Genomic DNA, 57,671 nt, shown 5'->3' on the forward strand with positions numbered 1-57,671 from the left:
CAGGCAAGACCCCCTCTACAAGGCGAGAAGAACCCTGCTGACCGGGGCTGACCTGCTCACCGATAGACAGTATTCACGCATCCAGGACGTCTTCGAGACTGATGACCACGTTGAAGTCGAGGCCACCTGGGCGTTCTACCAGCACATGGTCGCCGCCTACCGCGAACCCGACCGGGCCAAGGCCAAAGCCATGATGGCGGCGGTGATCACCAAGCTGGGTCGTGCGGTGCCGAAGAAACTCACCGAACTGGCCGCGCTGGGCCGGACATTGAAGAAGCGGGCACCAGACATCCTGGCCTACTTCGACCGCACTGGCACCTCCAATGGTCCTACCGAGGCGATCAATGGCCGGTTGGAGCACCTCCGCGGATCGGCTTTGGGATTCCGGAACCTGACCAACTACATCGCCCGGTCACTGCTGGAATCCGGTGGAGTCAGACCCCGTCTACACCCTGGATTGTGAAGAGCCAGAAGTACGCGACATCGTCGGTCTCCGCCCGGTCCTCCGTGAGGCCCATGGCCTGAGATTGGGCCCGTGCCCGATCAAGGAACCCCTCACTGTCCACCAGGTCATCGACTCTGTCTTGAACATCGGAGTACATCTCCCGCACGAATGCGTCTTGTTCCGGGCTCATGGAGTAGTCATCGACGTTCTCCATCCCGGAAGGCCCCATCTTCTTCATACGAAGCTCGACTTCGCATTCGGCCCCGCTGGGCAGTTCGAAGCTGTAACTCGCGTGAGGCCCTACTCCGATATCTGACCAGTAGCTGCGAAGTTCCACGACGGCCACTGCGGCAGTAGCAGTGCCGAGCAGCGCAAGGGCTGCGAGCCCCATGGCGGCGCCGCGGGAGAGCCCAGATCGACCCCGACGACGGCGGCTGCTGGCGTCCTCGCGGCTCGCAGTGGAGAGGCGCTCGAGTTCCGCCTGCAGCTCGACGGTGACCGGCGCCACCGAGGGAGCTGATCTGTCCAGGCGCTCGTTGAGAGCTGCTTCAGGATTCTCTGGCGTGGGATCTTCTGGTGGATCGCTGTTTGGTGGTGGCCACGACATGTCGGCGGTCCTTACTCGCTCGGGAACGTGCGCTTACCCCCCCTACATGTCCGGCCAAGCCCGAAACGTCCATCACCATTTCACCAGTGCTCGACCTGGCTGACTCACGCGGTGAGAGGCTGTGGACTTTTCTCGTCTAAGTGGTCACGCATTGCTGTATGACCCAGTGCTGGCGTGGCGGCATGTTGCATCGAATGAAAACGATAACCCCCTCGGCTCTAATCGTTTTCATGCTCGCCGGTTGCTCGTCGTCTGATGGTGATGAACGGCTGGAGCTGGTTGGTGAGCGTCTCGAGCACTTCCAACAGGAGTTCGCCGACGACGGCGTGCTCGTGCCCCCGCTCCTGGTCCAGGGCTCGGCGGAGATCCCCGACTTCGACTTCGACCTCGACGAGGGCTACGTGCTGACCATGTACTGCATCGGCGAAGCCACTCTGGACGTGCGCATCGACGTTGAGCCAGCCGACGCGGGCGCTTTCGCGTGCGAGAACGGTCAGACGACCATGGCTCGAAATGCCCCGGATATCACGCCCGATGAGAGCAATATCGTCGTCGATGTCGACAGCGACGATTCGTACTGGCTGGCGGCGGTGACCCGGTCCACCGAGCAGCACCGGGCCGACTAGCGCGTCGTGAGCACGAGTTTTCCGGCCCATGTTCCAGAGCAGCAGGGAGAGGTCGCCGCGCAGCTCCTCAACGTGATCGACTCCAACGTCGAGTCTGCCGCTGCTCACCAAGTCCAGGATGAATCGAAGGTCACTGCCGTAGTCGCCGGATTCATCGGGCATGAAGAAAGTGTGAATGGTTCGTCCGGATCGGCCACCGGCGCCCTCCAGAGCCTGGGCGGGCAGGACGATATCGTCTCCGCTGGCGCGTCCGACCGAGATGAGATCTCCACCGGCGGCGGTCATGGCGAAGGCGTCGGGCAGCAGATCGCCGCCGACAGTATCGATCACAGTGTCGGCGAGTTCGCCACCTTCTCTCGGGTTCGTCACCACCCGGGTGGCACCAAGGGTCCGTAATCGATCCGAGTACTCCTGGGATCGAGCGACCGCCACGATGGCTGCCGCCCCACCGACCGAGGCGAGCTGCACAGCGCAGGCACCCACGGCACCTGTCGCACCTGTCACCAAGACGCGTCGCCCCAAGATCGCCCCACCGGCATGAAGAGCACGCAGAGCAGACACTCCCGCTATCGGAACGGTGGCGGCAGACTGCAGGTCGATCCCTTCTGGAACGACAGCGAGCTGCGCGGAGGGGACCGCCACCCGTTGCGCCCACGCACCGCCCATGACCATGCCGGCCACACGGGCCCCGGCAGGTGGTCCGGTGCCGTCGAGAGCCGGCTGGAGGACGATGCCGGAGAACTCGTAGCCGAGCACCGTCCGGTTCGGCGCTGCGTCCAGAAGGGCGAGATCGGTCGGGTTGACCGAGACCGCGCTGGTCTCGATCAGCGCCTCGTGCGCCGTGGGAGCAGGTGTGGGAATGTGGCTGTGGCGGAGTCGCTGAGGGGCAGCATCATCAACGATGAGCGCATCCATAAAGGGTTCCGTTCCTCGCACGGTGCGGGTCCGTCGACTCTAGAGGAGACGGAGACATCTTGGTATCCCCCTCGTCCACGCACTCTCGAACGCCGCTCAGGTCTCCACGACGCGGCCGACTCACCGCCCGTGGAAGACCGGCTTCCGCTTCTGCTGGAACGCGGCGAAGCCCTCGGTGTAGTCCGCCGAGTCGCACAACCGCCCCTGGGCATGGTTCTCCGCATCCAGCGATTCCCACAGGCCGATCCGCTGATCTCGCACCGCGGCCACCAGCGTTTTGGACTCCCGGAAGGCCAGGGTCGCTCCGGCCGCGGCCACGGCGACCTTCTCGCGGGTGAAGTCGAGCAGCTCCTCAGCCGGGACGGCGCGGGAGAAGAGTCCTGCGGCCACCGCTTCGGCGCCTGACATCAGGTCAGCGGTGTAGATCAGGTCCAGGGTCCGGTGCGCGCCGAGTCGCTCCACGAAGAGCGCGTGTCCGCCGGAGTCCAGGGTGGCACCGAGGGCGGCGAAGGGGGAGCCGATCTTGGCGTTCTCGGCCACATAGACCACGTCGGTGGCGATGGCCAGGCCCAGGCCCACTCCGAGGCAGGCACCCTGCACCGCGGCGAAGGTCGGGGCGGGAAACGCCGCCATCCGGCGCATCAGCGGGGTGACCTTCCCGCCCAGATAGCCGAGCGCGTCGTCGGTCGCGGGCACCACATTCGAGATGTCCCGGCCGGCGCAGAAGCCCTTGCCCTCGCCGCGCAGCAACAGCGCCCGCACACCGGCAGCCTCGGCCTCCTGGTAGGCGGCGTCGAGGTCATCGAGCGCCTGCTCATCCAGGGAGTTCAGCTTCTTGGGGGCGTCGAGGACGATCTCGGCGATGTTCTCGCTGATGCTCAGGCTGATCATGAAGTCTCCAGGGTTGGGACGCGCTCAGGCGTCGTAGTCGACGACGAGCTGCTTGGAGGTGGGCCGGGTCTGACAGGTCAGGATGTATCCGGCCTCGACCTCATCGGACTCCAGCGCGAAGTTCTCCTCCATCTCGAAGTCTCCGGAGACGACCTTTGCGCGGCAGGTGCCACACACCCCTCCGGCGCAGGCGAAGGGCACGTCGGGCCGGGCGCGCAGCGCGGCGTTGAGCACGGTCTCACCCGAGCCGCTCGGGGAGGCGATCTGCCCGGTGAGCCCGTCGAGGGTGAACTCGATCTGGACCGTCTCGCCTTCAGGGTCGGCCTCGACCTTGCGGCCCTGCTGACCCTCGGGGCGGTCCGGGCGCCCGGTGCTGAACAGCTCGAAGCGGATGTCGCCCTGGTCCACGCCGCGGGCGGCGAGGGAGTCCCGCGCCATCTGGACCAGCTCGAAGGGTCCGCAGAGGAACCATTCGTCGGTGTCCTGGACGCGCAGCACCTTGTCCAGCAGATCGCGGAGCTTCTCGTCGTCGATCCGTCCGGTGAGCAGCGGGTTGATCCGCTGCTCGCGGCTGAGCACATGGTGGACCGCCAGCCGGGCGGGGTAGCGGTCCTTGAGGTCACCGAGCTCCTCGGCGAACATCACATCGCCGGCAGAGCGGTTGGCGTAGATGAGATCGAAGGTGGAGTCCTTCGAGGCGGCCAGCACCGAGCGGGCGATCGCCATGATCGGGGTGATCCCGGAGCCGGCGGCGAAGGCGACCAGGTGCACGTCGGAGCGCAGTGCCACGGCCTCCTCGGCGAGCTTGGCCGGGTTGTTCATCGAGGTGATCGCGGTCTTGGAGACGAACGCCCCGGAGGGGTTCATCACCTCCATCTGATCTCCCGGCTTGAGCGATTCATTGGCCCAGTTCGAGAACACCCCGCCGATGTCGCGCTTGATCGCGACCCGGATCTCCCCGGGGGTGGGCTCGGTGCAGATCGAGTAGGAGCGGCGGACCTGCTGGCCGTCCAGCTCGGTGCGCAGCGCCACGTACTGTCCCGGGGCGTAGTCGAAGTCGTCCTGCAGCTCCGGCGGCACCGCGAAGGTGACCTCCACGGAGTCGGCGGTGAGCGGGCGCACCTCGGAGACGGTGAGCGTGGAGAATCTCGCGCGGCGGCGGGTGGTCGTCGACATCAGTGCACCTTGAAGTGGTCGAAGGGCTCCAGGCAGTCGCGGCACTGGTACAGCGCCTTGCATGCGGTGGAGCCGAAGCGGGTCATCTCTCGAGTATCGGTGGAGTCACACCGGGGGCACTTCACGCTCAGGCCCACGCGGACCGGCCCCAGGGCTGCCTTGCCGGTGGGCGGGGCGATGCCGTATTCACGCAGCTTCGCCTTGCCCTCCTCGGTCATCCAGTCGGTGGTCCACGCCGGGTGCAGCACGGTCTCGATCCGGACCTTCTCGTGTCCGGCGTGGTGCAGCGCGGCGGTGACATCGGCGTTGATCGTGTCCATGGCCGGGCAGCCGGAGTAGGTCGGGGTGATCACGACGACGGCGGTGCCGTCCTGATCCATCCGAGCCTCGCGCAGGATCCCCAGGTCGGCGATGCTGAGCACCGGGATCTCGGGATCGTTGACGCTCGCGGCGACCTCCCAGAGGGTGGCGCCGGGTGGCAGGGTCACGGAGTCGGGGCCCATCACTGCCATGAGTGCTCCTCTCACCAGGTGGCTCCGGGGTGCTGGCGGGCCAGCACCTGCATCTCGGCCAGGATCAGTCCGCGCTGCTCGGAGTGGCGTCCGGAGCGGTCGGCTCCGTGGGCGCCGGACATGTCGGGCACGGTCAGTCCTGCCTGATCGATGACCTGGTGGAGCCGGGTCAGCGTGGGCTCGCGCAGCGTGGAGGGCAGCACGGCGATGTCGCCGAGCTGGGTCATCGGCTCCACATCGGTGAAGAGCTCCTCGACGTAGGACCAGACCGAGTCCAGGCCGGCCTGGACGCGTCGAGCGGACTCCTCGGTGCCCAGGCCCAGGCGCAGGATCCACTGGGCGGCGTGGTCCTGGTGGTAGTCCACCTCTTTGAGCGCCTTCTCGGCGATGGCCGCGAGGGTGGCATCGGTGGAGTGCACCAGCCGGCTGTAGAGCTCATGCTGGTAGAAGCTGAAGATCAGCTGCCGGGCGATGGTCTTGCCGAAGTCGCCGTTCTCCTGCTCCACGAGGCGGCAGGAGCGGAACTCCTCCTCGCTGCGGAAGTACGCGAGATCGTCCTCGGACTTGTCCCAGGCGGTGCCGGCGTAGGTGAGCAGGAAGCGGGCGTGGCCGAGCAGGTCCAGTGCGATGTTCGCCAGGGCGACATCTTCCTCCAGCTCAGGTGCCCGGGAGACCCAGGCGCCCAGGCGCTGGGAGAGGATCAGCGCGTCGTCGCCCAGCAGCAGCGCGTACCGGGCGGTGGCGTCCTCGGCCTTGGCGCCGGAGGCGGCGATCTCCTCGGCGGTGAGCGCCTCGCCCTGGGACTGGCGGGTGGCGGAGTCATGCGATGCGAAGCTCACAGGTGCTTCACCCCTTCGGACTGGGTGTAATACGTGGCATGGCGGTAGCTCTTGCCCTGGGCAGACTCGAAGTAGGCGCCCTTGGAGTCGGGATCCGAGGCCATGATCGCCGCGGCCGGCACGACCCAGACCGAGGTGCCCTCGTTGCGCCGGGTGTAGAGGTCCCGGGCGTTGCGGATTGCCATGGTGGCATCCGGCGCGTGCAGCGACCCCGCGTGGACATGGGAGAGCCCGCGCGAGGACCGGATGAAGACCTCCCAGAGGGGCCAGGAGCTTGAATCTGCGCTGGAGGTCATGGCCTCGCCTTTCTAGCGGTGATGTCGGGGGAGTGCGGCGGTGCAGAGGAGGCTCAGGCGCCGATGAGGGCTGCCTGGTCGCGATCCTGCGCCTGGGCCTGGCGATCGGCGTAGGCGACGGCGGCTTCGCGGACCCAGGCGCCTTCGTCCCGGGCTTTGCGGTAGTGCTCCAGGCGCTGCCGGCTCAAGGGACCGTTGCCCTTGATCACGGCGAAGAACTCGTCCCAGTCCAGGTCACCGAAGTCGTAGTGCCCGCGCTCCTCGTTCCACTTCAGCTCGGGATCGGGGAGGGTCAGGCCCAGGGCCTCGACCTGCGGGACCAGCATGTCCACAAAGCGCTGGCGCAGCTCGTCATTGGTGAAGCGCTTGATCTTCCACGCCATGGACTGCTGGGAGTTCGGGGAATCGCCGTCCGGCGGGCCGAACATCTGCAGCGCCGGTCCGTAGAAGCGGTCCACGGCGTCCTGGGCCATCTGATGCTGCGCCTCGGTGCCGTGGGAGAGCGAGTAGAGGATCTCCCAGCCCTGGCGCTGATGGAAGGACTCCTCCTTGCAGATGCGCACCATGGCGCGGCCATAGGGACCATAGGATGCGCGGCAGAGCGGCACCTGGTTCACGATCGCCGCGCCGTCGACCAGCCAGCCGATCGCGCCGATGTCGGCCCAGGTCCGGGCGGGGTAGTTGAAGATCGAGGAGTACTTGGCCTTGCCGCTGTAGAGCTGGTCGTACATCTCTTCGCGGGGGCGGCCGAGGGTCTCGGCGGCGGAGTAGAGGTAGAGCCCGTGACCGGCCTCATCCTGGACCTTGGCCATCAGGATGGCCTTGCGCTTGAGGCTGGGGGCGCGGGAGATCCAGTTGCCCTCGGGCTGCATGCCGATGATCTCGGAGTGCGCGTGCTGAGAGACCTGCCGCACCAGCGACTTCCGGTAGGACTCGGGCATCCAGTCCCGGGGTTCGATCCGGGAGTCCTCGGCGATGATCTCGTCGAAGCGGTTCTGCCCGGCCTCTGCCTCGGCGAGCGCCGCTGCGGCGTCGCTCTCATCGGCGAGGTGCAGGGGAGCGTGCTGGTGGTTCTGGGGTGACATGGTCATCCTCTATTCCGTCGCATTATTTACCGACCGTTCGTTCAGTATAGCACTGGAGGTGTGACGGTCAACACGCGACTGGGCTCAGGCGTCGACGAGCTCCCGGGCGGGTTCGCCGAGCCGGCGGATCCGCGGACTGAGCAGCGATGCCAGGGCGACGATCACCCAGAGGGTGACGAAGACTGTGGTCGCCAGGTGCAGGCTGCCGCTCTCAATGAGGACAGCGCCGCCGCCGATGCCCAGCGCCGGCGTGAGCGTCAGGATGGCGTTCTGTGCGCCGAGGACCCGGCCGCGCTGGTTCTCGTCGACGTTCTCCACGAAGGTCAGTCCGACGACGGCGTTCATGGCGCCGCCCCCGATGCCCGCGACCACTGCCGCGGCGAAGATCGACCAGACCGGGCCCAGGACGGCGAGGCCGCCCAGGCCGACCGCCAGCGTGGCCATGCCGGAGATGAACCAGACCCGGCGCGGAATCCTGTTGGCGAGGCCCGCGAACAGGCCGCCGCCGACGAGCAGGCCCGCGGCGAGGGAGCTGAGCACGAATCCGACGAACTGCGGCTCATTCTGGAAGGCGAAGTGGACCGGGATCACCATGCCCTGCATGGCTGCCAGGACGACCCCGAGCGTGACCGCCAGCAGCAGCATCGTGCGCAGCAGGGGAGAACGGAGCAGCAGAGTCATACCGTGCAGGAGCGACCGGACGCCCTGGTGAGCGGTCTCCTCCTCGAGGTCGCGCTGATGCGCCGTCGCCCCGGACGGGATGCCGAGGGTGAGCAGCACCGCCAGGGCGGCAATGCCGGAGGTGATCCACAGGACGGTGATCGGTTCCAGCGCTGCGACCAACACGCCGGCCACGGCGGGACCGATCAGCACGGTCACCCCGGTGAGAGCTTCGCGCAGTCCGATGAGTCGGGACGGCTCCGATCCCACCGCCTTCGCGATGGCGGGGAGCATCGCTTCCCGGGCGGTCATCCCGGGGACGTCTCCGAAGGAGCCCAGGATCGCCACGGCGATGAACCATCCCACGTTCAACCCGACCGTCAGGTCCACGATGGGCAGGATGAGCAGCGCGACGGCGGAGATCACGTCCGAGAGGATCGAGGCGGTGCGTCGATTGATCCGGTCGATGAGCGAACCCATCAGGAGTCCGGCGATCGCGGCAGGCACCGCGGCGGCGATCGCGACAATGCCGGCGTCGAGCGGGCTGCCGGTGGTGAACAGCACGAGCAGCGGCAGAGCGATGGCCGTGACCGAGTTGCCCAGCAGAGAGGTGACGAATGAGGCGAAATAGAAGAATGAGGTTCTTTTCATGCCCACAGTGAAGGCTATGACGTCGCGTCAGGGTCAAGTGCCGGTTGCCGGACCCTGCCGCACCCGCGATTCACCCCTCTCCGGGCGCCTCGATCTGCTCTTGGATCTCGCGCAACACCCGGCGCTGGACGGGAAGGAGCCGGCGCTGGGTCAGCTCATCCATCAACGCCGCGACCTGATCATCCAGCGGGGGAAGATCGACCAGCTTTGCCTGCACAGGCCGCAGGGCGGAGACCATCTCGAGGATCAGAGCGTCGACCTCGGCGTCGGGCGTCTCGGCATCGAGCGCGGAGAAGCGTGCGGTCAGCGGCGCGATCATCCCGGCGTTCAGCGCGGCGAACCCCTCGGTGAACACCTCGTGACCGCGATCTCCCAGGAGGTGCCCCAGCAGGACCAGCTGTTCGTGTTCGAGCCGGGACATGTCCTCGGACAGCGACACGTCAGGACTCGAGCGCCAGGCCGCCAGCTCGGGCGCCAGATCCGGCGGGGAGCCGCTGCGCCGTAAGGCTGCAATGCGCGCCCGCCGAGCGTTGAGCCGGTCGATCTCGGCCGCGGCCTGCAGGTCGAGCTCCTCGAGCAGGCCCTCTGCGGCGGAGGGAACGTCGAGGACCGCCGAGAGTTCGGACAGCGGAACGCCGAGGGCAGTCAGCCGCTTGATCCGCAGGAGCTGGACCAGATGAGAGATGTCGTAGTGCCGGTAGCCGGTGCTGCTGCGCGGGGGCTCGGGGAGCAGCCCCACCTGGTGGTAATGGCGCACTGTGCGCACGGTGACTCCCGCGAGCGCGGCGATCTCACTGCTCAGCAATGGTCTGACTCCTCAGGTGCTGGATCAGCGGGGTCCTGGGTGGGACGGGCGGCGCCGGATCCGGATCGGGCCTCGCGCGGTGGCGAGGTCGACCACGACGCCGCGCTGGGTGATGTCTACGGAGCCCGCGGCGACGAGGCGCTGAGCGGCTGACCGCGCCGCATCCATCTGGTCCCGCCAGTCATCACCTGCCACCGCGCGAGCAGCCTCCGAGGGGCAGATCGTGGCGGTCTCGGCCCGTTGCGCGAGCAGGTCGAGGATCGCGCGTTCCATGTCGCGGTCCGAGACTGCCGGAAGGGGTTCGTCCATGGCATCAGTGTCTCGCATCTGCGGCGTCGTGTCTGTGGCCTTGTGGAGACCGGCGCATCGAAGCGACTTTCGCAGGCAGGGCAGCGAAAAGCCCCGTCGATGCTTCAAGGAGCATCAACGGGGCTCTGCGCTTCAGTTCTTGCTGGCTGCCGGCTGCTGGTTCTGCGCCGGTGCAGAGCCCGTGTGATGGGACTCGGAGATCGCCTCGCCGATCGCAGCGCCCTGGACCTTCGCCTGCAGGATCGATCCCAGGTCGATGCCGGTGGCGGCTTCGACCCGTTTGAACACCCCGGCCAGCGCCACGGAGGCCTCGCCGTCGAAGTGCTTGGAGGCACCGGATTCGCCGGAGCCGCCGATCAGCGTCATCGAACCGATGTTCGCGTAGCCGGCGGCGAAGGAGTCCATGAGCTGTGGCAGCACCGCGAGGGCCTCGCGAGCCAGCACGGCTTCCTGGTTCTCGCGCAGAGCTTCTGCCTCCGCGCGGATGGCGGCGGCCTTGGCCTCGCCCTCTTCTCGGATCGCGGTGGCCTCGGCCTCGGAGCGCTTCAGACGCGCTCGAGCCTCGGATTCGGCGACGAGCGCTCCTGCCTCAGCGGCCTTGGTGCGCTCGTAGGCCTCCGCGTCGGCGCGCTTCTGCTGCTTGTAGAGATCAGCATCGGCGACACGCTTGACCTCGGCGTCGAGCTCGGCCTGTCGATTCTCGGCTCGCTGACCGAGCACCTCCTGGCGCGCCTTCTCGCCCGCCAGGGCTTCGGCCTGCTCGGCCTGTGCGCGGGCCTGACCCACCCGAGAGGTGGCAGCAGCCTTGTTCGAGTCGTATTCGGTCTCCTCGATCAGGTTCTGCTCGTTGTTGAAGATGCGTTCCTTGGCGATCGCGCGCTCGGCGTTGGTCGCGGCGATCTCCGCGGCCTGGCGTTTAGCCTCGATCTCCGGTGCGCCCAGGGATGCGATGTATCCGGAGTCGTCGGTGATCTCGCGGATCTGGAACGAGTCCAGCAGCAGTCCCTGGGTCTGCAGCTCCGGAGAGATCGATTCGGAGATCTCATCGGAGAACTTCTGCCGATCCCGCATCAGCTGGATCACGGTCTGCTGCGCCATCAACCCGCGCAGCGCACCTTCGAGCTGGTCCTGGGTGTACTCGACCACTGCATTGTCCTGGGAGGCGAAACGCTCAGAGGCTGCCTTGACGTCCTCGTCCGCGCTGCCGATCTTGACCAGGGCGACGGCCTCGGCGTTGATGGTGACATTGTCGTGGCTCTGCGCCGTCACGGTCATCAGGACCTGACGGGAGCGCAGGGAGATGATCTCGTGGCGCTGCCGAATCGAGTTGACCAGTGCGCGGCCGTTGACGATGACCTGTTTGGGGCGTGAGCCGGGAAGGTCCGAGCGCGACGCCTTACCGGTGACCACCAGCGCTTCATCCGCCCGGGCGACCTTGGTCCAGGCCCGCATCATCAGCAGGGCGACGGTGCCGATCAGCACCGCGGCGATGAGCACCGCGATCACGATGGCCAGCGTGCCGCCCGTTGTCAGAATGTCCATCCGTCAGTACCTCTATCTACGTGGGCGGTCAGATCAGCCGCGAGTCGCGAGGTGACGTGACCGCTCTGCTTCGTGGGCTCATGCACCGCGCGCAATGAACGACAAAGCACCCCGGACATAAACTGACGCTGATCTGAACAAAACCTAGAGGTCAACAGATGTATGCACTGTGTCCTGGTGAGATTCGACGCCGTGTGGGGCTGTACAGGCCTGGATGACTGTCAGGCCGCCGATGCGACCAGTTGCCTGGCGCAAACAATATTTCGGGAGCCTGTGCGAATGAGGGTCGGAGATCGGCATGCCGATCACCAGGGCGGGGCCGAGGGGTCTGGTATCGACTCGGACCTTGAAGGTCAGCGACCCTCGGGTGCGCGGAGCCCGCCGAGGATGATCTGCTTCACGGTCTCCGCCAGAGCCGCGTCCGGGGCGCCGCCGACCGGGCGGTACCAGTCCACGATCGAGTTGATCGTGCCCATGGCCAGGCGGGAGGCGGTGCGGGCGTCGACGTCCTGACGCAGGTCACCGTCCTGCTGGGCCTGCCGGATGAGTTCGGCGATGCGCAGCGTGATTTCGCGGCGCCGCTGGAGCGCCTTGACCTCCATCTCGGAGTTCCCACGCAGCCGCAGCAGCAGCGTCACATAGGGCAATGAAGTGGTCAGCACCTTCACCGATTCGCTCAGGATCATCTCCAGCTCGGCCACCGCGGAGGCGTCCAGCGCCTCGGCCTCGGTGACCACGCGCTCCAACTCGGCCAGCGAGCGGTTCAGCGCGATGTCGAGGATCTCTTCCTTGGAGCTGACATGGTGGTAGATCGCCGACTTGGAGATGCCCAGCTCCCGGGAGAGTGCGCCCATGGAGGTCGCCTCGTAGCCATGGCGGTTGAACGTCTCGACGCAGACGGTGATGAGCCCCTCGCGGTCATAGCCGGGGCGGCCCCGGCGGGAGGCGGACGCCGTGGTCGAAGTGGTGGTCATGACTCCACCCTAGTCGCGCGACTATCGCGGCCGCTGATCATAGATTCGGCGCAGCTTGCCCGAGGAGCGCGCCAGGGAGCCGGGCTCCTCCACGCTGATCTTGCAGCTGGAGCCGACCTTGACCTTGATCTGCCGCGCCAGCTCCGCACCTGCCGTCTCCGCCTGCTCGGCGGAGGTCTCGGGGCGGCGTTCGATGTGCACGGTCATCTCATCCATTTTTCCGGGCCGGGCCAGGCGCAGCTGGAAGTGCGGGGAGAGCTCCCTGATCTCCAGGGCGATCTCCTCGATCTGGGAGGGGAAGAGGTTGACCCCGCGCAGAATGATCATGTCGTCGCTGCGTCCGGTGATCCGACCCATGCGACGGTGACCGGGGCGTTCGGAACCCGGCAGCAGCCGAGTCAGGTCATGGGTGCGGTAGCGGATGATCGGCAGCGCCTGCTTGGTCAGCGTGGTGAAGACCAGCTCACCGTGCTCGCCGGTGCGCAGCACCTCTTCGCTGATCGGGTCGATGATCTCCGGGCGGAAGTGGTCCTCCCAGATCGTGGAGCCGTCCTGACGCGCCACCGACTCGCCGGCGACGCCGGGGCCCATCACCTCGGAGAGGCCGTAGATGTCGCAGGCCTTCAGCGCGAAGGTCTGTTCGATCTCGTGGCGCATCTTGTCCGTCCAGGGTTCGGCGCCGAGCACTGCGACCTCCAGGGAGGTCTCCCGCGGGTCCACCCCGGCGGCGCGGAAGGCGTCGGCCAGGGCGAGCAGGTAGGTGGGGGTGCACAGGATCACCCGGGGCTTGAAGTCCTGGATGAGCTGGACCTGCTTCTCGCTCTGGCCGCCGGACATCGGGATCACCGTGGCCTTGAGCTTCTCGATCCCGTAGTGGGCGCCGAGGCCGCCGGTGAACAGGCCGTAGCCGTAGGCATTGTGCACCAGATCTCCCGGGCGGGCCCCGGAGTAGCGCAGGCAGCGGGCCAGCAGGGTGGCCCAGGTGTCGATGTCCTCGTCGGTATAACCGACCACGGTCGGACGCCCGGTGGTGCCGGAGGAGGCGTGCACCCGGCGGATCTGCTCCATCGGCACCGCGAAGGCCTTGAACGGGTAGGCGGCGCGCAGGAACTCCTTGTCGGTGAAGGGGAACTTCGCCAGGTCCTCCAGCGTCTGCAGGTCATCGGGGCCGACGCCGTGGGCGTCGTAGAGCTCGCGGTAGGCCGCGACGTTGTCGTAGGCGTGGCGCAGGGTCTGCTGCAGACGGGTGAGCTGGAGCGCCTCGATCTCCTCGCGGCTCATCAGCTCTTCGGTGTCAGGCAGTCCCGGCGCGGTCGCGGGGATCGCGGAGGCTTCGGTGTTGAGGATGCTCATCGGGTCACTTCTTTCCGGGGGAGGCGATGGTGCGCGAGCGGCCGCGGAAGACGCCGAGGAGGTCATCGCCGCGGGTGATCCTCACGTCGTAGACGCCGCTGCGCCCGGTGCTCGCCACTTCGACGGCTTCGGCGGTGATCGTCTCGCCGAGCAGGGCGGGTTTCAGGAAGTTGATGTCGACGCCGGAGGCCACGGTGATGGTGCCCTCGTCCAGGCTCGGGTGGTTGCAGGCCATGGCGAAGCAGGTGTCGGCCAGGGCGAAGATCATTCCCCCGTGGGCGATGTCGAAGCCGTTGGTCATGTCTTCGCGGATCACCATGCTGATCCGTGCATGGCCTGGATCTGCGGTGAGCACCACGATGCCGAGCGCCTCGGAGGCTCGATCATTCTCCAGCATCCGGTGCCGAGGCTGATCTGCGGTGCTCGGGGCTGCGGTGCTCGAGTTCAGGCCCTCGGGGGCGAGCTGGGTGGACTCAGTCATCGGTGCTCCTCATCGCATTTCTAGACCGAATGGTCGGTAAGTCAACTGAAGCACCGGAGTAGATGTGATGTCAAGCACAGTCGAGGCAGGTCCACCTGCTGGCTCGACGACGACGCGCTATTCGCGCAGCGCGGCGGTGTATCCCGAGCGGAAATCCGGGTGCAGGAGCTCGCCGAGCAGGCGGTGCAGCAGTGATCCGTCGAGGGCCTTGCCGTGGCCCGCGCGCAGCAGCTCGGACGTGAAGATGTCTGCACCGGCAGGATCTGCGCTGGACATATCGGCGCCGGACAGACCGGAATCGGTCAGCACGGAGCCGGAGGGGGAGTCGCCATGACGGCGGACCGGGGAGTTCAGCGGCACCGAATCCAGGACCTCGGGCGCGAGCCGCGGATCGCTCCACGGACGAGGGAGTTCCAGCTGGTCGGCCATCCAGTTGTGCACCACGCCCAGGGGCACCGGAAGCTTGTCCACGCCCAGCACGAGGGCCGGCGGGGCCGCGGCGGTCAACAGTTCGACGGCGGCGCGCGCGGCGTCGTCGGAATGGATGCGGTTGGAGATCCGCCAGGCATCATGATCGTCCTGGCCTGCGGCTTCGCCGACCGCACCGTAGCGCAGCTGCTTGATCAGCCGGTCGCGTCCGGGCCCGTAGATCCCGGAGAGTCGCAGGATCCCGCTGCGCGCGCGGGCGGAGGACTCGACCCCGGCCTCCCGCCACTGCTGCAGCAGCGCCTCGGTGCGGGCGAGGATCTCACCGGTCGGGCTGGCGGGAGTCAGCGCGGCGGACTCGTCCACCCGGCCCTGAGCGTCTCCGAGGACCGAGGTGGAGGACACCAGAAGCACCTGCACGGTCTCGGCGAGGCCCGCCTGCGTGATCCGGTCCAACACCCGTTCGAGGCCGCGCAGGTAGACCTGCTCGTAGCGCTCCGGATCCCGGGTGCCGGCGGCGGGGGAGAAGACCACCGCGGCGGTGTCCGAGGGCAGGGTCGGGATGCTGGACTCCTCGGTGAGGTCCATGGCTGCGCCGTCGAAGGCGGCGGGCAGACGTTCCGGGCTGCGCCGCCACCCGGTGACGCTGAAGCCTCGGTCCAGCAGTCGGGTTCCGATCCGGGTGCCGACGTCGCCGCAGCCCACCAGCACGGCGCGTGGAGCGGGTGAGTCGGCGGGCAGCGGAGCGGCGGAGGAAGTCATGCACCGAGCCTAGCGATATCCGGCAGGATCCGGTGATCAGTGCAGGTCAGAAGTTGACTTGTCAGTGACGAACCACCCCGACCCCCTGAGAAGAGCGCCGGATGATGAGCCCCAAAGACGCACTGCTTTCCACTGCAGCGATCGCCGCAGCGCTTGCGCTGACCAGCTGCGGATCCTCCGATGATGAGCTGCCACCGGACGAACCGACGCAGCAGAGCTCGGCACCCTCCGAGGACCCGACAGAGTCGACCGAGACGGAGGAGCCCGCTGCGATGGAGGAGCCCGCCGAGGAGAGCGAGTCCGACGAGGGCAACGAGTCTGAGGAGCCGAGCAATGATGACGGCGTCGACGAGTCCGAGACTCCGAACCTGGAGGAGACCTCGGAGGAAGGTTCGGAGGAGGACTCCGAAGCCGTTGATCTCAGCGGGTTCAGCACCGAGCTCCAGGCGAGCGAGGACTTCACCGACTTCCAGCTCGACGTCGGGCACAACACGATGCAGGTCCTCGACGACGTCCGGCTCGGCTCCCACGAGGGCTATGAGCGGATCGTGCTGGAATACGCGCTGGACACGGATCTCGCGCACCAGGCCCAGTACATCGAGCCCGGAAGTCAGGGGGAGGGCTTCAGCGAGGTTCCGGACGATCTGACCGGGGCGAGCTGCTCATCGACGTCCTCGGCACCACCGGCGGACCCGAGGCCGAGGCCGCCGCATGGACCGAGTCCTGGACCCCGGAGACCGAGGCGGCGATGGTGCGCCAGATCCAGCCCGGCGAGCTGCTCGGCGGCGAGAGCCAGGTGCTGATCAGTCTGGATCAGGAGCGCGACTTCCGGGTCCAGCAGCTGGATGATCCGGTGCGGATGGTGCTGGACATCGCACAGGAGTAGGCCCACCACGTCGGGTGTCGCCGCGGCAGACGCAGAAGAACCCCCGTCAGGACTGCTCCCGACGGGGGTTCTTCTTCACAAAGGTGGCGGAGGCGGGGAGATTTGAACTCCCGGTCCGCTTTGAGGCGGACACTTCATTAGCAGTGAAGCCCATTCGGCCGCTCTGGCACGCCTCCTGTGCCCACGAATTCGGCGAACCGTTCTCGTGCGCCCGTCTAGACTAGCGGTTCGTCCAGGAAACTGACAAAGCGCGCGCTCGCAGTAGCCTGGTCGGGACCAGACGGCCGCAGAATCCACCAGGAGAACACGCCACCCATGCCCCGCCAGACCGAGGAACGCAGTGTCGCGCTGATCGGTGCCGGACCCCGCGGCACCTCCTTCCTGGAGCGGCTCCTGGCCGCGGTGGAGAACGGCACGGTGAAGCACGCCGCGCTGGAGCAGGGCACACCGTCCCCTCGGCTGCGCATCCTGGTCATCGACCCGGCGCCGCACGGTCCCGGTCGGGTCTGGAACCCACAGCAGTCCCCGCTCTACCTGATGAACACCCCGGCCAGCTTCCCCACTGCGGCGCCCGCCGGCGCCACCCAGACCCAGCTGCCGGCGTCGTCGGCCTCACGCTCCTTCGCGCAGTGGCGGCACGAGCACGAGGCCGAGGAGACCGCCACCTCGGTGCGCGCCGACGGCTTCGAGCCGCCGGTGCCGAAGGGGATCGACCACGGCGGGACCGACACCGACTACCCCACTCGCGCCGCGTACGGGCAGTACCTCAGCTGGCTGCACACCGAGGTCTGCGCGGCGCTCGCAGAGCAGCCCGGCATCACCGTGGAGCACCAGCACGCGGAGGTCACCGAGCTGCGCCGCGCCGACTCCGGCTACGAGCTCACCCTCAATGACACCCCTCAAGACCCAGACGACGCCGCCCGCCCGGCCTCAGCTGATCGGCTGCGCGTCGATCAGGTCGTGCTCGCGCTCGGTCACATCCCAGCCGGACTGAACGAATCCGGCGAGCACTTCACCGAGGTCGCCGAGCAGCTCGGGCTGCACTACCAGCCGCCCGCGATCCCCACCGAGGTGGACTACTACTCGCTGCCCGCGGGCGAGAACGTCCTGGTCCGCGGGATGGGGCTGAACTTCTTCGACCTGATGATCCAGGCCAGCGTCGGCCGTGGGGGAGCGTTCCACGAACACACCGACCGCCCCGCCGGGCAGCGCCTGGAATACCTCGCCACCGGGGACGAGCCGCATCTGGTGGCCGGATCCCGGCGCGGCACCCCCTACCGGGCCAAGTCCACCGCGCTCACCGAGGCGCCCGGCTTCGCCCCGGTGGGAGTGAGCCTGCACCACTTCAGCCCCGAGGCGGTGGCCGCGGCCGAACGACGCCACGATGTGCTCGACTTCTCCGCCCACCTCTGGCCGCTGATGCAGCGCGACGTGCTGCGCACCTACTACCGGACCCTCGTGGAGCTGGTCCCGGAGCTCTTCGACCCCGGTTTCGATGCGGCCCTGGATGAACTCCTGGCGGACACCCACCTGGGCGAGGCGGTGCTGCAGACCCGCGGCCAGCGACTGCTGCGCGAACTCGCCCCCGATGTCCTCTGGTTCGACATCCGCTCCCTCGGCAGGCCCTTCGGCGGACTGACCTTCGAATCCGCCGAGCAGTACCAGCAGCATATGAGCGCCTACCTGGAGGACGACGCCGCCACCTCCGCCGCGGGGGTGCGCAGCCCGGTGAAGATGGCGATCGGTGCGCTGCACCTGGCCCGGATGGAGGTCAAGGCGCTGATCAGCCAGGGCCGGGTGTCCCAGTCCAGCCAGATCAGCGAGATCGAGGGCTGGTTCGAATCCCTGGTGGAGGGCTTGGCCAGCGGCCCGCCGCTGCAGCGGATCGAGGAGCTCGCCGCGCTCACCCGCGCCGGGATCGTGGAGTTCCTCGGACCCGAGCCGATCTTCGACGTGGACCGTGAGACCGGCTTCTACACGGCCGAGTCCCCGGCTGTGGCCGCCCCGGCATACCAGGCGCGCTGGCTGCTGGAGGCGATGATGCCGGCCAACCGGGTGCAGCTCTCCCGCTCGCCCCTGGTGGCCGGACTGCTGCGCAGCGGCCTGGCCCGGCCGCGCGAACTCGTCGACGCCTCCGGGGCGCCGCGAGCAGGAAAGGGCTTCGACGTGACCCCCCTCCCGCACCGGCTGATCCCGATGGACCGCGCCGAGCCGGAGGAGATCTACGTGCTGGGCCTGCAGCTCAGCTCGGTCCAATGGGGCACCGCGATCGCCGCCGAGGCCGGCGGGGACGTGGACTCCTCCGCCCGGTCCCTGGCAGACGCCGACGCCGCGGCCCGCGCGATCCTCACCGGTCCGGTCCGCGCGACTACAGGATCGCCCGCCCAGGATTGAGCCGGCACTCCGGATCGAACACGTCCTTGATCCGGCGCTGCAGCGCGATGACCTCCGCAGACTGCTCCCAGTCCAGCCAGCGCAGCTTATAGGTCCCGATCCCGTGCTCCCCGGTGATGGTCCCGCCCATCTCCAACGCCAGCCGGACCGAGCCGTCCAACGCCGCATGCAGCCGGGACATCGCCGAGGCCGGAAGGTCGCTCTCGGCGGCGTCGACGGTCGTGGGGTCAAGGTTGCTGGGGTCGATCGTGACGGGGGCAGCCTCAGGTGCAGCGGGGGAGGCCGCGTCGTCGTCGGCTGTCGTCTCAGAGACGGCGCTGGGACTCAGCTCGGAGCTGGGGACGCTGAAGGTGGGGTGCAGGTTGCCGTCCCCGGCGTGCGCCACCACCTTGAGCTGGACCTGGTGTTCCTCGGCGAGGTCCTCGATCGCACGGATGTAGTCCACCAGCCGGGAGCGCGGGACCGCGACGTCCTCACCCACGCGCACCTCGGTGGCGATGCCGTCGCCGCGGGCGTGCCGGCGCAGCTCGATCAGCCGCTCGGACTCGGCGGAGCCGGGGTCGCTCACAGTGGCCCCGAGTCCGCGCAGCACGTCGCGGATGATCTCGGCCTCGATGGCGGCGCCGTGCCCGTCGGTCTGGATCAGCAGCAGCGTGTTGCCGCGCTGGGCCAGGTCCGAGCCCTGCGCCTGGTCCAGGGCGAGCATCGTGTTGCGATCCAGCAGCTCCGTGATCGCCGGCTGCACCCGGGCCTTGCCGATCTCCAGCACGCCCTGCGCCGCCGTGGTCAGCTCCTCGAAGAACGCGGCGATGGTCTCGGTGTGCGGGCTCAGGTGGCGCAGGCGCACGGTCACCCCGACGACGATGCCCAGCGTCCCCTCCGAGCCGACGAACAGGCTGGTCAGGTCGTAGCCGGCGACCCCCTTGAACGTGGCCTGGCCGGTGTGGATCAGCGTGCCGTCGGCGAGCACCACGTCCAGGGCCAGCACCGAATCCCGGGTCACCCCGTATTTGGCGCAGCGCAGCCCGCCTGCGTTGGTGGCGACGTTGCCGCCGATCGTGGAGGTGCGGTAGCTCGCCGGGTCCGGGGCGTACATCAGCCCGTGCTCCGCGGCGGCGGCGTTCAGATCGGCGTTGATCACGCCAGGTTCGACCACGGCGACCTCGTCCTCCGGCCGCATCGCGAGGATCTGGTTCATCCGGGTCAGGTTCAGCACCACGGAGCCCTCGGTGGAGTTGGCCCCACCGGAGACCGAGGTCCCGGCGCCCCGGGTGATCAGCGCGAAGCCGTGCTCGGCCGAGAGTCGCACGAGCCGCTGCACGTCCTGGGTCGACTCGGCGAAGACGACGGCGCGCGGCGGGTGCACCTGCCAATGCTCCAGCGGCCCCTTGTCCACCGCGTGGGCGTCGAGCTCGGCCGGGTCGGTGGTCAGGGCGTGCGGCGCGAAGGCGCTGCGCAGGGCTTTCAGGACATCGTTGTCGGAGGCGCTCATGGGAGATGAGTCTAGGTCAGGGCGCGCCCCCGGCCCCGGCTGAAAAATCGTAGCTCTGTGGCGGATCGTGGAGCTAGAGCGCTACGACAAAGCGACAGCTCTACGATTTTTCGCCAGGCCGGGGCTGAACGTGACGAACTGCGAACCCCGCCCGGAGTCAGCACTTGCACGCAGGCATTCCGCCATGCAGACTTGTGCCTAGGTCAAGAGTGCCAGCGCAAAACCCCGGTTTGCTGGCCGGCAACCCTCCAGTTCGCGGTGGGGTGCCCCGGGTGACGACCTGGCTGCGGCAGTCTTCAGGAAGCTTCATCGACTGACCGTGGCAAGCGCGGGCCACACACCAGTGCGGGCCCAACACCCCAGTCCTCAGGACAGGGCCGTACAGGATCTTCGCGCCGGCAGCTCGATCACCCGCAGCGACGTTCATATCCGGTCCAGGTCCTGGGCCGCATTGAACGGAGAATCCTTTGAGCAACGAGACCAACTGGCAGTTCGAGACCCAGCAGATCCACGCCGGAGTCGCCCCCGACCCGGTCACCGGAGCACGGGCGCTGCCGATCCAGCAGACCACCTCCTTCGTCTTCCCCGACACCGCCGCCGCCGCGCGCCGCTTCGGCCTCGAAGAGATCGCCCCCATCTACTCGCGCATCGGCAACCCCACGGTCCAGGCCGTGGAGGACAAGATCGCCGCCCTCGAGGGTGGGGTTGGGGCGCTCGCCGTCGGCTCCGGCCAGGCCGCCACCTCGCTGGCACTGCTGAACATCGCCCACGCCGGCAGCCATATCGTCGCCTCACCCACGCTCTACGGCGGCACGCAGAACCTCTTCAAGCACACGCTGCCGAAGTTCGGCATCGAGGTCTCCTTCGTGGAGGACCCCGATGACCTGGAGTCCTGGCGCGCCGCCACCCGGGAGAACACGGTGGCCTTCTTCGGTGAAGCCGTGGCGAACCCGCGCGGCGACGTGCTCGACATCGAGGGCGTCGCCTCGGTGGCGCACGAGTTCGGCGCACCGCTGATCATCGACTCCACGCTGACCACGCCCTACCTGATCCGGCCCTTCGACTTCGGCGCCGACGTCGTCGTGCACTCGGCGACGAAGTTCCTCGGCGGGCACGGAACCGCCATCGCCGGGGTGATCGTGGACTCCGGACGCTTCGACTACTTCGCCCACCCGGACCGCTTCCCCGGCTTCTCGACCCCCGATGAGAGCTACCACGGGCTGGTCTTCGGCCGGGATCTCGGGGCCGAAGGGATCTTCGGAGTCAACCTCTCCTTCATCCTCAAGGCCCGGGTCCAGCTGCTGCGCGACTTCGGACCGGCGCTGTCCCCGCACAACGCCTTCGAGATCAACCTGGGCCTGGAGACGCTCTCGCTGCGGATCGAGCGCCACGTCGAGAACGCCCAGAAGGTCGCCGAATACCTCGAGGCCCACCAGGACGTGCGGCGGGTCTACTACTCCGGCCTGCCGTCGAGCCCCTGCTTCGAGCGCGCCCAGAAGTACCTGCCCCGCGGGTCCGGGGCGGTGCTGTCCTTCGAGCTCGCCGGTGGGGCAGCCGACGACGTCGCGGCGCAGGCCCGCGCGGGCCAGGCCTTCGTGGACGCTCTGGAGCTGCACTCGCTGGTGGCCAACGTCGGCGACGTCCGCTCGCTGGTGATCCACCCGGCCTCGACCACGCACAGCCAGCTCAGCCCCGCCGAGCAGCGAGCCGCCGGGGTCAAGCCCGGACTGGTCCGGCTCTCGGTGGGCCTGGAACACATCGACGACATCATCGCCGACCTGGCCCAGGGCTTCGAGAAGGCAGCCCAGGCCGCCGCCGACGCGGCGGGCGCCTCCGGGGCCGATGCGCAGAATGTGACGAAGCAAGAAACCGCCGCGGCGGTCTGAGGTTAGGGTGATCAGGTGCTGAATGACTTTGGGAACCGACCTGCCGGGGCGCTGAAGACCCTTGAGGTCGGCGCGTACACCTTTGAGACCGGCGGGCAGCTGCCCGGAGTCACTCTCGCCTACGAGACCTGGGGCACGCTCAATGAGGACGGCAGCAACGCCATCCTCGTCGCGCATGCCCTCACCGGCGACTCCCACGTCGCCGCGACCGCAGCGGACCCTTCCATCGGATGGTGGGAGGGGCTGCTCGGACCCGGTCGCCCGATCGACACCGAGCGCTGGTTCGTCATCGCCCCGGCCATGGTCGGCGGCTGCTACGGCTCCACCGGACCCGCCTCCCTGGATCCCGAGGGGAAGCCCTATGGCTCCCGATTCCCCTTCGTGACCATTCGCGATTCCGTGCATCTCGAAGCCCGGCTGGCTCAGGCCCTGGGCATTCGGAAGTTCCACACGGTGATCGGCGGATCCATGGGAGGCGCCCGGGCGCTGGAATGGGCCGTCACCTACCCGGAGATGGTCGAAGGCGTGGCCGTCTTCGCCTGCGGAGCGGCGTCCACCGCGGAACAGATCGCCTTCGGCCAGGCCCAGGTGCTGGCCGTGGAGAACGACCCGAACTTCGCTGGCGGCGACTACTACGGCGGCCCCGCACCGCAGGCCGGCCTCGGGCTGGCCCGACGGATCGCGCACATCACCTACCGCGCCGAATACGAGCTGGCGGTGCGCTTCGGCCGCTCCGCACAGGGCTCCGAAGACCCGTTCGGCTTCTCGGAGCGCCGACGCGGGCGCTACCAGGTGGAGTCCTATCTCGACCACCAGGCGGAGAAGCTGCTGCAGCGCTTCGACCCCAATGCCTACATCGTCCTCGCCGAGGCGCTGATGAGCCACGACGTCGGCCGCGGACGCGGGGGAGTGGACCAGGCCCTCGCCGGAGTCACCGCGGTGCCGTTCCTCGCCGCCGTGACCACCGACCGGCTCTACTTCCCGGCCCAGTCCCAGGAGATCGCCGACGCGATTCCCGGGGACCACCGGGTGCACATGATCGACTCACCCATCGGGCACGACGGCTTCCTCACCAGCGCCGAGCAGCTCGGCGAGGCCATGCGGGAGACGCTGCGGCTGGACAGCCGGGCACCGCTGCGCCTCTGACACAGGGTGACCTGAAACAGCGGTTTCGGGCCGTCATTCTGCTGTAACACCTGATCGGGCAGACTTGATCGGGACGAGGAGAGTGATCCATGAGCCTGCCCACCAGCCAGCAGTCCCGCGTCCAGCGTGGCGTTGAAACCAGCCCCGAGCCCATCCTGCAGCCCGGGGAGCATCTGCCCGAGGGTGCCCGCTACCTGTCCGCCGCTGCAGAGAACATCTTCTGGGGTCGCCTGCCCTGCGCCACCGACGTCCCTGTGCTGCACATCCAGCCCGGGGAGCAGGTCGTCATCGACACGCTCTCCCACGAAGGCATCCTGGAGGACCAGGGTAGGGACCCGGCCGGCTATTTCGCCAGCCACGGGGTCCCCGCTGAGCATGTGCTCACCGACGCGATCGAGCTCGCCGCCAGCGAGCATGCCCGGGATCCGCGTGTCGACGGCCCGCATGTGAACACCGGCCCGATCCACGTGGCGGGCGCTCAGCCCGGAGACCTGCTGAAGGTCACCATCGACAAGCTCCAGCGCCGCGTGCCCTATGGCATCATCTCCAACCGGCACGGCAAGGGGGCGCTGAACGGCGAGTACCCGCGCGGCGAAGCCAATGTGTCGATCTTCGCGGCCGTGGAGCCCGACGACGCCGGCGTCCCCCGCGGCTGGATGGCCCCGAGGGCCGGCGCCCCGCGGCAGCTCAGGTTCGACCTCGCCCCCTTCTTCGGGACCATCGGAGTGGCCGTGGCCGGCGACGTCCGGCCCCACTCGGTGCCGCCCGGCGCCCACGGCGGGAACATCGACATCAAGGTCCTGACCGAAGGGACCTCGCTCTACCTCCCGGTCCAGGTGCCCGGAGCGCTCGCCTTCGTCGGAGATCCGCACTTCGCCCAGGGCGACGGCGAGGTCGCGCTCACCGCCATGGAAGCCTCGCTGCGCGGACACCTCCGCTTCGACGTCGTCCCCCGGGAGCAGGCGCTGCGCGCCTTCGGCGAGCAGATCGGACCGCTCGCAGAGACCACCGATCATTTGATCCCCACCGGCATGGACGAGGACCTCGACATCGCGGTGCGCAACTGCGTGCGCAACGCCATCGTGCTGCTCCAGGCCCGCTGGGGGCTCGACGCCGAACACGCCTACGCCTACCTCTCCGCCGCCACCGACTTCAACATCTCCCAGGTGGTCGACATCGTCAAAGGCGTCCACGCGAAGGTCTCGGTCAAAGACTTCGCGGGGCTGTGATGGAACCCGCCCACACCGATTCGACGGTCTGGCGGGTCCGCGGCGACTCCGGCGCCCCGCTGCTGCCAGCGACCGGAACCGGAGCGCTCGACGGGCACACCCTCGCGGTGAAGGACCTCTATGCCGTGGCCGGGCACCGGATCGGTGCGGGCAACCCGGTGTGGCTCGCCGAGGCGCAGCCCCAGACGACCACCGCGACCGCGGTGGCCCAGCTGCTCGACGCCGGCGCCGCGATCACCGGGATTGCGCAGACCGATGAGTTCGCGCTCTCCCTGGCCGGAACCAACCAGCACTACGGCACGCCGCCCAACCCGGCTGCCCCGGCGCGGATCAGCGGTGGGTCCAGCTCCGGCTCCGCCTCCGCCGCGGCGCTGGGTCAGGCCAGCATCGGACTGGGCACCGACACCGGCGGCTCCATCCGGGTGCCCGCCTCCTACCAAGGGCTCTGGGGCATCCGCAGCACCCACGGCGCCATCGCCCTGGACGGCGTCCAGCCGCTGGCGCAGAGCTTCGACACCGTCGGCTGGATGACCCGCGACCCGGGCGCACTCGCCGCCGTCGCGCAGGTGCTGCTCGCCCAGACCGGCCGCCACGCCGGCCGCCACATCGGGGAGCCCGCTCTCGCTCCCGACCCTGGGCTGAAGCTCATCCCGAGTCTGTTCGACCAGGTGGAGCCGGAGGTCGCCGATGCGGTGCGCGCCGCGCTCGACGCCCAGGCGAGCCCCGCCGTCGAACGCCGACTCGAGAGTGCCCCGGTGCAGCTGCACGAGCTCGAGGGTGTCTCACCCGAGATGCACGCCGCCTGGTTCGAGGCGTTCCGGATCATCCAGTTCCGGGAGGCCTGGGCGAACCACGGCGAGTGGATCGCCGGCCACTGGGAGGCGATGGCATCGGACGTCGGCGCCAGGTTCCGGATGGCCAGCGAGCTCACCGCCGACCAGGAGATGCAGGCCAGGGCGCTGGCGGCAGGAGCCCGCCGGATCATCCGGGGCTGGGTCGGGGAGGGGATCCTCGCGGTGCCCTCCGCGGCAGGGCCCGCCCCGCTGCGCGAGGCCGCAGCCCTGGGCGGCGCCGTCATCGAGGAACATCGCCGCGGCACCATGATGCTGACCTGCCTGGCCGGCCTGGCGGGGCTTCCTGTGGTCAACGTCCCGCTGCGCACCCGGGCAGGACTGCCCACGGGCGTCTGCCTGATCGGCCCGGCTGGCAGCGACATCGCCCTGATCCACCACGCCGCGGCCTTCCATGGACACCTCCGCACGCGGGCACCTGGGCGCACTCGCGGCATCGACGACAAGGACATCCATGAAGCTGACTGAATTCAATGCCGCGCCCCCCGAGGAGCTCACCGAGCTGATCGCCTCCTGCGCCCCGATCCCCTCCTGGCGGGCCGCGCTGCTGGCCCGGCGTCCCTACGCCAGCGTCGAGGAGCTCACTCAGGTCGCGGCAGAGATCGCCCAGGACTGGACCGACCTGGAGGTCGACGCCGCCCTGGAGCACCACCCCCGCATCGGTGAGAAGGTCCAGGGCGCAACGCGGGAAGCACTGGCCTCCCGGCGGGAACAGGGAAGCCTCAGCGAGGACGAGATCGCGCAGCAGGAATGGATCAGCGCGAATCAGGCCTACGAGGACCGCTTCGACCGGATCTTCCTGATCCGGGCCGCCGGACGCACCCCGGCGGAGATGATGACCCAGCTGACGCTGCGGCTGCAGAACACCCACGATGAGGAGGCCGGAATCCGTCGCGAGCAGCTGGCCGAGATTGCGGTGCTGCGTCTGGAACACAGCGTTTCCTGAGGATACGTCCCCGTTTCATAAATGAAACAATAGTTTCAGTATCATGGTGTCCATGAGCTCCAGCCAGATCAATCCGCCCCCACGGCTGCTGATGGGCCCCGGCCCGATCAACGCCGACCCGCGCGTGCTGCGCGCCATGTCCGCCCAGCTCGTGGGCCAGTACGATCCGGCCATGACCGGGTACATGAATGAGGTCATGGAGCTCTACCGCGGGGTGTTCAAGACCGCCAACGAGGCGACCGTGCTGGTGGACGGCACCTCCCGGGCCGGCATCGAGGCCGCGCTGATCTCCCTGATCGAACCCGGCGCCAAGGTGCTGGTCCCGATCTTCGGCCGCTTCGGGCACCTGCTCAAGGAGATCGCGGTGCGCGCCGGAGCCGACGTCGCCGTCCGCGAGAAGGCCTGGGGCCAGGTGTTCACCCCCGAGGAGATCGAACAGGCCATCATCGAGGAGCAGCCCACCCTGCTCGCGCTGGTCCAGGGCGACACCTCCACCACGATGAACCAGCCGCTCGCCGACATCGGCGCCATCTGCCGGGCCCACGGCGTGCTGTTCTACACCGACGTCACCGCCTCCCTGGCCGGCAACGAGTTCCGCGCCGATGACTGGGGAGTCGACGCCGTCACCGCCGGCCTGCAGAAATGCCTCGGCGGTCCCTCCGGCTCCGCGCCGATCAGCCTCTCCGACCGTGCCGTGGAGGTCATCCGCTCCCGCCGCCACGTGGAGGAGGGCATCGCCGACGGCACGGAGGGTCGCGGCCGCCGGATCGCCTCGAACTACTTCGACCTGGCGATGATCCTCGACTACTGGGGCCCGCAGCGGCTGAACCACCACACCGAGGCCACCTCGATGCTCTACGGCGCCCGCGAATGCGCCCGGCTGCTGCTCGAGGAGGGCATCGACACCTCCATCGCCCGGCACCAGCTCCACGGCGCGGCGATGCTCGCCGGGGTCCAGGGTCTGGGCCTGGAGGTCTTCGGCGACGTCGCGCACAAGATGAACAACGTGGTCGCCGTGCAGATCCCGGCCGGGATCGACGGCGACGCCGCCCGGCACGCGATGCTCCACGACTTCGGGATCGAGATCGGCACCAGCTTCGGCCCGCTGCATGGGAAGGTCTGGCGCATCGGCACGATGGGCTACAACGCCCGCAAGGACGCGGTGCTGCTCACCCTGGCCGCGCTGGAGCAGGTGCTGCGCGCCGGCGGTGCGAGCGTGACCCCGGGCGGGGGAGTCGGCGCCGCCACCGAGGTGTACCAGGGCGCCGTGACCTCCCAGAACGCCATGGCCTCCCAGAACGCCGCCGCGACCTCTCAGAACGCCGCCGCGACCAACCAGGCCGCCCGATGACCGGCGAGGTCCACACGACGAGCGAAGCCGCCCGGATCATGGCCCGGTGTGACGAGCTCGCGCAGATCAGCGCGATGCCTGACGGGATCCTGCGCGCCTACCTCACCGAGGAGCACCGCCGGCACAACGCGCTCGCCGCGCAGTGGATGGCCGGGGCCGGACTCCACGTCTGGCAGGATGCCGCGGGCAACCAGTGCGGACGCCTGGAGGGCGCCCGCTCCGGTCTGCCCGCCCTGATCATCGCCTCTCACCTCGACACCGTGCCCGACGCCGGCCGCTACGACGGGATCCTCGGCGTGCTGCTCGGGATCGAGACCGCACGCAGACTCGCCCCGCACGCCAAAGAGCTGCCGTTCGCGGTGGAGATCGTCGCCTTCGCCGACGAGGAGGGCGCCCGCTTCGGCGCCACCCTGCTCGGCTCCCGCGCCATGGCCGGCACCTGGGACGCGAACTGGTGGGAGGCCGTGGACGCCGAGGGTGTCACCATGGCCCAGGCCTTCTGGGACTTCGGCCTGGACCCCGAGAAGATCGACGGCGCCGCCCGGGCGCCCGAGGACCTGGTCGGCTATCTCGAGGCCCACATCGAACAGGGCCCCTACCTCGAGGCCGAGGGTCGACCGCTGGGCCTGGTCAGCTCCATCGCCGGAGCCCGCCGCTTCAAGCTCAACATCCTCGGGGAGGCCCGGCACGCCGGCGGCACCCCCTATGAACGTCGCCGCGACGCCCTGATCGGGGCCGCCCAGGCGGTGCTCGACGTCGAGCGGATCGGCCGCGACCGCGGGGTCATCGCCACGGTCGGCCAGCTCGAGGCCCGCCCCGGCGCGGTCAACGTGGTCCCCGGCGAGGTCGAGTTCTCCCTGGACCTGCGTGCCGAATCCGACACGCTGCGCGACTCTGCCTGGGACGAGATCCACGCCGCGCTGAGCGGATTCTGCGCGCAGCGGCGCCTCGAGCTGGTCATCGAGGAGATCCACTCGGCCCCCACGGTGAGCTGCTCGCCGAGGCTGCGCCGGGCGCTCGCCGTCGGGGTCGCCGAGACCGGGGACCACGACCCGATCACGCTGTACTCCCGAGCCGGGCACGACGCCATGGCGATGGCGGCGGTCACCGAGATCGGGATGCTCTTCACCCGCTGTGAGGACGGGATCAGCCACCATCCAGAGGAGAATGTGCTCGAGGCAGACGTTGCGCTCGCCCTGCAGGCCCTGGAGCGCGCCGTCTGGACAGTGGCCGCCGAGCAGCGAGAGTGAGCAGCAGATGACGAAGACCCCGGACACCGAGACACGATCAGGCACCGAGCCCCGATCTGACACCGAGTCCCGGCTCGACACCGAATCCCGGCTCGACACCGAGACCCGGATCGACGCGCGGATCGATGCCCGCTACGGAAGCCTCCCGCCGCAGGAGCGCCGCGTGGCCGACTTCCTGCTGGAACACCTCGGGGACCTCGCGATCTTCTCCGCCGCCGACATCAGCCGGGAGACCGGGGTCTCGAAGGCCACGGTGTCCCGGCTCTTCCGGAAGCTGGACTTCGAGGACTTCCGCGAGGTCAAGGACCACGCCCGAGCGCTGCGCAGTCGCGGGGTGCCCACCGCGGCCCCGGTGACCTCGGCGGACAACGACGCCTCCACCGGTGTCCAGCGCCACGAGGCCCGCGACCACGAGAACCTCGCCCGACTCGGGGCCGGCCTGGCCGAGGGCCGGCTGCAGCAGGCGGTGGAGATGCTCGCCGCCGCGGAACGGGTGACCGTGCTGGGCCTGCGCAACAGCTACCCGGTCGCGCTGCACCTGCACCAGCAGCTCATCCAGACCCGGTCCAAGGTGCGCCTGGCGCCCCAGCCCGGACAGACCCTGGGCGAGGAGCTCGCCGGCATCGGCGCCGGGGACCTCGTGGTGGCGGTGGGCTTCCGGCGTCGTCCGGTGGTCTTCGGCAAGGCCGTGCGGGCGGTGGCCGCGTCGTCGGCCCAGCTGCTCTGCCTCGGCGACTCCACCTCGCGGCACTACGCGATGGAGGCCGACTGCTGGATCGAGTGCCCGATCGACTCCGAGGGGGCATTCGACAGCTACGCCGCCGCGATGTCCCTGGTCAGCCTGCTGGCCAACGGGGTGCTCAACCGCCAGCTGGGCGCCGGACGCAAACGCATCTCCGCCATCGCGAAGGCCTACGACGAGCTCGACGAGCTCGAGCACTGAGATCACGACAGGAGCCACGATGAGCCTCATCACCACCCACGTCCTGGACACCAGCACCGGGACACCTGCCGCGGGCATCCAGGTCCTCCTGCGCGGACCGGACCAGCGCCAGATCGCCACCGGGACCACCGACGAGGACGGGCGCATCGGTGAGCTCGGCCCCGAGTCGCTGAGCCCCGGGACCTACGAGCTGATCTTCGCCACCGGGGAGCACTTCGACGCCCGCGGACTCGAGCACTTCTTCCCCCAGGTGACGCTGGCGTTCACCGTGGAGGCCTCCGCCGGGCACTATCACGTGCCGCTGCTGCTGAGTCCCTTCGGCTACACCACCTACCGAGGCAGCTGAGCGGGCAGTCCGGCCGCTCGCCCTGTCCCCGTCACGACTCCATCTCACCAGCCCCGCCCCCACCAGCCTCGCCCCAGCCCGCACCTCGCCCAGAAACAGGAGCACCCCATGAGCAGTTCCGACGTCGTCCTCGGTCCGAACCAGTACGGCAAGGCAGAGGTCCGAGTGGTCCGGGTCAACCGGGAGACCCCGGTGCACACCCTCATTGACCTCAATGTCAGCTCGATGCTGCGCGGCGACTTCACCGACTGCTACACCAGCGGGGACAACACCCGGGTGATCGCCACCGATACCCAGAAGAACACGGTCTACGCCTTCGCCAAGGAGCACGGGATCTCCACCCCGGAGGAGTTCCTGCTGCTCCTGGGTCGACACTTCACCGCCCAGGACGAGGTCAGCGGCGGGCGCTGGACCGCGGAGTCCTACCCCTGGGAGCGGATCCAGGTGCCCGGCCCCGACGGCACGCTGGGTGCCCATGAGCATTCCTTCGTGAAGTCCAAGCAGGAGATCCGCACCGCCGCGCTCACCGTCCAGGACGGGATCGAGCACCTGCTGGGCGGCTTCAGCGACCTCACCGTGCTCAAGACCACCGGCAGCGAGTTCTCCGGATTCCCCCGGGATCGCTACACCACCCTGCCCGAGGCCCAGGACCGGATCATGGCCACCGACATCACCGCGCGCTGGCTCTTCGCTGCAGAGCCGGGGGCGCCGGGCCCCGGGTCCCCGGATGAGGCACCTGCGGACTTCGACGCGATCTATGCCCGGGTCAAGCAGATCGTGCTGGAGCAGTTCGCCCTGGTCCACTCGCTGTCTCTGCAGCAGACGCTCTACGCCGCCGGGGGGGCCGTGCTGGGCGCAGTGCCCGAGATCGAGGACATCCGCTTCGTGATGCCCAACAACCACCACTATGTGGTGGACCTGAGCCCGTTCGGCCTGGAGAACCCCAATGAGGTCTTCCAGGCCGGTGACCGGCCCTACGGCCTGATGAACGCCTCGGTCACCCGCCGCGACGCCCCTGCACGCCCGGACGCCTGGGAGTGGCTGGGCGGCTTCTGCTGACCCCTGCTGCGCGCCACAAGAAACAGCCGTTCCGTAGGTGATGAAACACGGAACGCATGTTTCTCTTAGCGGTAATCGCTCGGAAACACAGCCCTAACAACGGACTCATACCGTGGGAGCAACCAGCCGGTTTCACCGTGACAGGAAGTTGCTCCCATGAGTGCCGAGACCACCGCAGCCCGCACCAGCTCTGAGGTGTCGACCTCCCCGGGGGAGCCCGAGGCGCAGCGCGCGAACGGTGACGCGCTCGATCCGGTGAACCAGATGCCGCCGCTGCATCGGGCGTTCCCGCTCGCGATCCAGCACCTGCTGGCGATGTTCGTCGGCAACGCCGCACCGCCGCTGATCGTGGCGACCGCCATCGGCATGGCGGCGGGGGAGACCACCCTGATGGTGCAGCTGGCGATGATCGTCTCCGGGGTGACCACCCTGCTGCAGACCCTCGGCGTCGGGCCGGTCGGATCCCGGCTGCCGGTGATGCAGGGCACCAGCTTCGCGTTCCTGGCCGTGGCGATCCCGATCGCCCAGGAGTTCGGCATCGCCGCGGTCTTCGGCGGAGCCTTCGTGGCCGGGTTCGTCCAGGTCCTCTTCGGCGGGGCGCTGCACTGGATCTCCCGGCTCTTCCCGCCGCTGGTCTGCGGCGTGATCATCCTGATCATCGGGATCAAGCTCATGCCCACGGCGATCGACTACGCCGCCGGCGGCGCCCCCGCCGAGGCTGCCGGGAACTACGGGGCGCTGTTCCACTTCGCCATCGCCGCGCTGGTGGTCGCGGTGACCGTGCTGTGCAACCAGTTCGGCCGCGGACTGCTCTCGGTGGCCTCGGTGCTGGTCGGCCTGCTGGTGGGCTACGCGGTGGCCGCGGCCTTCGGGATGGTCAGCATGGAGGCGGTGGCCGAGGCTGACTGGATCTTCGCCCCGATGCCGCTGCACTTCGGCATGGACTTCACCAGCGCCGCGATCATCGCGATCACGATCATCGCGGTGGCCTCCTCGGTGGAGTCCATCGGCGATCTCACCGCCGTCTCGCGCACCGCCATCGGCCGGACGCCGACCTCGCGCCAGCTCAGCGGCGGCGTCATGGCCGACGGCATCGGCACCTCGCTGGGTGCGCTGTTCGGCGCCATGCCCAACACCACGTTCAGCCAGAACACCGGAGTCGTCGTCCTCAGCGGCGTGGTCAGCCGCTTCGTGGTCGCCCTCGCCGGCGGCATCCTGCTCCTGGCTGGCTTCGTGCCGAAGTTCGCCGCCTTCTTCAGCACCATCCCCTACGCCGTGCTCGGCGGCGCGGTGCTGGTGATGTTCTCGATGGTCGCCGCCGCCGGCATCCAGGTGATCGGCAGCGAGGTGCTCAACCGTCGCGCGCTGCTGATCGTCGCGGTCTCCCTCGGACTGGGCATCGGCTTCTCCTTCGCCCCCGCGGAGGTCACCTCCGCCCTCCCGGCAGACATCGCGCTGCTGCTCACCTCGGGGATCGTGCCGGCGATGCTGATCGCAGTGGTGATGAACGCGGTGCTGCCCGCCGATTCCACGACCGACCGCCAGCCTGCCGCCGCAGGAACCGCCACAGGCGCAGGCGCTCAGGCCCCCGCCGGTACTCCCGCCGCTGCCGCAGCTGCGGAGGCCGGTCGATGATGCTGCGTCATCTCATCGCCGAGCAGGTCCTGCTCGACGGTGAGTTCACCCCGGCCCACCTCGAGGTCCTCGAGGGCGAGATCATCCGCATCCACCGGCTCAGCTCCGGCGAGGGCCGACGTCGCGCCGAGATCGTCAAGGCCAGCGACGTCGGCGCGGGCGCGGGAATGACCGTGGTCAGTCCCCGGCACCAGGTGCTCCCGGGCAACGTCGACACCCACGTCCACATCAACGAACCGGGCCGGACCAGCTGGGAGGGCTTCGCCACCGGCACCATGGCCGCTGCGCTCGGCGGCGTCACCTCGGTGGTGGACATGCCGCTGAACTCCATCCCGCCCACCGTCGACGTGGACTCGCTGCGGATCAAGCAGCAGGCCGCCGCCGGACAGACCTTCGTCGACGTCGGCTTCTGGGGCGGCATCATCCCGGGCAACACCGCACAGCTGCGCTCGCTCTGGGACGCCGGGGTCTTCGGTTTCAAATGCTTCCTGCTGCCCTCCGGGGTGGATGAGTTTCCGCCGGTCAACGGGGTCCAGCTGCGCGAGGCGATGACGGAGGTCGCGAGCTTCGACGGTCTGGTGATCGTCCACGCCGAGGACGCCGAGACCATCGAACGGGCCACCGACCTCACCGGACGACGACGCCGGCTCAGCCACTACGCAGACTGGGCCGAGACCCGGCCCCATGACGCCGAGGTGGCGGCGATCAGCGACCTGATCGAAGCGGTGCGCGAGACCGGCTGCCGCACGCACATCCTGCATCTGGCCTCGGCGCGCGCTCTGGACATCATCGCCGACGCCCGGGCCGAGGGTCTCCCGCTGACCGTGGAGACCTGCCCGCACTATCTCTGCTTCGACGCCGAAGCGATCCCCGACGGGGCGGCCGAGTTCAAGTGCTGTCCGCCGATCCGCGACCGCGGCAACCGTGAGGCGCTCTGGGACGGGCTGCGCGAGGGCATCATCGACGCCGTGGTCAGCGACCACTCACCCTCCACCGCGGAGGAGAAGCACCGAGGGGCTCCCGACCTGCAGCAGGCCTGGGGCGGAATCTCCGGACTGCAGGTGGGGTTCTCCGCCGTGGCCCACGAGGCGCGGCTGCGCGGGATCGGGATCGAGACCGTCAGCGCCTGGATGGCCACCAACACCTCGCTGCTGGCCGGGCTGCGCCGCAAAGGAAGCATCGCCCTGGGCAAGGACGCGGACCTGGTCATCTATGACCCCGGCCAGACCAACATGGTCTCCGCCGCCGGACTCGCGCACAAGAACCCGATCTCCGCCTATGACCACTACGAGATCACCGGTGCGGTGGTCGGCGCGGTCTTGCGCGGCACCCCGCTCTACACCGCCCAGGACACGACCAGCGCACTGGTCCCGGTGGGCGGGTTCCTGCAGGGACTGGGCAGCCCCGAGCTCAGCGCGCTGAGGCGCTGAGCCGGATGGATGAGCAGAAGGAGCAGGCCGTGGACGAAGGACGAACCCCAGAGATGCGGACTCCAGAGACTCAGAGCCCAGGGACTCTGAGCCTGGAGATGGCAGCCCCAGAGATTCGAAGCCCAGGGGCCCGGCGCGCCCCGGGTGTGCAGTCGGTGGACCGAGCCCTCGACATCCTCGAGGTGATCAACGCGCACGGGGGACAGCTGAGCCTCAGCGAGCTCGCCGAGGAGACCGGCCTGCCCGCACCGACCGCGCACCGGCTGCTGCGCACGATGATCGCCAAGGGCTACGTCCGGCAGCTCGCGAACCGCAGCTACGGGCTGGGGGAGAAGCTGATCCTGCTCGGTCAGGCCGCCTCTGCGCGCGCCTGAGCCGGAAGGTGCTGCGATGCCTGGCGTGACCACGGGTCCCGATGTGACCACGGGTCCGGACGTGACCGTGATCCTCGCGGCCGGGGCCGGCACTCGGCTCGGCGGGCAGGGCAAGGCGCTGCTCCGCGTGGGCGGCGAGACCCTGGCACGGCGCGCCCTGCGCAGCGCCCGGGCGGCTGAGACATCTCCGCTGCTGATCCTCGGTCACCGAGCACCGGAGGTGCGCGCCGCGCTGAGCCAGGAGCCTCACCTGTCGCCCACGGAGATCGTGGACTGCCCCGACTGGGAACAGGGGCTCGCAGCCTCCCTCCGGGCGGGCGTCCGCGCCGCCGCCGCACGCGGGGCCGGACGCGTCGCCGTCGTCCTGGTGGACCAGCCCGGCATCAGCTCCACGGCGCTGCGCCGGGTGCTCCACGCCCACACCCCCGGGCGCATCACCCGCGGCCTGGTCGGGGGCGCCGCGACCCATCCGGTGGTGTTCGACCTCGGCACGGCGCAGCAGGCCGCGAGGCTCGCCACCGGTGATGAAGGCGCCCGCAGCTACCTGCGCGCACACCCGGAGCTCATCGACGCGGTCGACATCAGCGAACTTGCGGAACCTGGCGACATCGATACGCCCGAGGACCTCTCCCGCTGGGAGCCCGACACGAGGAATGAGACCAGATGACCAAGCAGATGCACTTCGGGGCCTTTGAGGTGTACGGGCCCCAGGTGGGCGGGACGCTGAGCTGGCCGCACGAACTCAGCGACCAGATCAACTTCGCCGACACCGAGCACTGGATCGAGGTGGCTCGGATCCTCGAGGAGGGCGGCTTCGACTTCCTGTTCTTCGCCGACGGCTACGGGTATCCCATGATCGGGGAGGACATCTCGGATGTGGCGGTGGAGCGAGGGATCAACTTCTCCGGCTACGACCCCGCGATGATCATCCCGGTCCTCGCCCAGCACACCACCAGCCTCGGGTTCGTGGTCACCGCCAGCACCGGGATGGACCACCCGGTCCAGCTGGCCCGCCGATTCGCCACCCTGGACCAGCTCACGGGAGGCCGGATCGGCTGGAACATCGTCACCGGCGCCTCGCAGAACGCCGTGGCCAAGCTGCTCGGGCACACCGAGATGCTGCCCCACGACACCCGCTACGCCATGGCCTCGGAATACGTGGAGATCGCGGCGAAGTACTTGGAACAGGGCTGGGACGACGACGCTGTCCGTGCGGACAGGCGCACCGGCCAGTACCTGCGCCGCGAGGGGATCCACCGGGTGGACTACGCCGGGGAGCACTACCGCTCCTCCGGCTACTTCACGGCCCCGCCCACCCCACAACGGACCCCCGTGCTCTTCCAGGCCGGGACCTCACCCAAGGGACGCGCCTTCGCCGCCGCCCACGCGGAATGCGTCTTCGTCCAGGCCACCACCCCCGCGCACACGGCAGCCAACATCGCCGATATCCGGGCCCAGGCCGTGCAGGCCGGCCGCGATCCGCAGGGGCTCAAGATCATGGCGGGGCTCACGGTCTTCGTCGCCGCAGACGAGTCGACCGCCGTGCAGCTGCAGGAGGAGTTCCTCGCGATGCAGACCGACGAGATCGCCGCGACGCTCTACGCCGGGAACACCGGCATCGACCTGCTGGCCCTGGATCCCGAGAGGACTCTGCACCAGGTGTTCGACGGCGACGCCGGACCGGCCGGACAGATGGGCATCAGCAACATCGAACGCTTCCTCGGCGGCGACGGCGCGCCGGCACCGACCGTCCGCGAGATCCTGGATGATCTGCGCGGCCGCGGAACCCGCGGCTTCACGGTGGTCGGGACCGGCGAGCAGGTGGCGGACCAGCTGCAGGCGCTGGTCGAGCAGACCGATCTGGACGGCTTTTTGCTCGAACCGGTCTACGACCCGCGCGACCTGCGCGCCTTCTCCGAGCTGGTGATGCCGGTGCTGCGGCAGCGCGGCCTGCTCCCGGTGAAGCACCAGAACGTGACCCTGCGCGAACGGATCCGCGAGCAGCCCGGGGCCCGGCTCGGCGCGGACCACCCCATCCCTGAGGTCCGCCCCGCGCCGCAGGGCGTCTAGCCGCAGAGCACCTGGTCTCAGGCCACCGGTTCGCGGGTCTGAGCGCTGCGCAGCGCGGCGGCGATGCGGTCCTTGCGGAACGGGGTGCGGGTCAGCCGCAGCCCGATCGCGTCCCGGATCGCATTGCCCAGCGCCGGAGCCACCGGGTTGAACGGGGCTTCGGACATCGACTTCGCGCCCAGCGGGCCGATCGGATCGTGGGTCTTCGCGAAGTGCACCTCGGTGCGCGGCACGTCCGCCATCTGCGGCACATGGTAGTTGCGCAGGATGTCGGTGGTGACCTGACCGTCGTCGTCGATCTCCAGCTCCTCGAACATCGCCGCGCCCAGCGCCTGGGCGACCCCGCCCTCGATCTGGCCGCGGCACTGGGCCTCGTTGAGCACCACCCCGGCGTCGGCCGCGTGCACCGACTGCAGAATGCACAGGGTCCCGCTGCGCCGGTCCACGGCGATCCGGAAGCCCTGCACGTTGAAGGAAACCGAACGCGGCGTCCCGGCCCAGGTGCCCTCACCGGTCATCCCGACCGGGTCCGCCTCGGGATCCGCGGAGAGCTTCGCCAGCAGGTCCTGCGCGGCGGCATGGGAGGCCTTGACCCCGACCGTGATGCCGGTGGAGCCGAAGGCGCCGGTGTCGAAGCGCACCGCGTCGGTGTCGGCCTGGATCAGCTGGATCTTCTCCGTGGTGGTGCCCAGCACCTCGGCCACCACTTGTCGGTGCACCGTGGAGGTGCCGTTGCCGAACTCCGCGGTCCCGACCTTGAGCAGGTAGCGTCCATCGCCCTGGGCGGTGACGGTGACGTGGGAGTGGTGCCCGTTGGGCGGGACGGTGTCGATCATGGCCACCGCGGTGCCGGTGCCCACCGACCAGTCCCCGCGGGGCGCATCCTTGCGGGGAGGCGCGCCGGCGATGGACGTGCCACTGCCGAACGGCCCGTGGCGCTCCTCGGTCAGCAGCCGCTCGCACTGGGACCGCTCGGCGGCGGTGAGCTCACCGGTGCGCAGCTGGTCGCCGATGATCTGCAGGCACTGCTGCAATCCATCGACGTCGGCGGCCACGTCGTCGTGTTCGGCGCCGAAGAGGACCTCCCCGGGAGCCACGATGTTCGCGGCCTTGAAGCGCAGCGGATCTTCACCGAGCCGGCGGGCCAGCTCGTCCATCGCGGAATCCACGGCGAAGGTGGTCTGGCTCAGCCCGTACCCGCGGAACGCCCCGGCCGGTGGATTGTTCGTGTAGACGACCTCGGCGTGGACCTGTTTGTGCGGGGCGGAGTAGAGCTGCATGGACTCGGTGATGCTGTGGAACATCACCCCGGGCCCGTGATTGCCATAGGCGCCGGTGTCGGAGAGCACCTTCAGCTGCAGCGCCTGCAGCCTGCCCTGCGCCGAGGCGCCGACTGAGACCTCCAGCTGGAACGGATGCCGGGTGGTGGTCGCCGCCAGCGCCTCGGAACGGGTCAGCTCCAGCTGGACCGGCCGGGATATGCCGCGCGCCTTGAGGGTGCGCAGCGCGAGCAGCACCAGGTCCTCGGTGAGCACCTCCTGCTTGGACCCGAAGCCGCCGCCGACCCGGGGCGCGAACACCCGGACCGCCTCCGGCGCCAGCCCGAAGATCCGGCACAGCGTGCGCCGGACCAGGAACGGCACCTGGGTGGAGGAGCGCAGCGTATAGCGGCCCAGCTCGTCGATCCAGCCCAGGGCGCCGTGGGTCTCCAGCGCCACATGGGAGGTGCGGTGGGTCTGGAAGCTCGCCGAGTAGGCGGCGCCGCCGGTGCCGTCTGAGCCGGTGCTGTCTGAGTCGCCGCCGTCTGAGTCGTGGAGCGTCGGATCCGGGCCGGCCGACTCGGCCGACGTGTGGGCCTGGTGCAGCCGGGTCAGCTCCTGAGCGGCCTGACCCTGAGAGCTGGACGCCATCGCGATGAGGTTCTTCTGCGGGAACAGGATCCGGTGCGTGGCCGAGTCCTTGTCCCCGTGGATCGCCGGTGCGGAGTCCTGCTGTGCCTGGCGCGGGTCCAGCACCGCGGGCAGCAGCGCATAGTCGACCTGCACCAGGGCGATTGCGCGCTCGGCCTGCCGCCGGGTCTCGGCGACGACGACGGCGACCCGCTGTCCCACGTGCCGGACCACGTCATCGAGGACCCGGGTGTCCGCGGGGTCATCCTCGACGAGTTCGTGCTGCGCGGAGGAGTAGAGCTCGACGGGGGCGTCCGCGTGGGTCAGCACAGCGAGGACCCCGGGGGAGGCAAGGGCCGCGGCGGCGTCGATGCTCCGGATCCGCGCATGGGCATGCGGGGAGCGGATCACCACCAGGTGCAACGGGGGTTCCTCGGGGCGCTCGCCGGCCTCATCGAAGGTATAGGCCGCGGTCCCGGTGACCACGGCGGGTCCGGCGGGAGGCCTCGGGCTCTTCCCCGGACCGGATTCGGCGCTGACCCGCGGCGTCTGCGTGAGTGCGTCCTTGATCGAGCAGTAGCCGCTGCACCGGCAGAGGTTTCCCTTGAAGCGGCGCAGCGTGTCCGGGTGCTCCGGGTCGGTCTCAGCCCCGGGGTCCGGGGAGTAGGGGCCCTGCGCCGTGGCGGTCATCAGGAACCCCGGCGTGCAGTAGCCGCACTGGAACCCGTGGGCGTCGAGGAAGTCCCGCTGGGTCGGATGCAGGGCCGCCTTCAACGCCTGGGGATCATGGTCGCCCGTGGCCTGGGGGTCATGGTGGCCCTTGGCCCGGGCCGTGGCCTCAGGGCTCAGCCCCTGAACGGTCGTGACCTCTGCCCCGGCGACACGTTCCGCCGGGATGATGCAGCTGTGCACCGCGGTGGGTGTCTCGCCGGGCTGCCCGAGGTGCACCGTGCAGGCGCCGCAGTCTCCCGCATCGCAGCCGCGCTTGACCCCGGAGGCGCCGGCATCGCGCAGCCAGGTGCGCAGGCACTGGCCCGGAGCCGCGTCGAGGGTGAGCGACGTCCCGTCCACCGTGACCTGCGCCGGGGTGGTTGCGGCGCCGGTCTCGGGGGTCGCCAGAGTCGAACTCGGCTCGGGCAGCGCCGTGGTGGGTGCGAGGGGGTTCTGCGGCCCGCCGTCGCGGGGGAGCGCCCTGAGCTCCTCGCGCAGTTCGGCGGCCAGCCTGATGGTGGACTCGATCCTCCAGCCGCGATCGCCGTGGACGTCGTCGTTCCACAGCGACTCGTCGATCTGCGTGCGGATCACCTCGGCCACGTCATCGCCGGGGTGAAGCTGCAGGATCACCGGGCGCACGGTGCTGGCGGTGATGGTCAGCCGGATGGCGCCGGGCTCTGAGCTGCCGGGAGCGGCGGCGCCGGCAGTCTCCGCGGGCACCGGGGAGGCCAGCAGCAGCGTCGCGGAACGACCGTAGCGGGTGAGGGATTCGCGCACCATCAGGGTGGGTCGGGCCAGGGTCCTCGCCGGGACGAAGAACGCCCGGATCAGCTCGCCCGGAGCCAGCCAGGTGTGCCCGGTCTTGCGCAGCAGCTCGGAGACCTCCGCCGTGCGTCGAGTGCCGCCGGGGCACAGGATCAGCGCAGTGGCCTCCATCGCGCTGAGCCAGGAGGTCATCGGACCCGCGGGCAGCGCGGTGACCACATTGCCGCCCACCGTGGAGGTGTTCCACACCTTCCAGGACGCGACGAAGCACTCGGCGGCCGGAGCCATCAGCCGCACCCCCGGCAGCTCCGCGAGCTGGCCCGGTCCTGCGGTGCTGGAGGGGTGTGCCGCCAGCTCCGCGGCTGCGGCGTGGAACTGCGCGATCGTGCAGGTCGCGGCGATCTCCAGCCCGGTCCACCCTGCGGCCCCGGCACCAGGTTCCGCCTCGGAGCCGGCATCCGTCTCGGCCTCGGTTCCAGCAGCCGCCTGCGTCCCGTCGTGCCAGGTCAGCGGTGCCCAGCCGGCCGTGGTGATGTCCAGGAGCCGACGCGGGGCCGGGTTGGTGAAGTCGTAGCCGTAGGAGTAGAGCACGGTGCCCCCGGCCAGCCAGGAGTCGCCGGGGGAGAAGACGTCCGGGTCCGTGGTGTGCAGGGTCTTCTCAACGCTGGTGATGTCCACGCTTCACACTGCCATTTCATCGATGAGGCTCGCGGTGCGCGGCCGAGAGATGTTGATCGGACCGCTGCACCGGGTCAGGGGTGCCCCGCTGGCGGGCGCATTCTTCGCGGCGATCAGCTGGGCCATCATCGAGACTGCCGCCTCAGCGGGGGTCTGCGCGCCCAGGTCCAGGCCCAGCGGTGAGACCACCCGGTCGCGGGCGGATCGGCTGTGGCCCAGCTCGGCCAGTGCGGCGTCCCGGCGTGCGGCTGAGCTGCGCGAGCCCATGGCGCCGATGAAGCAGCGGGCGACGTCGTCGTCGGACGGGGGGGTCTGCCAGCGCAGCGCCGCGTCGAGCACCGGCACGTCGAGATCAGGGTGGTGGGTCATCACGCAGATGCCGGTCCAGGACTCCCCATCCGGATCCTGGCGGAGCAGATCGGTGATCACGCTGGCCGGATGGCCCAGGTGCAGCTCGGCGCCGGCGGGTACCCGCTCGAGGGTGGCGAAGGCAGGCCGGATGTCGACCAGCTCCACGCGCCAGCCGGCCTGGACGCCGAGCTGAGCCAGATGGAAGGAGAAGTCGTGGACGCCGCTGAGGATCAGTCGTGGCGCACCCGCGCGGCGCTCCGCCACGGTGAATCGGGACCCGTCGGCAGCCTCGAGGTCACGGGTGAGCGTGGCGGGGTTGCGAGGATCCTGCCTGGCCAGCTCCCGCATCGTTGCCAGATCGGCAGTGGCCAGCGGCTGGATGAGCACCTCGATCTCGCCGCCACAGGTCAGTGCGACGCCAAGGCCCGCGGCGCCGAACGGGGTCCCGTCGGGCCCGAAGGACTCGCGTCGGATGCCCCCCGCGGCGATCGCGTCCTGTGCGGAGGCTGCGACGGCTGACTCCACGCAGCCGCCGGAGAGCGACCCGATGATGCGCAGATCCGCTGAGACCGCCATGGACGTCCCGACCGGGCTCGGAGAGGAGCCGCGGACCGAAACGATCGTTGCCACGGCCCAGTTCTCGGGATCCTCGAAGCAGTCCAGATAGGAGCTGATGCGATCAAGCACAGGGTCTCCTCCTCCAAGGATCGGCATGCGCGAAAGTGCGGGAATCGGCCTCCAGCATAGGCAGGTGCGGGTTACGGGGCCGTTACAAGATCGGCATTTACATGTCCGTAACCGGGCAGGATGAATGGAGAAACATCCGTTTCATAGGTTGGGGCCAATCAACCTTCAGGAGGACGGATGCCCCCCGCCCAGACCCGCGTCGACACGCTGATCACCAACGCCTACATCGTGCTCGAGGCTTCCGGCGCAGGTGCCGACGCCCAGCAGCAGGCGCTGGAGGCCGGCCGTGAGATCGACGGCGGCTGGATCGCGCTCGACGCCGGCCGAGTCATGAGCGCGGGGCCCTCCACGCAGGCAGCGCCGCTGGCGGATCGCGTCATCGACGCGGGAGGCCGGCTGGTGACCCCGGGCCTGGTGAACACTCACCATCACATGTACCAGAACCTCACGCGGGCCTTCGCGCCGGCGATCAACGGCACCCTCTTCCAATGGCTGACCACGCTCTATCCCCGCTGGGCGGCGCTGGACGAGGAGTCCACCTACCTCTCCACCTATGTGGCCTGTGCGGAGCTGCTGCTCAGCGGATGCACCACCTCCTCGGACCATATGTACGTCCACCCGACGCCGAATCTGATTGATGCGCAGATCACCGCGACCACCGAGATCGGGTTCCGCTTCATGGCGAACCGCGGCTCGATGACCCGCTCGGTCGAGGACGGCGGGCTGCCGCCCAAGTCGGTGGTCCAGGACGAGGATACGATCCTCGCCGACTCCGAACGGCTGATCTCCACCTTCCACGACCCGGCCCCCGGAGCGATGACCCGGGTGGCGCTGGCGCCGTGCTCGATGTTCTCGGTCAGCGAGTCGATCATGCGAGCCACCGCCGAGCTCGCCGAGAAGCACGACGTGCGGCTGCACACCCACCTGGCGGAGGACAAGGACGAGGACACCTACGCGCTGGAGGTCTACGGCCGGCGCCCGGTGGAGTACTTCGAAGACGTCGGCTGGGCCACCCCGCGCTCCTGGGTGGCCCACTATGTCTACGGCACTGAGGAGGAGAACCGCCGTCTGGCTGCTGCCGGGGTCAGCGCGACCCAGTGCCCGAGTTCGAACATGATCATCTGCGGAGACGCGGCCGACGCGAAAGCGCTGCGATCGATGGGCATGTCGGTGGGAATCGGGTGCGACGGCTCCGCCTCAGCCGACTCTGCCAACCTGTGGATGGAGACTCGCGGAGCACTCCTGCTCGCTCGACACCGCGGAGGACCTGCCGCCTTCTCCGCGCGGGAAGCATTGAATATGGCAACCCTGGGCAGCGCGGCGAATCTCGGCTGGGCTGACGAGATCGGGCATCTGCGTCCCGGGGCCTGTGCGGACCTGGTGATGTGGGAATCAGCCCCGCTGTCTCAGACCGGGGCCTTCACGGACCCCGTCGAGGCGTGGGTGCGCTCCGGACCCGCCCGTGCCTGGCACAGCTTTGTGGACGGAAAGGCACTCATTGAATCCGGTGAGTTGAAGCTCGCCGGTCTCGAAAACATCCTCCCGCGCCATCGCGCCGCCGCACGCACAATGCAGGGCCTCGATTGATCTTGCAGTTCACGTCCACCGCAGCACCACGCAGCCGCTGAAAGGCCCCCCCCATGACACTGACCCTCTACATTCCGGATCTCCTCGTTCCCATGACCTCTCCTCTGGGGGTCGTCGCCGGACATGCTGTTCTTGTCGAGGACAGCGTCATTGCCGCAGTGGGGCCTGTGGAACAGCTCCGCGCCGAGAATCACGGTGTCACCGAGGTTCGTCTCGATAATCAGGTCCTCATGCCAGGACTGGTCAACACACATCACCATTCTGGGATCCTTCGCGGTACGGCAGAGCATCTGCCTGTCTGGGAGTGGCTCCGTGTCCATATCGACCCCATGCACCGAGTCCTGCGCGCCGATGAAGCCCAGACTGCCGCGTATCTCTGTTACGCAGAGGGGCTTCTCGCCGGGACGACCACCACCGTCGATATGTGGCGCTATATGGACGGCTGCGCTGAGGCCGCCGAGCAGCTCGGTAATCGCCTCGTGACGGTGAACTATGTCGGGGAGCACCCTGAGCACAACTACTTCGACACCCTCGATGACAACGAACGCATGCTCAAGACCTGGGGCCCCGGTGCAGGCCGCGGAGACGGACGAATCATCCCCTGGGTCGGGTTGGAACACCCCTTCTACGCCGACGATGCCGGGATGGCGCGCGCAGTGGAGCTGGCACAGAAATACGAGACCGGTCTGTACACGCACTGCAGTGAATCCCAGCTGGACGTCACCGAGTTCCACGCTCGGTATGGCAAGCGGCCCGTGCATGCCTTGAAAGATCTCGGTTTCTTTGATGTTCCGCGTACTGTCCTGGCGCACGCCGTGTGGTTGGACGAATCGGAGATCGCCTATATGGCCACGCAGAGGGCTGGGGTGGCGCACAACCCAGTGAGCAACATGAAGCTCGCCAGCGGAATGGCGCCCGTGGCAGACATGCTGGCCGCAGGAATACCTGTGGGCATCGGCACGGACGGGGAAAAGGAGAACAACAACCTGGACATGTTCGAGGAGATGAAAGTCTCATCACTGCTAGGAAAGCTGCGAAGCATGGACGCAGCAGCGATGGATTCTTGGGAGGTGCTGACCATGGCAACTATCGGTGGAGCTCGCGCGCTGGGCCTGGACCACCGCATCGGTTCGGTAGAAGTCGGCAAACAGGCGGATCTCATCGCGGTGCGTACCGACACTCCCCGCATGACACCGCTGCTCTCCGAGGGGCGCTACGCGAATATCCATCACAACCTCGTCCACGCCGTCCGTGGCAGCGACGTCAGCCTCACCATGGTCGACGGCCAGGTCATCACCAGAGATGGGGAGCTTCTGAGCGCTGAACTGCCGGAACTCATCCAAGCAGCACGCCGGGCCGTTCCCGGTCTCTTCGAACGCCGCAGCCAGTACCTCGCTGCAGTGGAAGCAGGAGAAGCTGCAGCAATCACCGCACGAGGGTCTGAAGACTCTGCCGCCCGGGTTTGAACCCGGATCTTGCACCCAACACGTCACTGACATCTAGGAGAGACCAATGAGCACACTTCGCAAAAACACCCCGTGGGCCCGCAGCGTCACAGCCGGAACGATCAGCCTCGGGCTGCTGGCCCTTTCGGCCTGCAGCGAAGGAGCCGCCGCCGAGGACGAAGCGTCTGAGGATGCCAACTACGGTTCAATCGACGTTCCGCTGTCCTGGTTGCACACCGCAGAATTCGTCGGCCTCTATGAAGCCATCGACAACGGGTACTACGAGGAAAACGGGTTCGAATCGGTCAACCTGATCCCCGGCGGACCATCAGCAACACCCTCCACCGTGCAGGTAGCTTCCGGCGCGGGCCTCGTCGGCTGGTCGAATCCGCTGCTGGTTGCTTCGACCATCGAAGCAGAGGGTGAGGACGCACCGTTGAAGATCATCGGTTCTGTCTTCCAGGACATTCCCTACACCGTGGTCACGATGAGTGACAATCCGGCCACAGAGCCGGATGACCTCATCGGTATGAGCGTCGGTGTCCCTCCGGCGAATGAGCCGGTGTTCAACGCCTTCCTCGCGGCCAACGACCTCGATGGCGAAGTGGAGGTGGCTTCCATCCAGGCCGATACGCAGCCCTTCCTCAATGGTGAGATCGACGCGTACTTCGGCTTCGCCACCAATGAGCTGATCAGCATCGAGATGGCTGGCTACGACGTCGAATCCATGATGTTCGTGGATCACGGACTGCCCTTCTCCGGTGGTTCGCTGGTGGCCACAGAGGAGAACATCGAAGAGAACCGTGAGGAGCTCAAGGCATTTCTGGAGGCCTCCGTCCGAGGATGGCAGGATGCGCTCGCGGACCCTGAAGAGGCAGCACGGACCACCGTCGAAGACCACGCGGCAGACCAGAACCTCGACTATGACCACCAGCTGCGGACCGCTGAGACCCAGGCCGAGCTCATCGCCTCGGAGTGGACCCAGGAGAACGGCCTCTTCACGATGTCAGACGACGCGATCTCCGACACTCTCGACGCCGTGGAAGCAGTGGGCTATGACGTGCCCGAAGATCTGTTCGATCTCAGTCTTCTCGAGGAGATCTACGAAGAGAACCCTGATCTCATCGAACATCCGCTTCCGTGAAGACACTAAGCGAGAACTAGCAAGGAGTACGACGTGATAGCAGAGACCAGCACCCACAACCCCGCTGTGGACACCGACAGCATGCACTTGACCGGGGACGGCATCAGCCTCAGCGGTCTGAGCAAGATCTTCGGTTCAGGGTCGAAGCAGGTCACCGCCTTGGAGGACGTGAACCTTGCCACCGGGCGGGGGACCTTCCTCTCACTGCTGGGACCATCCGGGTGCGGCAAATCCACGATTCTGCGGATGCTCGCGGGTCTGGAGGAGCCCAGCTCAGGCGAACTTCGGATGGATGGCCAGTCACCCGCAGAGCTCCGAGCGGGCAACCACCTGGGAATTGCCTTCCAGGACTCGGCTCTGCTGCCCTGGCGAAGTGTGGTCTCCAATATCCGGCTGCCCTTGGAAGTGGCGGGGATCAAGCCCGAGCCTGGCTTGATCCAGGGCCTCGTGGATCTGGTGGGACTCAAAGGTTTCGAGAAGGCGCGTCCTGCTCAGCTCTCCGGAGGTATGCGTCAACGGGTGTCGATTGCGCGGGCACTGGTCGTGAAACCCTCGGTTCTGCTTCTCGATGAACCCTTCGGGGCACTGGATGACATGACCAGGCAGCGATTGAACATGGAGCTCCTGAGGATCTGGACCGAGAAGCCTGCGACGACGCTGATGGTCACCCACGGCATCGCCGAAGCGATCTTCCTCTCTGATGTCGTTGCGGTCATGAGCGCTCGTCCCGGTCGCATCCGAGAGGTGTTTGAAGTGGACCTCCCGCGTCCACGCACGCCCGAGATGCAGCGCACCCCAGAGTTCCACGCTCTGGTGGACCACGCTTCCGATCTGCTCTTCGGGCAACGGGACCAAAGTGGTGTCTCATGAGTCACGGCTCAGCGGTGGGGACCGAGCCAACAGCCGCTTCAAGCGTCAAGTCGGCGCCGGCTCGCCCGTCCTCCTTCACGCTCCCGCGCTGGGCTCCCGGTGCCATGGGCCTGCTCGTGGTTCTGGTGGTCTGGTGGGTCGTCGGCGCTGCGAACCTTGTGGGTCGTGGCGCAGGTGGGAACGTCTCGGCAGTCCCCACTCCACCTGAGGTCCTGCAGCAGCTCGTGACCGATGGATTCTCCTTCTACTGGCGCAATGCATCGGTCACATTGGCCGAGGCAGGTATCGGTTTTGCCGTCGGCAACGCTTTGGCTGTCGCTACGGCGGGACTGGTCCTGCTTGCTCCCTGGCTCGAGCGACTTGCGACGCAGCTTGCAGTCATCACCTACTGCCTCCCGCTGATCGCGATCGGTCCGGTGATCTTCGCCGTGGCTGGTCCACCCATCAGCGGAGAACCGTCCATGACGGCGGCCGTGCTGGCGGGTCTCTCCGTGTACTTCGTCACCGTAGTGACCACTATCCAGGGCCTCAAGGCAGCTGATCCCTCGGGTCTCGATGTCATCGCCGTTGCGGGTGGCAATCGATTTCATCAACTGGTCAAGGTTCAGCTGATCACGGCAGTGCCGTATATCTTCACCGCGCTGAAGATCGCGGCCCCCGCCTCGGTCCTCGGAGCCATCCTCGGTGAGTTCGTGGGTGGCGTTGATAGTGGTCTGGGGCCTGCGATGGTCAGCGCTCAGGAAACCCTGAATGTTGATCGGCTTTGGGCGCTTGCGCTGGTGGCGGTTCTCGTCGCCGGGGCGGCCTATGCGGTGATCGCGCTCGCGGGGCGCCTGGCGACTCCGTGGGCAGGAAAGGAATCCTGATGCAAAAGACCCTCACGCTTCTCAAACCGCTGGGGAATCTGGTCATCTCGCTTGCGCTGATCCTCATCGCCTGGGTCGGACTGCTGGCATTCTTCGATGTCTCCGGGATCATCGGCAAAGGTCCGCTGGATGTCTACGAGTACCTCTTTGTCGAAGAGGCCGCCGCTGAGAACCTTGCGCTTGTCTGGTCGGACTTTCAGATCACCATGGTCGATACGCTCATCGGGTTCACCGCGGGTCTGCTCGTCGCGCTGGTAGTGGCGATGATGTTTCAGCTCTTCAAGGGATTCGAAGCGGCCATGATGCCGCTGGCGATGATCTGCCGTTCGGTGCCGCTGGTTGCGATGGCTCCCATCATCGTCCTCATCTTTGGCCGGGACTGGCTGTCCGTGGCGGCAATGGGCACGATCGTCGTCATCTTCCCGGCGCTGGTGACGATCGTAGAAGGTTTGCGTTCCACCTCACCTGCAATGTCGGAGGTGGTCCAGGTCTATGGCGGAGGCCCAGCCACGGTGTTGCGCAAAGTGGCGATGCCAGCTTCCGTTCCCTCCTTCTTCACCGCCACCAGGGTTTCTATCCCTGGAGCTCTCACCGGAGCGCTGCTGGCGGAATGGTTGGCTACCGGGGATGGGATCGGCTATGGCATCTTCCAAGCGATCGCCAATACGCAGTACGACCGGCTCTGGGCCTCGGTGCTGGTGGTCACTCTCGCCTCGCTGCTGCTGTATTCGGTCATTGGTGTTGTTGAACGCGTGGTGGCTCGTCGGACAGGGATGGGGCTGGACGCATAGATGAGTGAGAAGGAGTTCCTCTATCCAAGCTCGGAGGAGCTGGCGGTCCTGCGTGAGGTTGCCGTCGGGAGGCGGACCCCAGATCTGATCATCCGCGGAGGCCTGGTGCTCTCGCCGGGGACCAAGGAATGGCTGCAGTGCGACGTGGTCATCGCGGGTCGCCATATCGCGGCGCTCACGCCCTGGGAGCATTTCTCGACGGCCGGCCAGGAGCTCTCGGCGCACGGTCAGCATGTGGTGCCCACCTATATAGACGCTCACCTGCACATCGAATACACGAACCTGACTCCTGGTGAACTGGCTCGGCTGAGCCTAGCCAGGGGAACAGGGACGGTGCTGACCGACCCGAATGGAGCAGCGAACGTCTGGGGAACCGCAGGAATGGATTTTCTGCTGCATACCGACACTCCGCTCCGGATTTTCCAACAGGTATCACCCACTACGCCGGCCTCCCACTTGCTTGAACGCGGAGGGGCGGTGATCTCCGAAGAGGAGGTGCACGGCCGCCTTCACCAGGGTTCGACACTCACCCTCGGCGAGGGCAATCCCTTCGACTACGGCGCTGTATCCACTGCCCGTTTTCGTGCTGCTCTCGCCGCTGGAAGGCGTATCACCGGACATACCGCCGCGCAGACGCATGAGTCACTCTGGGGTTACCTGGCTGCCGGGGTCAGCGATGACCATAATTCCTCCACGTTGGCGGAAGTGCTCGAGAGAACGCGGCTTGGTGCCATGATCACCGTGATGGCGTCATCGCTGGCCGATAACACCACCAAGATCTTCGCCGACATCGAAGGATTGGAGCCGGCGCTGGAGAACCTGTGCTTCTGCGCCGACGATAAGCACGTGCTGGACCTCTCCCAGGAGGGTCATATCGATCATCATCTGCGTCAGGCCATGGACGCCGGAATTGATCCCCTCATGGCGTACCGTATGGCGACGATGCACCCGGCCCACTACTACCGTCTGGACCAGATACTTGGGGTGGTGGCACCCTCGCGTGTCGCGGATCTCCAGATCATTCCTGATCTGCGCGAGGCGCTGCCGTCCGTGGTGCTCGCCGGGGGAGTGGTCGTGGCGTGCGACGGCTCGGCCCTCTTCGAGAATTCCGACGAGCTGCCAGCCTGGACTGCAGACACCATTCGACTCCCCGAGAGCCTCGATCCCGAGATGTTCGTGCTCAGCGCACCCACCCCGGAAGGACAGGTGCGAGTGCGAGCCATGGAGATGTACAACGGCTACTTCAAGCAGGCCTTCACGGCAGAGCTGCCAGTTCAGCACGGACACGTCCAGGCTGATCCCGCTCAGGATGTGCTCAAGATTGCGGTGGTAGATCGTCACCATGGCACAGCGGACACCGGCATAGGCTTCGTCCGTGGATTCGGGCTGACCCACGGCGCCCTCGCGATCAGCATGAACTGTCCCAATATGAACATTGCTGTGGTGGGCGTGGACGACGAATCCATGCTGCTCGCCGTCGACACTCTGCGCACTATGGGCGGCGGATACGTGGCCGTGGCTCACGGGAAAGTCATCACCACTGTGCCGCTACCCGTAGGCGGCATGATGAGTGCGGTCAGCTTCGAAGAGACCGCCGAGAGGCTCGAGCGGGCTCACCACGCAGCGGCAGGACTCGGCTGTCCTATGGCTTCCCCCTTCATCATCCTGTCCTTCGTCGGTCTGTACGTGGTGCCCGACTACGGCATCACGGAATGGGGGTTGATCGACACCCCAGCACAAGAGTTCATCGACGTCCTGCTTCCCGGACCCAGCGAGTCCTGCGTCCACGACTGACGACCGCGACTCACAGTCGCCCCACGCGAGATGTGACGCTCAGAGCAGGGCCGTCCGCAGGGCCAAGGCCGCGCCGTCGAAATCTGCCAGCAGCCGTTGTCTTTGCTGGTCCGGACACCACGAGGCGATGAATCCCTGCCTCGCGATGGCGGTAGCTTCATCCGCAGTGATACCCAGAGCGGGCAACGCCTCCATATACTCACGGGCGAGGTCCGTCTTGAAGAACACTGCATCGTCAGTGGCCAGCGTCACCGGCAGACCGGCCCGAACCATGCGCGCGATCCTGTGCTCAGGAGTAAGCTCCCAGCCTGAGAGCATCACGGTGGAATGGGGTGTGCAGGTGAAGCTGAGCCCCGTGGCTCTGATCGCTCTGAGCGCCTCGGGATCATCGATCACTCGATAACCATGGTCAATCCGATCAAGCTGAAGCTCGGTTGCCGCGGTGACCACATCACTCGGTGAGGCTTCCATGGTCTCTCCCACATGAGCGGTGCAGCGAAGTCCCGACTCACGGGCAAGTCGGTACGCCTCGGCGAAACGCAGCGGATCCTCAGACTTCTCCGGCGTCAGATCATCCTGTCCGATTCCCAGCACCTCATTCCTGGGATGTGCAACGACGGTGCGCACCAGGTCCACGGCGGCATGAGCAGGGAGTGAACGGTTGATCCCGATAATGATTCCGAACCCGACACCGAAATCACGTTCGGCGGCGCTCAGGCCGCTGATCATGGCATCAATGACAGTGGGATAGTCCATCCCCGGTCCTGGGCGACCAAAAGCACCCCGTACAAGGTTGTCGGGATTCACGAAGTACTCGCGGTAGCGCAGATTTGCCTTGGCCACCGCATCTTGCGCTCCTTCATAGGCAATCCGCGCAATCTCCTCAGGAGTGGTCAGAGCCAGGTGAGCAGCGTTGAAGACATCGAGGAAATCGGCAAGTCCGGAGTAGTCGAAGAGCTGATCGAGATCGAAGGTCCTCAGCCGCACCCCATGGGCCTGGCAGAGCTCCAGGAGCGTTTCGGGGCGCATCGTCGAGACAAAGTGGCAGTGCAGCTCTGCCTTGGGAAGAAGCTGCAAGTAGGTGCGCAGATCGGTCACGACAGGACCCCTTTCCAGTGCCAGCGAGGTAGAAACGAGTGTTTCTTAGTGCCTCGACTCTACGCAGCACAGTGTTACTCATGTATTACGTCTTCACGGCTTCACGCCTTTTACCCGCGCGTAACAGGAGGGCGAAGTGGGTGAAATATTCGTTTCATAGAGTGTGGGTGTTCCCACCGGGGGATCACTGATGAGGAGTAGCTCAATGCATACACGCACCCGTTCCCACCGACATAGCCTCACCGGTCTGGCCGCCTTGGGCGTGCTCCTGCTGACATCTTGTTCGGGCGACGATGCTGCAGCGGACAGTGAAGACGGGGCCTCCGGCGAAGCAAGTTATGGAGCGCTGGAGATCCCCCTTTCCTGGGTCAAGACCTGGGAATTCGCAGGCATGTACTTTGCCGAGGACAGCGGCTACTACGAGGAAGCCGGCTTCGAGTCCGTCAATCTGATATCTGGCGGTCCTTCGGCCACCCCGGCTGCAACTCAGCTCGTCACCGGTGACAACCTCGCCGCGATGTCCAACCCCATCGACACCGCCTCCTTGATCGAAGCCGAGGGTGAAGATGCTCCGGTCAAGATCATCGGTTCGGTCTTCCAGCAGAACGCCTTCTCGATCTTCTCGCTCGCAGACAACCCCGCCGAAGAGCCGGCCGATCTGGAAGGCATGACCGTCGGCGTCGCCCCCGGCAACGAGCCAGCCTTCTATGCCTTCCTGGAGGTCAATGACATCGATGAAGAAGATGTCGAAGTCGTCTCGATCCAGGGGGACGCCGGCGGACTGTTGACCGGTGAATTCGATGCCTCCATTGGATTCGCAACAAACCAGGCGACTGCGATCGAGCTCGAAGGCGCAGAGGTCGTGAATATGATGCTCGCCGATCACGGTCTGCCGTTTGCCGCAGGCTCCATCGTCACCACCGAGGAGAACATCGAAGAGAACCGCGATGAGTTGAAGGCCTTCCTGGAAGCGACCATTCGCGGTTGGCAGGACGCGTTGAATGATCCGGAAGCCGGAGTGGAGATGACCGTGGAGGATCACGGCGCCGATCAAGGTCTGGATCCGGAGCACCAGCAGCTTACGGCCGAGCGTCAGATGGAACTCATGACCAACGAATGGACCGATGAAAACGGCCTGCTCACGATGAGTGATGAGGCCGTAGACGACACCCTTGAGGCTGTGGAAGCGGTGGGCTATGAGCTCCCGGACGACATCTTCGACATGACGCTCATCAACGAGGTCTACGAGGAGAACCCGGACCTCATCGAGTACTGATCGACTGATACAGGAAAAGGCTTCTCCCGGTCACCCGATCGGGAGAAGCCATCACCCGCCCGTCTGACGGTGACGATTCAGGTTCTGCGCAGTTCCTGAGACAGGGTAGCGGCCTCCGAGTGGAGCTCCCGCGGCGCTGATCTCCCAGGAAGTGACTATGACTCCGATCCCAGACACGCTGGCCGGACTTTCCTTCAATCCGGTGGAACCGAGCACGACGGCGGCCGCAAACTTCCTCGCCCTGGGGCCCAAGGGGCTCTTGATCGACGGTAGGTGGACCGAGGCCGCCGAAGGTGCCGAGTTTCCCAGCGCAGATCCGGCAACCGGCCGAACACTTGCCATGGTGCCAAGGGCCAGCGCGCGGGACGCGGACGCTGCCGTGGCTGCGGCACGGACCGCACTTGAGTCTGGTCCGTGGGCGGCAAGCACGCCGGAGGATCGGTCACGGATGCTCTGGCGGATCGCGGACCTGCTCGAAGCCAATCTCGAAGAGCTTGCGGCGCTGGAATCTCTGGATCAGGGCAAAGTGCTCGCCACTGCGAAGTTCGGTGAGATTCCAGGAGCAATCGCGCAATTCAGGTACTACGCAGGGGCCGCTAGAGCTCTCGAGGGAACCACCGTTCCGACATCCCTGCGGAGGCAGGGTCCGGATAAGCAGATCTTCGCCTATACCGTGCGAGAGCCGGTCGGTGTAGTGGCGGCCATCGTCCCGTGGAACAGCCCGCTGCTGATGGCTGCCATGAAGCTGGCCCCTGCGCTCGCAGCAGGCTGCACCGTGGTGCTCAAGCCTGCTGAGAACACACCCTTGACCGCTCTACGCCTGGGCGAACTGCTTCTCGAGGCAGGGGTTCCAGCTGGCGTCGTCAATATCCTCACTGGATTCGGTCAGGAGGTCGGAGCGGCACTGGCCACCCATCCGGGCGTGGACAAGATCACCTTCACCGGATCCACTGCTGTCGGGAAACAGCTCGTGGGCGACGCGCGCAGCAATCTGAAGCGACTCACTCTGGAGCTGGGCGGGAAGTCACCGGCCATCATCATGGATGACGCCGACGTCGCGCGCGCAGCGGCTGGGGTCTCCCGGGGAATCTTCGACAACGGCGGTCAGGTCTGCGTGGCCAGCTCGAGGATCTACGCGCATCGCTTGGTCTACGAACAGGTGCTTGAAGCGATGGTCACACAGGCGGAGTCGCTGAGCCTGGGACACGGGATGGACCCTGGCGCGGGCCTGGGTCCCCTGGTGAGCAGAGCTCAGGCGGATCGAGTGGATTCCTATGTGGCTGCTGGCCGTGCCGCCGGTGTTTCGGTGCTCACGGGAGGAAAGCAGGGCGGAGCTGAAGGCACCTTCTTTCAACCCACGGTCCTCAGCGGTGTAGCCGAGGACTCTCCGCTCATGCGCGAAGAGATCTTCGGGCCCGTGGCAGTGGTCACGCCATTCGATGACCCCGCCGAAGTCATTGGCTGGGCGAATGATTCCCGCTATGGGCTGGCCGCCAGTGTATGGACCGAAGGGCTCTCGAGTGCTCACCGGATGGCTGCGCAGATCAAAGCGGGAACCGTTTGGATCAACTGTCACTCCTACTTCTCCCCGGAACTTCCGAAGGGTGGCCACAAGGAATCCGGATGGGGCTATGAGAACGGAACCCTGGGGCTGTCGAACTATCTCGAGTCCAAGACCGTGTGCGCGGTGATCTGAGGAGACCATGAAACATATCAGCCTGGGCGTCTTCGAGATGCTCAATCCGAATAACGGACTACCGACCTGGACGCACCCCGACGCGAAAGCGAAGAGCTGGGATCAGACGGGGTACTGGGTGCAAACCGCGAAGCTGCTCGACGACGCAGGGTTCGATTTCTTATTCTTCGCAGACACCTACGGCTTCCCCTCCATCGCCGGCAGCGTCCCTGATGAGGTCATGCGTCATGGGATCCAGTTCCCGGGACTTGACCCCATGCTGCTCATCGGCGCGCTGGCCCAAGCAACGTCCCGACTCGGTTTCGTGGTGACCTCGCCGACCACGGTGGAGCACCCCTATGCGACAGCACGACGGTTCGCCTCCCTGGACCATTACACCGCTGGTCGGATCGGGTGGAACGTCGTCACCGGCAGTTCACAGACGACTACTGACCGGCTCTTCGGGATCGAAGATCAACAGGCCACCCATGACGAGCGCTACGCCCGTGCCGAGGAGTTCCTCCAGATCTGCTCCGCGCTCTGGGAGACCAGCTGGGAGGAAGATGCGGAGCAGCGGGATCAGGTGACGGGGACCTACGCGGATCCGGAGAAGGTCCACGAGGTGTCCCACGACGGCCTCTTCTACCGCTGCCACGGCCCCTTCGCCGTCGCCCCAGGTCCCCAGCGCACGCCGGTGCTCTTTCAGGCGGGCACATCATCGCGGGGCCGAGCATTTGCCGCGGCGCACGCTGAAGCAGTCTTTATCCAGGGTCAGAACGCACCCCAGGCTGCAGACCAGGTCGCCTCGATCCGCAAGTCTGCAGGCCAAGTGGGGCGCGCTCCGGAGTCGATCAAAGTCATCTCTGGAATGACGGTGGTGTTGGGAGCCTCCCACGCACATGCCCAGGCGCGCCGGGAAGAGCTGGAGGCACTCTACGACCCTGCCGACGCCGCGGTGCTCTTTGCCGGAATGACGGGCATCGATCTGCGCCGGCTGGAAAGCTCCGCCCCGGTGACCGAGGCCGTGGCGGCAGGTCTGGACTCTCAACAGGGGCAGACGCTGATCGATCGCTATGTGAGGCCTGGAGCGCCGGTGCCGACCATCGGAGAGGTGCTCGATCGCTTTCGGCTGCAGGCGTTGCGCGGATTCCAACTCACCGGCACCGCCGAAGAGGTGGCACAGCAGATCGAGGAGCTGGTCGAGGCCACCGACATCGACGGGTTCATGTTGGAGCCCACCTTCGGTGGCTCGGCAGCCTTCGCAGAGTTCGCCGAGACGGTTGCCCCGCTACTTCGGCAGCGAGGCCTTCTTCCGGGCCTGCCCACGCAGGACAGCCCGTCGCTCACCCTGCGTGAACGGGTTATCGGCTCAGGTCCTCATCGTTCACTTGCCCCCGAATCGAAAGAATCAGGTCAACCATGAAAAAAGAAGCGGTCGATGCCGTGATCAGCGGCCTCAAACAGGCGGGAGTCGAGGTCGTGTGCTACCTCCCAGACTCGCTGCTCAAAGAGCTCTACCCCGCACTTGACGCAGATCCGGATATCCGGACCGTGCAGGTCACCAACGAGGGCGAGGGAGCTGCCATCTGCGGTGGAGTATTCCTCTCCGGCAAGCGGGCGGCGCTGATCATGGAGAACTCGGGATTGCGCGCCTCCGTGGAACATCTGGCTCGCCTCGGTCTCGGTGCAGGCATCCCAGTGATCATGATCATGAGCCACCGCGGAGATCTGGGTGAGAACAACTGGTGGGCCATTCCGCATGGGATCACGATGGAACCGATCTTGGATGCCCTGAGAACGCCCTACCGGATTGTGAAACAGACCGATGAGATCTCACAGGCGATCCAGGACAGCTATACCTGGTCCTATAACGCGTACCACCACTCAGCCGTCGTGCTTTCAGGAGGAATCGTCCGATGATGAAGCGTTATGAATGCATGCAGCGGTTGGGTGCACAGCTCGACGACGAGCTGGTGATCCTCTCTCTGGGAGGGGCAGTAGACGAGTGGTACAACGCGGCACCCCATATGCGTGAAGGATCCCTGTTTCAACAGCAGCTGGGCTGCGTCACGGGCGAGGCGTTGGGACTTGCCATCGGATTGCCGAACCGGCGGATCGTATCCCTGGACACTGATGGCGGATTGCTCTTCGACCTTGGAATTCTCGCCACCCTGGGCAACGAGAAGCCAGAGAACCTCTTCGTGGTGGTCTGGGACAACGAGAGCTACCAGTCCATCGGGGGGCCGAAGACGCACACAGCCTCCGGGACCGTGAACCTGGCAGAGATCGCCAGGGGCTGCGGTATCGAACAGGCTTTCGTAGTGAGGGATCTAGACGAGTTCGAAGATCATTGTCGTCGAGGACTGGGTGCAAAGGAACCATATGTAATCGTGGCTAAAACCGACGGGATCCTCCAGCCAGGTATCAGCAGAAAGCACTCTGACGGTCGAGAGGACAAGTACATATTCGTCCGTCACGTGGAAAAGACCGAAGGTGTCAGCATCATGGGTCCCAGTGAGCACAACTGATGGGTACTCCGGCGATGGGCGAAGAGCACGATCTTATTGTCATAGGTGCAGGTTCGTCGGGTTGTGTTTTGGCCCGTCGGCTGGCGGAGGATCCCTCTCTCAGGGTTTTGTTGATCGAGGCCGGGGCCGCGGAGGAGTCTATGCCCGCCGTGCAGCAGGCCCGGGAGTGGACTAGCCTGCTTGGCGGCGAGCTCGATTGGAACGAGACGTACTCTCCGAGCGAGAGAGTAGACGGGCGTAGCATCCCGATTCCACGCGGACGAGTGGTGGGGGGATCGTCGTCTATCAACGCAATGCTTTGGTACCGGGGTCATCCTGATGACTACGACGCGTGGGAAGCAGCCGGTGCTACTGGCTGGAATCACGCCGCGATGTTGCCCTTCTTCAAGCGTTCCGAGGATTGGATGCGCGGGGAGAACGAGCATCGAGGCGTTGGGGGTCCGATGCGCATCGAGGTCTCACCAGCCCCCCACCCGGTGGCGGAGTCGCTGCTCACCGGAGCACAGGAGGTCGGTCTCCCCTTTATCGATGACGCGAACGCCCAAAGCAATGAGGGTGCCTGTCTCGCAAACTTCAATGCCGTCAATGTGACGTCCAAACCTGGCGCAGTGACTCGATTGGAGAGATGGAGCGCCGCGCGTGGCTATCTCCGGCCGGCGGCGCGATGGTCGAATCTCAAGGTCATGACAGGTACCACGGTGAGGCAGCTGATTCTCGAGGCGGGAGTCTGTGTTGGGGTCCGTTGTCGGACTGGAGGTGAAGACCGGGAACTCCGGGCCTCTCAGGGGATCGTCCTAGCCTCTGGCGCACTCGGCACCCCGCGCCTTCTAATGCTGTCAGGACTGGGTCCACCGCAGCAGCTCCGCGAGG

Annotated in this window: 51 protein-coding genes, 1 tRNA gene and 1 riboswitch (1 of these 53 running past the window's edge); of the genes, 31 read left to right on the forward strand and 21 right to left on the reverse strand. The window is 67.3% G+C overall.

Features of this window, described 5'->3' with window-relative positions; all coding sequences use genetic code 11:
* On the forward strand, nt 1-463 hold a 463-nt coding region (locus BCL67_RS09405), incomplete at its 5' end, for a transposase (protein WP_146131125.1).
* Here BCL67_RS09405 and BCL67_RS09410 read toward each other — a convergent pair.
* From BCL67_RS09410 to BCL67_RS09485, 16 genes are all read right to left on the reverse strand, one after another.
* Nucleotides 435-953: a hypothetical protein gene (locus BCL67_RS09410; protein ID WP_106123197.1), complete on the reverse strand. Its 519-nt coding sequence runs from the start codon at nt 951-953 to the stop codon at nt 435-437. The two genes, BCL67_RS09405 and BCL67_RS09410, sit on opposite strands and share 29 nt — an antisense overlap.
* Before the next feature lie 317 nt (nt 954-1,270).
* Nucleotides 1,271-2,593, reverse strand: coding sequence for a zinc-binding dehydrogenase (locus tag BCL67_RS09415; protein ID WP_106123198.1), 1,323 nt, complete (start codon nt 2,591-2,593; stop codon nt 1,271-1,273).
* A gap of 120 nt (nt 2,594-2,713) precedes the next feature.
* Nucleotides 2,714-3,484, reverse strand: a complete 771-nt coding sequence (locus tag BCL67_RS09420) for an enoyl-CoA hydratase/isomerase family protein (RefSeq protein ID WP_106123199.1) — start codon at nt 3,482-3,484, stop codon at nt 2,714-2,716.
* A 24-nt stretch (nt 3,485-3,508) separates the two neighbouring features.
* The gene (paaE, locus tag BCL67_RS09425; RefSeq protein ID WP_106123200.1) at nt 3,509-4,660 is read right to left on the reverse strand and encodes a 1,2-phenylacetyl-CoA epoxidase subunit PaaE; all 1,152 of its coding nucleotides are present in this window, start codon (nt 4,658-4,660) and stop codon (nt 3,509-3,511) included.
* Entirely contained in the window at nt 4,660-5,163 is a 504-nt protein-coding gene (paaD, locus tag BCL67_RS09430) for a 1,2-phenylacetyl-CoA epoxidase subunit PaaD (protein ID WP_374955643.1), read from the reverse strand. The genes paaE and paaD overlap by 1 nt, the downstream gene beginning before the upstream one ends.
* 20 nt (nt 5,164-5,183) lie before the next feature.
* The gene (gene paaC, locus BCL67_RS09435) at nt 5,184-6,011 is read right to left on the reverse strand and encodes a 1,2-phenylacetyl-CoA epoxidase subunit PaaC (protein ID WP_106123202.1); all 828 of its coding nucleotides are present in this window, start codon (nt 6,009-6,011) and stop codon (nt 5,184-5,186) included.
* Nucleotides 6,008-6,307, reverse strand: a complete 300-nt coding sequence (gene paaB / locus BCL67_RS09440) for a 1,2-phenylacetyl-CoA epoxidase subunit PaaB (protein WP_036474355.1) — start codon at nt 6,305-6,307, stop codon at nt 6,008-6,010. The genes paaC and paaB overlap by 4 nt, the downstream gene beginning before the upstream one ends.
* A gap of 53 nt (nt 6,308-6,360) precedes the next feature.
* Nucleotides 6,361-7,392, reverse strand: a complete 1,032-nt coding sequence (gene paaA, locus BCL67_RS09445) for a 1,2-phenylacetyl-CoA epoxidase subunit PaaA (RefSeq protein WP_106123203.1) — start codon at nt 7,390-7,392, stop codon at nt 6,361-6,363.
* Between the two features lie 84 nt (nt 7,393-7,476).
* The gene (locus BCL67_RS09450) at nt 7,477-8,703 is read right to left on the reverse strand and encodes an MFS transporter (protein ID WP_106123204.1); all 1,227 of its coding nucleotides are present in this window, start codon (nt 8,701-8,703) and stop codon (nt 7,477-7,479) included.
* A 70-nt stretch (nt 8,704-8,773) separates the two neighbouring features.
* Nucleotides 8,774-9,508, reverse strand: coding sequence for a MerR family transcriptional regulator (locus BCL67_RS09455; protein ID WP_106123205.1), 735 nt, complete (start codon nt 9,506-9,508; stop codon nt 8,774-8,776).
* A gap of 24 nt (nt 9,509-9,532) precedes the next feature.
* Complete coding sequence (locus BCL67_RS09460; RefSeq protein ID WP_181255959.1) at nt 9,533-9,817, reverse strand: DUF3253 domain-containing protein; 285 nt, start codon at nt 9,815-9,817, stop codon at nt 9,533-9,535.
* 132 nt (nt 9,818-9,949) lie between these two features.
* The gene (locus BCL67_RS09465; RefSeq protein ID WP_106123207.1) at nt 9,950-11,359 is read right to left on the reverse strand and encodes an SPFH domain-containing protein; all 1,410 of its coding nucleotides are present in this window, start codon (nt 11,357-11,359) and stop codon (nt 9,950-9,952) included.
* A gap of 353 nt (nt 11,360-11,712) precedes the next feature.
* Nucleotides 11,713-12,333, reverse strand: coding sequence for a TetR/AcrR family transcriptional regulator (locus BCL67_RS09470; RefSeq protein WP_106123208.1), 621 nt, complete (start codon nt 12,331-12,333; stop codon nt 11,713-11,715).
* Between the two features lie 21 nt (nt 12,334-12,354).
* A complete protein-coding gene (locus tag BCL67_RS09475) occupies nt 12,355-13,686 on the reverse strand; it encodes an AMP-binding protein (protein ID WP_106123209.1) in 1,332 nt (443 codons plus the stop codon).
* Between the two features lie 4 nt (nt 13,687-13,690).
* On the reverse strand, nt 13,691-14,167 hold the full coding sequence (gene paaI, locus BCL67_RS09480) for a hydroxyphenylacetyl-CoA thioesterase PaaI (RefSeq protein WP_106123210.1): 477 nt from the start codon (nt 14,165-14,167) through the stop codon (nt 13,691-13,693).
* Nucleotides 14,168-14,284: 117 nt separating this feature from the next.
* Nucleotides 14,285-15,355 carry an NAD-dependent epimerase/dehydratase family protein gene (locus BCL67_RS09485; RefSeq protein WP_106123211.1) on the reverse strand — a complete coding sequence of 357 codons (1,071 nt, stop codon included), beginning with the start codon at nt 15,353-15,355 and terminating at the stop codon, nt 14,285-14,287.
* Between the two features lie 664 nt (nt 15,356-16,019).
* On the opposite strand from BCL67_RS09485, the gene BCL67_RS16070 reads away from it, so the two are divergent.
* Nucleotides 16,020-16,241 carry an AMIN-like domain-containing (lipo)protein gene (locus tag BCL67_RS16070; RefSeq protein WP_445641286.1) on the forward strand — a complete coding sequence of 74 codons (222 nt, stop codon included), beginning with the start codon at nt 16,020-16,022 and terminating at the stop codon, nt 16,239-16,241.
* A gap of 84 nt (nt 16,242-16,325) precedes the next feature.
* Here BCL67_RS16070 and BCL67_RS09495 read toward each other — a convergent pair.
* A tRNA-Ser gene (locus tag BCL67_RS09495) sits at nt 16,326-16,417 on the reverse strand.
* 139 nt (nt 16,418-16,556) lie between these two features.
* Here BCL67_RS09495 and BCL67_RS09500 point away from each other — a divergent pair.
* On the forward strand, nt 16,557-18,635 hold the full coding sequence (locus BCL67_RS09500) for an FAD/NAD(P)-binding protein (RefSeq protein ID WP_106123213.1): 2,079 nt from the start codon (nt 16,557-16,559) through the stop codon (nt 18,633-18,635).
* Here the strand turns inward: BCL67_RS09500 and BCL67_RS09510 are convergent.
* Nucleotides 18,610-20,127 carry an FAD-binding oxidoreductase gene (locus BCL67_RS09510; protein ID WP_258174933.1) on the reverse strand — a complete coding sequence of 506 codons (1,518 nt, stop codon included), beginning with the start codon at nt 20,125-20,127 and terminating at the stop codon, nt 18,610-18,612. The genes BCL67_RS09500 and BCL67_RS09510 overlap by 26 nt on opposite strands.
* 201 nt (nt 20,128-20,328) lie before the next feature.
* A riboswitch (SAM riboswitch) is annotated at nt 20,329-20,462 on the forward strand.
* Nucleotides 20,463-20,594: 132 nt separating this feature from the next.
* On the opposite strand from BCL67_RS09510, the gene BCL67_RS09515 reads away from it, so the two are divergent.
* From BCL67_RS09515 to BCL67_RS09585, 15 genes are all read left to right on the forward strand, one after another.
* Nucleotides 20,595-22,013, forward strand: a complete 1,419-nt coding sequence (locus BCL67_RS09515; RefSeq protein WP_106123214.1) for an O-acetylhomoserine aminocarboxypropyltransferase/cysteine synthase family protein — start codon at nt 20,595-20,597, stop codon at nt 22,011-22,013.
* A 15-nt stretch (nt 22,014-22,028) separates the two neighbouring features.
* On the forward strand, nt 22,029-23,159 hold the full coding sequence (gene metX, locus BCL67_RS09520; protein ID WP_106123215.1) for a homoserine O-acetyltransferase MetX: 1,131 nt from the start codon (nt 22,029-22,031) through the stop codon (nt 23,157-23,159).
* Between the two features lie 89 nt (nt 23,160-23,248).
* Nucleotides 23,249-24,388, forward strand: coding sequence for an acetamidase/formamidase family protein (locus BCL67_RS09525; protein WP_106123216.1), 1,140 nt, complete (start codon nt 23,249-23,251; stop codon nt 24,386-24,388).
* Complete coding sequence (locus BCL67_RS09530) at nt 24,388-25,707, forward strand: amidase family protein (RefSeq protein ID WP_106123217.1); 1,320 nt, start codon at nt 24,388-24,390, stop codon at nt 25,705-25,707. Before BCL67_RS09525 ends, BCL67_RS09530 begins: the two co-directional genes overlap by 1 nt.
* Entirely contained in the window at nt 25,694-26,185 is a 492-nt protein-coding gene (gene uraD / locus BCL67_RS09535; protein ID WP_181255962.1) for a 2-oxo-4-hydroxy-4-carboxy-5-ureidoimidazoline decarboxylase, read from the forward strand. The genes BCL67_RS09530 and uraD overlap by 14 nt, the downstream gene beginning before the upstream one ends.
* A 52-nt stretch (nt 26,186-26,237) precedes the next feature.
* Nucleotides 26,238-27,536: a pyridoxal-phosphate-dependent aminotransferase family protein gene (locus tag BCL67_RS09540; RefSeq protein ID WP_106123292.1), complete on the forward strand. Its 1,299-nt coding sequence runs from the start codon at nt 26,238-26,240 to the stop codon at nt 27,534-27,536.
* The gene (locus BCL67_RS09545) at nt 27,533-28,786 is read left to right on the forward strand and encodes an allantoate amidohydrolase (protein WP_106123218.1); all 1,254 of its coding nucleotides are present in this window, start codon (nt 27,533-27,535) and stop codon (nt 28,784-28,786) included. The genes BCL67_RS09540 and BCL67_RS09545 overlap by 4 nt, the downstream gene beginning before the upstream one ends.
* Before the next feature lie 7 nt (nt 28,787-28,793).
* Complete coding sequence (locus BCL67_RS09550; RefSeq protein ID WP_106123219.1) at nt 28,794-29,729, forward strand: MurR/RpiR family transcriptional regulator; 936 nt, start codon at nt 28,794-28,796, stop codon at nt 29,727-29,729.
* Nucleotides 29,730-29,748: 19 nt separating this feature from the next.
* Entirely contained in the window at nt 29,749-30,075 is a 327-nt protein-coding gene (gene uraH / locus BCL67_RS09555) for a hydroxyisourate hydrolase (RefSeq protein ID WP_106123220.1), read from the forward strand.
* A gap of 108 nt (nt 30,076-30,183) precedes the next feature.
* On the forward strand, nt 30,184-31,134 hold the full coding sequence (gene pucL, locus BCL67_RS09560; RefSeq protein ID WP_106123221.1) for a factor-independent urate hydroxylase: 951 nt from the start codon (nt 30,184-30,186) through the stop codon (nt 31,132-31,134).
* A 156-nt stretch (nt 31,135-31,290) separates the two neighbouring features.
* A complete protein-coding gene (locus BCL67_RS09565) occupies nt 31,291-32,769 on the forward strand; it encodes a uracil-xanthine permease family protein (protein WP_106123222.1) in 1,479 nt (492 codons plus the stop codon).
* Nucleotides 32,769-34,199, forward strand: coding sequence for an allantoinase AllB (allB, locus tag BCL67_RS09570; RefSeq protein ID WP_219886485.1), 1,431 nt, complete (start codon nt 32,769-32,771; stop codon nt 34,197-34,199). The genes BCL67_RS09565 and allB overlap by 1 nt, the downstream gene beginning before the upstream one ends.
* 5 nt (nt 34,200-34,204) lie before the next feature.
* Entirely contained in the window at nt 34,205-34,573 is a 369-nt protein-coding gene (locus BCL67_RS09575) for a helix-turn-helix domain-containing protein (protein WP_258174934.1), read from the forward strand.
* A gap of 16 nt (nt 34,574-34,589) precedes the next feature.
* Nucleotides 34,590-35,240 carry a nucleotidyltransferase family protein gene (locus BCL67_RS09580; RefSeq protein WP_106123224.1) on the forward strand — a complete coding sequence of 217 codons (651 nt, stop codon included), beginning with the start codon at nt 34,590-34,592 and terminating at the stop codon, nt 35,238-35,240.
* Nucleotides 35,237-36,643 carry an NtaA/DmoA family FMN-dependent monooxygenase gene (locus tag BCL67_RS09585; protein WP_106123225.1) on the forward strand — a complete coding sequence of 469 codons (1,407 nt, stop codon included), beginning with the start codon at nt 35,237-35,239 and terminating at the stop codon, nt 36,641-36,643. Before BCL67_RS09580 ends, BCL67_RS09585 begins: the two co-directional genes overlap by 4 nt.
* Before the next feature lie 17 nt (nt 36,644-36,660).
* Here the strand turns inward: BCL67_RS09585 and BCL67_RS09590 are convergent, their stop codons facing one another.
* On the reverse strand, nt 36,661-40,689 hold the full coding sequence (locus BCL67_RS09590) for a molybdopterin cofactor-binding domain-containing protein (RefSeq protein WP_106123226.1): 4,029 nt from the start codon (nt 40,687-40,689) through the stop codon (nt 36,661-36,663).
* Nucleotides 40,690-40,692: 3 nt separating this feature from the next.
* The gene (locus BCL67_RS09595; protein ID WP_181255963.1) at nt 40,693-41,727 is read right to left on the reverse strand and encodes an XdhC family protein; all 1,035 of its coding nucleotides are present in this window, start codon (nt 41,725-41,727) and stop codon (nt 40,693-40,695) included.
* Nucleotides 41,728-41,904: 177 nt separating this feature from the next.
* Here BCL67_RS09595 and BCL67_RS09600 point away from each other — a divergent pair, with 177 nt between their 5' ends.
* The 7 genes from BCL67_RS09600 (at nt 41,905) to BCL67_RS09630 (ending at nt 50,224) form a co-directional block, all read left to right on the forward strand.
* Complete coding sequence (locus BCL67_RS09600) at nt 41,905-43,314, forward strand: amidohydrolase family protein (RefSeq protein WP_106123228.1); 1,410 nt, start codon at nt 41,905-41,907, stop codon at nt 43,312-43,314.
* Nucleotides 43,315-43,367: 53 nt separating this feature from the next.
* Nucleotides 43,368-44,780: an amidohydrolase family protein gene (locus tag BCL67_RS09605; protein ID WP_106123229.1), complete on the forward strand. Its 1,413-nt coding sequence runs from the start codon at nt 43,368-43,370 to the stop codon at nt 44,778-44,780.
* 46 nt (nt 44,781-44,826) lie between these two features.
* On the forward strand, nt 44,827-45,903 hold the full coding sequence (locus BCL67_RS09610) for an ABC transporter substrate-binding protein (RefSeq protein ID WP_106123230.1): 1,077 nt from the start codon (nt 44,827-44,829) through the stop codon (nt 45,901-45,903).
* An 81-nt stretch (nt 45,904-45,984) separates the two neighbouring features.
* Nucleotides 45,985-46,773, forward strand: a complete 789-nt coding sequence (locus tag BCL67_RS09615; protein WP_106123294.1) for an ABC transporter ATP-binding protein — start codon at nt 45,985-45,987, stop codon at nt 46,771-46,773.
* Between the two features lie 224 nt (nt 46,774-46,997).
* Entirely contained in the window at nt 46,998-47,639 is a 642-nt protein-coding gene (locus tag BCL67_RS09620) for an ABC transporter permease (RefSeq protein ID WP_258174935.1), read from the forward strand.
* A complete protein-coding gene (locus BCL67_RS09625; protein ID WP_106123232.1) occupies nt 47,639-48,430 on the forward strand; it encodes an ABC transporter permease in 792 nt (263 codons plus the stop codon). Before BCL67_RS09620 ends, BCL67_RS09625 begins: the two co-directional genes overlap by 1 nt.
* Nucleotides 48,431-48,535: 105 nt before the next feature.
* Complete coding sequence (locus BCL67_RS09630; protein ID WP_181255964.1) at nt 48,536-50,224, forward strand: adenine deaminase C-terminal domain-containing protein; 1,689 nt, start codon at nt 48,536-48,538, stop codon at nt 50,222-50,224.
* Nucleotides 50,225-50,263: 39 nt separating this feature from the next.
* On the opposite strand, the gene add is transcribed toward BCL67_RS09630, so the two are convergent.
* Entirely contained in the window at nt 50,264-51,322 is a 1,059-nt protein-coding gene (gene add, locus BCL67_RS09635) for an adenosine deaminase (RefSeq protein ID WP_106123234.1), read from the reverse strand.
* A gap of 262 nt (nt 51,323-51,584) precedes the next feature.
* Here add and BCL67_RS09640 point away from each other — a divergent pair, with 262 nt between their 5' ends.
* The 6 genes from BCL67_RS09640 to BCL67_RS09665 form a co-directional block, all read left to right on the forward strand.
* Nucleotides 51,585-52,598: an ABC transporter substrate-binding protein gene (locus BCL67_RS09640; RefSeq protein ID WP_258174944.1), complete on the forward strand. Its 1,014-nt coding sequence runs from the start codon at nt 51,585-51,587 to the stop codon at nt 52,596-52,598.
* Between the two features lie 157 nt (nt 52,599-52,755).
* Nucleotides 52,756-54,294: an aldehyde dehydrogenase family protein gene (locus BCL67_RS09645; protein ID WP_106123236.1), complete on the forward strand. Its 1,539-nt coding sequence runs from the start codon at nt 52,756-52,758 to the stop codon at nt 54,292-54,294.
* 7 nt (nt 54,295-54,301) lie between these two features.
* Nucleotides 54,302-55,696, forward strand: coding sequence for an NtaA/DmoA family FMN-dependent monooxygenase (locus BCL67_RS09650; protein WP_106123237.1), 1,395 nt, complete (start codon nt 54,302-54,304; stop codon nt 55,694-55,696).
* On the forward strand, nt 55,693-56,193 hold the full coding sequence (locus BCL67_RS09655; RefSeq protein ID WP_106123238.1) for a thiamine pyrophosphate-binding protein: 501 nt from the start codon (nt 55,693-55,695) through the stop codon (nt 56,191-56,193). The genes BCL67_RS09650 and BCL67_RS09655 overlap by 4 nt, the downstream gene beginning before the upstream one ends.
* Nucleotides 56,190-56,801 carry a thiamine pyrophosphate-dependent enzyme gene (locus BCL67_RS09660; RefSeq protein WP_219886480.1) on the forward strand — a complete coding sequence of 204 codons (612 nt, stop codon included), beginning with the start codon at nt 56,190-56,192 and terminating at the stop codon, nt 56,799-56,801. Before BCL67_RS09655 ends, BCL67_RS09660 begins: the two co-directional genes overlap by 4 nt.
* Nucleotides 56,801-57,671, forward strand: the 5' portion of a protein-coding gene (locus BCL67_RS09665; protein ID WP_106123239.1) for a GMC family oxidoreductase. The gene runs 749 nt beyond the window's last position; the window shows 871 of its 1,620 coding nt (coding positions 1-871); its start codon is at nt 56,801-56,803; its stop codon lies beyond the right edge, outside the window. Before BCL67_RS09660 ends, BCL67_RS09665 begins: the two co-directional genes overlap by 1 nt.

It is taken from the genome of Nesterenkonia sandarakina (genome assembly GCF_003003175.1).
Lineage (GTDB): Bacteria > Actinomycetota > Actinomycetes > Actinomycetales > Micrococcaceae > Nesterenkonia > Nesterenkonia sandarakina_A.

Coding starts and splice junctions, on each gene's coding strand:
- BCL67_RS09415 (WP_106123198.1), bottom strand. CDS start 2,593: ATGGATGCGCTCATCGTTGATGATGCTGCCCCTCAGCGACTCCGCCAC.
- BCL67_RS09420 (WP_106123199.1), bottom strand. CDS start 3,484: ATGATCAGCCTGAGCATCAGCGAGAACATCGCCGAGATCGTCCTCGAC.
- paaE (WP_106123200.1), bottom strand. CDS start 4,660: ATGTCGACGACCACCCGCCGCCGCGCGAGATTCTCCACGCTCACCGTC.
- paaD (WP_374955643.1), bottom strand. CDS start 5,163: ATGGGCCCCGACTCCGTGACCCTGCCACCCGGCGCCACCCTCTGGGAG.
- paaB (WP_036474355.1), bottom strand. CDS start 6,307: ATGACCTCCAGCGCAGATTCAAGCTCCTGGCCCCTCTGGGAGGTCTTC.
- paaA (WP_106123203.1), bottom strand. CDS start 7,392: ATGTCACCCCAGAACCACCAGCACGCTCCCCTGCACCTCGCCGATGAG.
- BCL67_RS09450 (WP_106123204.1), bottom strand. CDS start 8,703: ATGAAAAGAACCTCATTCTTCTATTTCGCCTCATTCGTCACCTCTCTG.
- BCL67_RS09460 (WP_181255959.1), bottom strand. CDS start 9,817: ATGGACGAACCCCTTCCGGCAGTCTCGGACCGCGACATGGAACGCGCG.
- BCL67_RS09465 (WP_106123207.1), bottom strand. CDS start 11,359: ATGGACATTCTGACAACGGGCGGCACGCTGGCCATCGTGATCGCGGTG.
- BCL67_RS09470 (WP_106123208.1), bottom strand. CDS start 12,333: ATGACCACCACTTCGACCACGGCGTCCGCCTCCCGCCGGGGCCGCCCC.
- BCL67_RS09475 (WP_106123209.1), bottom strand. CDS start 13,686: ATGAGCATCCTCAACACCGAAGCCTCCGCGATCCCCGCGACCGCGCCG.
- paaI (WP_106123210.1), bottom strand. CDS start 14,167: ATGACTGAGTCCACCCAGCTCGCCCCCGAGGGCCTGAACTCGAGCACC.
- BCL67_RS09485 (WP_106123211.1), bottom strand. CDS start 15,355: ATGACTTCCTCCGCCGCTCCGCTGCCCGCCGACTCACCCGCTCCACGC.
- BCL67_RS09500 (WP_106123213.1), top strand. CDS start 16,557: ATGCCCCGCCAGACCGAGGAACGCAGTGTCGCGCTGATCGGTGCCGGA.
- BCL67_RS09510 (WP_258174933.1), bottom strand. CDS start 20,127: ATGAGCGCCTCCGACAACGATGTCCTGAAAGCCCTGCGCAGCGCCTTC.
- BCL67_RS09525 (WP_106123216.1), top strand. CDS start 23,249: ATGAGCCTGCCCACCAGCCAGCAGTCCCGCGTCCAGCGTGGCGTTGAA.
- BCL67_RS09530 (WP_106123217.1), top strand. CDS start 24,388: ATGGAACCCGCCCACACCGATTCGACGGTCTGGCGGGTCCGCGGCGAC.
- uraD (WP_181255962.1), top strand. CDS start 25,694: ATGAAGCTGACTGAATTCAATGCCGCGCCCCCCGAGGAGCTCACCGAG.
- BCL67_RS09540 (WP_106123292.1), top strand. CDS start 26,238: ATGAGCTCCAGCCAGATCAATCCGCCCCCACGGCTGCTGATGGGCCCC.
- BCL67_RS09545 (WP_106123218.1), top strand. CDS start 27,533: ATGACCGGCGAGGTCCACACGACGAGCGAAGCCGCCCGGATCATGGCC.
- BCL67_RS09550 (WP_106123219.1), top strand. CDS start 28,794: ATGACGAAGACCCCGGACACCGAGACACGATCAGGCACCGAGCCCCGA.
- uraH (WP_106123220.1), top strand. CDS start 29,749: ATGAGCCTCATCACCACCCACGTCCTGGACACCAGCACCGGGACACCT.
- pucL (WP_106123221.1), top strand. CDS start 30,184: ATGAGCAGTTCCGACGTCGTCCTCGGTCCGAACCAGTACGGCAAGGCA.
- BCL67_RS09565 (WP_106123222.1), top strand. CDS start 31,291: ATGAGTGCCGAGACCACCGCAGCCCGCACCAGCTCTGAGGTGTCGACC.
- allB (WP_219886485.1), top strand. CDS start 32,769: ATGCTGCGTCATCTCATCGCCGAGCAGGTCCTGCTCGACGGTGAGTTC.
- BCL67_RS09575 (WP_258174934.1), top strand. CDS start 34,205: ATGGATGAGCAGAAGGAGCAGGCCGTGGACGAAGGACGAACCCCAGAG.
- BCL67_RS09580 (WP_106123224.1), top strand. CDS start 34,590: ATGCCTGGCGTGACCACGGGTCCCGATGTGACCACGGGTCCGGACGTG.
- BCL67_RS09585 (WP_106123225.1), top strand. CDS start 35,237: ATGACCAAGCAGATGCACTTCGGGGCCTTTGAGGTGTACGGGCCCCAG.
- BCL67_RS09600 (WP_106123228.1), top strand. CDS start 41,905: ATGCCCCCCGCCCAGACCCGCGTCGACACGCTGATCACCAACGCCTAC.
- BCL67_RS09605 (WP_106123229.1), top strand. CDS start 43,368: ATGACACTGACCCTCTACATTCCGGATCTCCTCGTTCCCATGACCTCT.
- BCL67_RS09610 (WP_106123230.1), top strand. CDS start 44,827: ATGAGCACACTTCGCAAAAACACCCCGTGGGCCCGCAGCGTCACAGCC.
- BCL67_RS09615 (WP_106123294.1), top strand. CDS start 45,985: ATGCACTTGACCGGGGACGGCATCAGCCTCAGCGGTCTGAGCAAGATC.
- BCL67_RS09625 (WP_106123232.1), top strand. CDS start 47,639: ATGCAAAAGACCCTCACGCTTCTCAAACCGCTGGGGAATCTGGTCATC.
- BCL67_RS09645 (WP_106123236.1), top strand. CDS start 52,756: ATGACTCCGATCCCAGACACGCTGGCCGGACTTTCCTTCAATCCGGTG.
- BCL67_RS09650 (WP_106123237.1), top strand. CDS start 54,302: ATGAAACATATCAGCCTGGGCGTCTTCGAGATGCTCAATCCGAATAAC.
- BCL67_RS09655 (WP_106123238.1), top strand. CDS start 55,693: ATGAAAAAAGAAGCGGTCGATGCCGTGATCAGCGGCCTCAAACAGGCG.
- BCL67_RS09660 (WP_219886480.1), top strand. CDS start 56,190: ATGATGAAGCGTTATGAATGCATGCAGCGGTTGGGTGCACAGCTCGAC.